The 57,671-nt window shown below is 65.2% G+C and carries 50 protein-coding genes and 1 pseudogene (1 of these 51 running past the window's edge); 33 read left to right on the top strand and 18 right to left on the bottom strand.

The genetic code is table 11. The annotated features are described in order from the left end of the window. The 4 genes in view from A5785_RS00845 to A5785_RS00830 are tightly spaced (at most 4 nt apart) and all read right to left on the bottom strand, a layout consistent with a single transcriptional unit that may run on beyond the window. On the bottom strand, positions 1 to 692 hold the beginning of the coding sequence (locus A5785_RS00845; RefSeq protein ID WP_064864170.1) for a dipeptide ABC transporter ATP-binding protein. Its footprint begins 1,174 nt before the window's first position; only the first 692 of its 1,866 coding nucleotides appear in the window; it begins with the start codon at positions 690 to 692; its stop codon lies beyond the left edge, outside the window. Then, on the bottom strand, positions 692 to 1,672 hold the full coding sequence (locus A5785_RS00840; protein ID WP_064864168.1) for an ABC transporter permease: 981 nt from the start codon (positions 1,670 to 1,672) through the stop codon (positions 692 to 694). The genes A5785_RS00845 and A5785_RS00840 overlap by 1 nt, the downstream gene beginning before the upstream one ends. Beyond that, positions 1,665 to 2,591, bottom strand: a complete 927-nt coding sequence (locus tag A5785_RS00835; protein WP_005207646.1) for an ABC transporter permease — start codon at positions 2,589 to 2,591, stop codon at positions 1,665 to 1,667. The genes A5785_RS00840 and A5785_RS00835 overlap by 8 nt, the downstream gene beginning before the upstream one ends. Before the next feature lie 4 nt (positions 2,592 to 2,595). After that, positions 2,596 to 4,182: a peptide ABC transporter substrate-binding protein gene (locus A5785_RS00830; RefSeq protein ID WP_231894047.1), complete on the bottom strand. Its 1,587-nt coding sequence runs from the start codon at positions 4,180 to 4,182 to the stop codon at positions 2,596 to 2,598. Positions 4,183 to 4,397: 215 nt separating this feature from the next. Between A5785_RS00830 and A5785_RS00825 the strand changes: the two genes are divergently transcribed. From A5785_RS00825 to A5785_RS00780, 10 genes are all read left to right on the top strand, one after another. Then, positions 4,398 to 4,655 carry a hypothetical protein gene (locus tag A5785_RS00825; protein WP_064864166.1) on the top strand — a complete coding sequence of 86 codons (258 nt, stop codon included), beginning with the start codon at positions 4,398 to 4,400 and terminating at the stop codon, positions 4,653 to 4,655. Positions 4,656 to 4,761: 106 nt separating this feature from the next. Next, a complete protein-coding gene (locus tag A5785_RS00820) occupies positions 4,762 to 6,030 on the top strand; it encodes a helix-turn-helix domain-containing protein (protein WP_064864164.1) in 1,269 nt (422 codons plus the stop codon). A gap of 88 nt (positions 6,031 to 6,118) precedes the next feature. Continuing rightward, entirely contained in the window at positions 6,119 to 6,787 is a 669-nt protein-coding gene (locus tag A5785_RS00815) for a response regulator transcription factor (protein ID WP_049700325.1), read from the top strand. A gap of 74 nt (positions 6,788 to 6,861) precedes the next feature. Next, on the top strand, positions 6,862 to 7,962 hold the full coding sequence (locus tag A5785_RS00810) for a sensor histidine kinase (protein ID WP_064864162.1): 1,101 nt from the start codon (positions 6,862 to 6,864) through the stop codon (positions 7,960 to 7,962). Then, positions 7,950 to 8,951 carry a hypothetical protein gene (locus A5785_RS00805; RefSeq protein WP_064868172.1) on the top strand — a complete coding sequence of 334 codons (1,002 nt, stop codon included), beginning with the start codon at positions 7,950 to 7,952 and terminating at the stop codon, positions 8,949 to 8,951. The genes A5785_RS00810 and A5785_RS00805 overlap by 13 nt, the downstream gene beginning before the upstream one ends. Positions 8,952 to 9,134: 183 nt before the next feature. Further along, positions 9,135 to 10,232 (top strand): baeRF11 domain-containing protein, encoded by a 1,098-nt coding sequence (locus tag A5785_RS00800; protein ID WP_156525608.1) that lies wholly within the window; start codon positions 9,135 to 9,137, stop codon positions 10,230 to 10,232. Between the two features lie 3 nt (positions 10,233 to 10,235). After that, positions 10,236 to 11,201, top strand: coding sequence for a linear amide C-N hydrolase (locus tag A5785_RS00795; protein ID WP_064864156.1), 966 nt, complete (start codon positions 10,236 to 10,238; stop codon positions 11,199 to 11,201). A gap of 157 nt (positions 11,202 to 11,358) precedes the next feature. Next, complete coding sequence (gene exaC, locus A5785_RS00790) at positions 11,359 to 12,882, top strand: acetaldehyde dehydrogenase ExaC (protein WP_049700262.1); 1,524 nt, start codon at positions 11,359 to 11,361, stop codon at positions 12,880 to 12,882. Positions 12,883 to 13,012: 130 nt separating this feature from the next. After that, positions 13,013 to 13,477 (top strand): DUF779 domain-containing protein, encoded by a 465-nt coding sequence (locus A5785_RS00785; RefSeq protein ID WP_049700261.1) that lies wholly within the window; start codon positions 13,013 to 13,015, stop codon positions 13,475 to 13,477. 158 nt (positions 13,478 to 13,635) lie between these two features. Then, the gene (locus tag A5785_RS00780; protein ID WP_049700260.1) at positions 13,636 to 14,328 is read left to right on the top strand and encodes a hypothetical protein; all 693 of its coding nucleotides are present in this window, start codon (positions 13,636 to 13,638) and stop codon (positions 14,326 to 14,328) included. A 70-nt stretch (positions 14,329 to 14,398) separates the two neighbouring features. Here the strand turns inward: A5785_RS00780 and A5785_RS00775 are convergent, their stop codons facing one another. Then, positions 14,399 to 15,007, bottom strand: coding sequence for a dihydrofolate reductase family protein (locus A5785_RS00775; RefSeq protein WP_049700259.1), 609 nt, complete (start codon positions 15,005 to 15,007; stop codon positions 14,399 to 14,401). Between the two features lie 241 nt (positions 15,008 to 15,248). Between A5785_RS00775 and A5785_RS00770 the strand changes: the two genes are divergently transcribed. Then, positions 15,249 to 15,815 carry a hypothetical protein gene (locus tag A5785_RS00770; RefSeq protein ID WP_049700258.1) on the top strand — a complete coding sequence of 189 codons (567 nt, stop codon included), beginning with the start codon at positions 15,249 to 15,251 and terminating at the stop codon, positions 15,813 to 15,815. 151 nt (positions 15,816 to 15,966) lie between these two features. Beyond that, complete coding sequence (locus A5785_RS00765; RefSeq protein ID WP_049700324.1) at positions 15,967 to 18,102, top strand: DUF2254 family protein; 2,136 nt, start codon at positions 15,967 to 15,969, stop codon at positions 18,100 to 18,102. On the opposite strand, the gene A5785_RS00760 is transcribed toward A5785_RS00765, so the two are convergent. Then, entirely contained in the window at positions 18,069 to 19,412 is a 1,344-nt protein-coding gene (locus A5785_RS00760; RefSeq protein ID WP_152930129.1) for a sensor histidine kinase, read from the bottom strand. The two genes, A5785_RS00765 and A5785_RS00760, sit on opposite strands and share 34 nt — an antisense overlap. Then, positions 19,409 to 20,047, bottom strand: a complete 639-nt coding sequence (locus A5785_RS00755; RefSeq protein ID WP_049700257.1) for a response regulator — start codon at positions 20,045 to 20,047, stop codon at positions 19,409 to 19,411. Before A5785_RS00755 ends, A5785_RS00760 begins: the two co-directional genes overlap by 4 nt. A gap of 325 nt (positions 20,048 to 20,372) precedes the next feature. Between A5785_RS00755 and gltB the strand changes: the two genes are divergently transcribed. Both gltB and A5785_RS00745 read left to right on the top strand, forming a co-directional pair. Further along, complete coding sequence (gene gltB / locus A5785_RS00750; protein WP_049700256.1) at positions 20,373 to 24,956, top strand: glutamate synthase large subunit; 4,584 nt, start codon at positions 20,373 to 20,375, stop codon at positions 24,954 to 24,956. Further along, positions 24,949 to 26,403: a glutamate synthase subunit beta gene (locus A5785_RS00745; protein WP_049700255.1), complete on the top strand. Its 1,455-nt coding sequence runs from the start codon at positions 24,949 to 24,951 to the stop codon at positions 26,401 to 26,403. The genes gltB and A5785_RS00745 overlap by 8 nt, the downstream gene beginning before the upstream one ends. 148 nt (positions 26,404 to 26,551) lie before the next feature. Here A5785_RS00745 and A5785_RS00740 read toward each other — a convergent pair whose 3' ends face one another. Continuing rightward, positions 26,552 to 26,986 (bottom strand): SRPBCC family protein, encoded by a 435-nt coding sequence (locus tag A5785_RS00740; protein ID WP_049700322.1) that lies wholly within the window; start codon positions 26,984 to 26,986, stop codon positions 26,552 to 26,554. Positions 26,987 to 27,164: 178 nt separating this feature from the next. Between A5785_RS00740 and A5785_RS00735 the strand changes: the two genes are divergently transcribed. Continuing rightward, the gene (locus A5785_RS00735) at positions 27,165 to 28,028 is read left to right on the top strand and encodes a cutinase family protein (protein WP_152930128.1); all 864 of its coding nucleotides are present in this window, start codon (positions 27,165 to 27,167) and stop codon (positions 28,026 to 28,028) included. A 131-nt stretch (positions 28,029 to 28,159) separates the two neighbouring features. Further along, positions 28,160 to 28,315, top strand: a complete 156-nt coding sequence (locus A5785_RS23415; RefSeq protein WP_197494607.1) for a hypothetical protein — start codon at positions 28,160 to 28,162, stop codon at positions 28,313 to 28,315. A gap of 12 nt (positions 28,316 to 28,327) precedes the next feature. Here A5785_RS23415 and A5785_RS00730 read toward each other — a convergent pair whose 3' ends face one another. Further along, entirely contained in the window at positions 28,328 to 28,552 is a 225-nt protein-coding gene (locus A5785_RS00730) for an RNA-binding S4 domain-containing protein (protein ID WP_049700253.1), read from the bottom strand. 67 nt (positions 28,553 to 28,619) lie between these two features. On the opposite strand from A5785_RS00730, the gene lysX reads away from it, so the two are divergent. The 8 genes from lysX to A5785_RS00690 all read left to right on the top strand — a co-directional run bounded on the left by lysX (position 28,620) and on the right by A5785_RS00690 (position 40,445). Further along, complete coding sequence (gene lysX, locus A5785_RS00725; protein WP_156527968.1) at positions 28,620 to 32,030, top strand: bifunctional lysylphosphatidylglycerol synthetase/lysine--tRNA ligase LysX; 3,411 nt, start codon at positions 28,620 to 28,622, stop codon at positions 32,028 to 32,030. A gap of 3 nt (positions 32,031 to 32,033) precedes the next feature. After that, positions 32,034 to 32,921: an alpha/beta fold hydrolase gene (locus A5785_RS00720; RefSeq protein WP_197494606.1), complete on the top strand. Its 888-nt coding sequence runs from the start codon at positions 32,034 to 32,036 to the stop codon at positions 32,919 to 32,921. A gap of 60 nt (positions 32,922 to 32,981) precedes the next feature. Continuing rightward, positions 32,982 to 33,476: a ribonuclease E activity regulator RraA gene (gene rraA / locus A5785_RS00715; protein WP_049700252.1), complete on the top strand. Its 495-nt coding sequence runs from the start codon at positions 32,982 to 32,984 to the stop codon at positions 33,474 to 33,476. 28 nt (positions 33,477 to 33,504) lie between these two features. Next, positions 33,505 to 35,085, top strand: coding sequence for a succinic semialdehyde dehydrogenase (locus tag A5785_RS00710; protein ID WP_268760681.1), 1,581 nt, complete (start codon positions 33,505 to 33,507; stop codon positions 35,083 to 35,085). A gap of 77 nt (positions 35,086 to 35,162) precedes the next feature. Further along, positions 35,163 to 36,374: a PQQ-dependent sugar dehydrogenase gene (locus A5785_RS00705; RefSeq protein WP_049700250.1), complete on the top strand. Its 1,212-nt coding sequence runs from the start codon at positions 35,163 to 35,165 to the stop codon at positions 36,372 to 36,374. A gap of 46 nt (positions 36,375 to 36,420) precedes the next feature. Continuing rightward, positions 36,421 to 37,224: a cyclase family protein gene (locus A5785_RS00700; protein WP_049700319.1), complete on the top strand. Its 804-nt coding sequence runs from the start codon at positions 36,421 to 36,423 to the stop codon at positions 37,222 to 37,224. A gap of 122 nt (positions 37,225 to 37,346) precedes the next feature. Continuing rightward, a complete protein-coding gene (locus tag A5785_RS00695; RefSeq protein ID WP_049700318.1) occupies positions 37,347 to 39,449 on the top strand; it encodes an ArnT family glycosyltransferase in 2,103 nt (700 codons plus the stop codon). A 135-nt stretch (positions 39,450 to 39,584) separates the two neighbouring features. Continuing rightward, on the top strand, positions 39,585 to 40,445 hold the full coding sequence (locus A5785_RS00690; protein WP_049700249.1) for an alpha/beta fold hydrolase: 861 nt from the start codon (positions 39,585 to 39,587) through the stop codon (positions 40,443 to 40,445). 23 nt (positions 40,446 to 40,468) lie between these two features. On the opposite strand, the gene A5785_RS00685 is transcribed toward A5785_RS00690, so the two are convergent. Together A5785_RS00685 and A5785_RS00680 are read right to left on the bottom strand one after the other, a co-directional pair. Then, positions 40,469 to 41,191: a hypothetical protein gene (locus A5785_RS00685; protein WP_231895399.1), complete on the bottom strand. Its 723-nt coding sequence runs from the start codon at positions 41,189 to 41,191 to the stop codon at positions 40,469 to 40,471. A gap of 121 nt (positions 41,192 to 41,312) precedes the next feature. After that, positions 41,313 to 42,005 carry a DUF6474 family protein gene (locus A5785_RS00680; protein ID WP_049700247.1) on the bottom strand — a complete coding sequence of 231 codons (693 nt, stop codon included), beginning with the start codon at positions 42,003 to 42,005 and terminating at the stop codon, positions 41,313 to 41,315. Between the two features lie 132 nt (positions 42,006 to 42,137). Between A5785_RS00680 and A5785_RS00675 the strand changes: the two genes are divergently transcribed. Continuing rightward, positions 42,138 to 43,850 (top strand): TM0106 family RecB-like putative nuclease, encoded by a 1,713-nt coding sequence (locus A5785_RS00675; protein WP_049700246.1) that lies wholly within the window; start codon positions 42,138 to 42,140, stop codon positions 43,848 to 43,850. On the opposite strand, the gene A5785_RS00670 is transcribed toward A5785_RS00675, so the two are convergent. Then, positions 43,800 to 44,723 (bottom strand): hypothetical protein, encoded by a 924-nt coding sequence (locus A5785_RS00670; RefSeq protein WP_049700245.1) that lies wholly within the window; start codon positions 44,721 to 44,723, stop codon positions 43,800 to 43,802. The genes A5785_RS00675 and A5785_RS00670 overlap by 51 nt on opposite strands. 312 nt (positions 44,724 to 45,035) lie before the next feature. Here A5785_RS00670 and A5785_RS00665 point away from each other — a divergent pair, with 312 nt between their 5' ends. From A5785_RS00665 to A5785_RS00655, 3 genes are read left to right on the top strand one after another with little or no spacing between them, the layout of a single operon-like run. Beyond that, a complete protein-coding gene (locus A5785_RS00665; protein WP_442902828.1) occupies positions 45,036 to 45,575 on the top strand; it encodes a helix-turn-helix domain-containing protein in 540 nt (179 codons plus the stop codon). Positions 45,576 to 45,596: 21 nt separating this feature from the next. Continuing rightward, positions 45,597 to 46,139 carry a hypothetical protein gene (locus tag A5785_RS00660; protein ID WP_049700243.1) on the top strand — a complete coding sequence of 181 codons (543 nt, stop codon included), beginning with the start codon at positions 45,597 to 45,599 and terminating at the stop codon, positions 46,137 to 46,139. A gap of 11 nt (positions 46,140 to 46,150) precedes the next feature. Beyond that, entirely contained in the window at positions 46,151 to 47,344 is a 1,194-nt protein-coding gene (locus tag A5785_RS00655) for an MAB_1171c family putative transporter (RefSeq protein WP_049700242.1), read from the top strand. A gap of 25 nt (positions 47,345 to 47,369) precedes the next feature. Here the strand turns inward: A5785_RS00655 and A5785_RS00650 are convergent, their stop codons facing one another. From A5785_RS00650 to A5785_RS00640, 3 genes are all read right to left on the bottom strand, one after another. Beyond that, positions 47,370 to 48,131 carry an SDR family NAD(P)-dependent oxidoreductase gene (locus A5785_RS00650; protein ID WP_049700241.1) on the bottom strand — a complete coding sequence of 254 codons (762 nt, stop codon included), beginning with the start codon at positions 48,129 to 48,131 and terminating at the stop codon, positions 47,370 to 47,372. A gap of 119 nt (positions 48,132 to 48,250) precedes the next feature. Beyond that, a complete protein-coding gene (locus A5785_RS00645; RefSeq protein WP_049700240.1) occupies positions 48,251 to 48,979 on the bottom strand; it encodes a TMEM165/GDT1 family protein in 729 nt (242 codons plus the stop codon). Positions 48,980 to 49,098: 119 nt separating this feature from the next. Continuing rightward, positions 49,099 to 49,623, bottom strand: coding sequence for a hypothetical protein (locus A5785_RS00640; protein WP_049700317.1), 525 nt, complete (start codon positions 49,621 to 49,623; stop codon positions 49,099 to 49,101). 163 nt (positions 49,624 to 49,786) lie between these two features. Between A5785_RS00640 and A5785_RS00635 the strand changes: the two genes are divergently transcribed. Next, a complete protein-coding gene (locus A5785_RS00635) occupies positions 49,787 to 51,979 on the top strand; it encodes an ABC transporter ATP-binding protein (protein ID WP_231894318.1) in 2,193 nt (730 codons plus the stop codon). After that, a complete protein-coding gene (locus tag A5785_RS00630; RefSeq protein ID WP_049700316.1) occupies positions 51,976 to 52,722 on the top strand; it encodes an energy-coupling factor transporter transmembrane component T family protein in 747 nt (248 codons plus the stop codon). Before A5785_RS00635 ends, A5785_RS00630 begins: the two co-directional genes overlap by 4 nt. Positions 52,723 to 53,224: 502 nt before the next feature. Here the strand turns inward: A5785_RS00630 and A5785_RS00625 are convergent. Continuing rightward, positions 53,225 to 53,854 (bottom strand): superoxide dismutase, encoded by a 630-nt coding sequence (locus A5785_RS00625; RefSeq protein ID WP_005206140.1) that lies wholly within the window; start codon positions 53,852 to 53,854, stop codon positions 53,225 to 53,227. 267 nt (positions 53,855 to 54,121) lie between these two features. Beyond that, positions 54,122 to 54,271 carry a hypothetical protein gene (locus tag A5785_RS23410; RefSeq protein ID WP_197494605.1) on the bottom strand — a complete coding sequence of 50 codons (150 nt, stop codon included), beginning with the start codon at positions 54,269 to 54,271 and terminating at the stop codon, positions 54,122 to 54,124. A 127-nt stretch (positions 54,272 to 54,398) separates the two neighbouring features. Here A5785_RS23410 and A5785_RS00620 point away from each other — a divergent pair, with 127 nt between their 5' ends. Beyond that, positions 54,399 to 55,469: a winged helix DNA-binding domain-containing protein gene (locus tag A5785_RS00620; protein ID WP_049700238.1), complete on the top strand. Its 1,071-nt coding sequence runs from the start codon at positions 54,399 to 54,401 to the stop codon at positions 55,467 to 55,469. 25 nt (positions 55,470 to 55,494) lie between these two features. Here A5785_RS00620 and A5785_RS00615 read toward each other — a convergent pair whose 3' ends face one another. Beyond that, on the bottom strand, positions 55,495 to 56,238 hold the full coding sequence (locus A5785_RS00615) for a VOC family protein (RefSeq protein ID WP_049700237.1): 744 nt from the start codon (positions 56,236 to 56,238) through the stop codon (positions 55,495 to 55,497). A gap of 71 nt (positions 56,239 to 56,309) precedes the next feature. On the opposite strand from A5785_RS00615, the gene A5785_RS00610 reads away from it, so the two are divergent. Together A5785_RS00610 and A5785_RS00605 are read left to right on the top strand one after the other, a co-directional pair. Continuing rightward, the gene (locus A5785_RS00610; RefSeq protein ID WP_049700236.1) at positions 56,310 to 57,152 is read left to right on the top strand and encodes a S49 family peptidase; all 843 of its coding nucleotides are present in this window, start codon (positions 56,310 to 56,312) and stop codon (positions 57,150 to 57,152) included. 430 nt (positions 57,153 to 57,582) lie between these two features. Continuing rightward, positions 57,583 to 57,671, top strand: a pseudogene (locus A5785_RS00605) (rhodanese-like domain-containing protein); the annotation flags it as partial.

The following is a 57,671-nucleotide window of genomic DNA, read 5'->3' as shown; positions in this document are numbered from 1 at the left end:
TGGGTGATCAGCAGCACGGCGGTGCCGAGTTCGTCGGTGAGCGTGGCGAGGTGGTCGAGGATCTCGCGCTGCACCGTGACGTCGAGTGCCGACGTCGGTTCGTCGGCGATGAGCAGCTTGGGCTTTCCGGCGAGACCGATCGCGATGAGCGCGCGCTGTTTCATGCCGCCGGAGAACTCGTGCGGATACTGCGCCGCACGCTTCTCGGGATCGCGCAGGCCTGCCTGCCGGAGCACCTCGACGGCACGCGTGCGGGCCTCGCCGCGCTTGGCCGCTCCGTTGGCGACGAGCGTCTCGCGGACCTGGAATCCGACGCGCCACACCGGGTCGAGGTTGGTGTTGGGGTCCTGTGGCACAAGACCGATCCCGCTGCCGCGTACCTTCTCGAACTCACGTCGTGACGCCTGTGCGAGGTCTTTGCCGTCGAACAGGATCTTTCCGCCGGTCACCGTGCCGTTGCCGGGAAGCAGTCCGAGGACCGCCGCGGCGGTGGTCGACTTACCCGAGCCGGATTCGCCGACGATGGCGACGGTCTGGCCGGGATAGACCGTGAGTCCGACGCCGCGTACCGCGGGTACGTCGCGCCCGCGTGAGCGGAAATCGACTCGTAGGTCAGAGATTTCGAGCAGCGGTGCCGGTACAGCGGTCTCGTTGTCGGAGGTCAGCTCGGAGTTCGTTGTGTCCGTTGTCATCAGCGGGTCCTCGCCTTCGGGTCGAGTGCGTCGCGCAGCACGTCGCCGAGCATCATGAACACGAGGACCGTGATGGCAAGTGCGGCAGCGGGATAGAACAAGATGGGCTGACCTTCGCGCAGCAACTGCTGGCCCGCGGCGATGTCGATGCCCCAGGAGACGGCGGTCGACGGCAGGCCGATGCCCAGGTACGACAGCGTCGCCTCGGTGACGATGAAGACGCCGAGCGAGATCGTCGAGATGACGATGACCGGACCGAGCGAGTTCGGCAGCACGTGGGTGAACAGGGTGCGGAACCGCGACGAGCCCAGCGAGCGCGACGCGTCGACGAACTCTTCGTTGCGCGCCGAGATCGCGGAAGACCGTGCGATACGGGCGATTTGGGGCCAACTGAAGATCGCGAGGACCAGCACCACCGTGTAGACGGTGCGCGCCGAGATCATCTGCATGGTGACCACGGCCGCCAGGATCAGCGGGATGGCGAAGAAGATGTCGGCCAGTCGGGAGATCAACGAATCGAGCCAGCCGCCGTAGAAGCCCGCGAAGATGCCGAGGAATCCACCGACGAGCACCACCGCGAGCGTCGTCAGGATTCCGACGAGAACGGAGTCGCGCGCACCGTAGATCACACGCGCGTAGATGTCGTGGCCCTGCAGGTCGGTGCCGAACCAGTGCGCGGAACTCGGTGAGAGCAGCGAGTCCTCGAGGTTTGCGTACCGCGGATCCTGGTGTGCGAACAGGCCGGGGAACGCGACGATCAGCAGGATGAGGACGAGCAGGATCATCGAGACGATGAACACCGGCTTGGTGCGGATCTCCTGCCACGCCGACTTCCAGAAGCCTGCCGGATCGACGTCGTCGACGAACTCGTCGACCTTGAGCAACTCGACGTCTTCGGCGTCGGCGACGAAGCGGTCCTGGCCGGGAAAGAAGCTGGGGTACGCGTTCAGAGCTGCGTCGGTGTGTGGGGTCTCAGGCATAGCGAATCCTCGGATCGAGTGCGGCATAAAGCAAGTCGACGACGATATTGCAGACGAGGTAGATCAGCACGAGCACCGTGACGAAGGAGACGACGGTCGGGGCCTCGCCACGGATGACCGCTTGATAGATCGTTCCGCCGACGCCGGGGATGTTGAAGATGCCCTCGGTGACGACGGCTCCGCCCATCAGCACGCCGACGTCGGTGCCGATGAACGTGACGACCGGAATCAGCGAGTTGCGCAGGACGTGCACGGTGATCACGCGGGGTCGTCGAAGACCCTTGGCCGACGCGGTGCGTACGTAATCGGCGGTCAGATTGTCGGCGACCTCCGACCGCGTGAGTCGCACGATGTAGGCGAATGAGACTGCGCCGAGCACGAATCCGGGAAGGATGAGGTGGTAGAAGTCGAGGTTTCCGCCGACCGTGACCGGGAACAGATGCCACTTCACACCGAGCAGATACTGCGCGACGAAGCCGAGCACGAAGATCGGGATCGCGATGATGATGAGAGTGACGATCAGGATCGCGGTGTCGTACCAGCGCCCCTTGTTCAGGCCGGAGATCACACCGAACACCACGCCACCGATCGTTTCGACGACCAGCGCGATCAGGGTCAGGTTGACCGTCACCGGGAACGCGCGCTTCATGACGTCGAACACCGGTTGCCCGGAGAACGAGGTGCCGAAGTCGAGGTGGAAAACTCCGCCGATGTAGTTGAAGTACTGCACATAGAACGGTTGGTCGAGGTGATACTGCGCGCGTAGTTGCTCAATCAGGGCCGGGGACATGGGTTTTCCGCCACCGAGAGCCGCGATGGGATCGGCCGGGACGAGAAAGACCATGGCGTAGATGAGGAACGTGGCGCCGAAGAAGACGATCACCATCTGTCCCAGACGGATGAGGAGATATCTGGTCACCGGGTCACTCCTTCGCTTCCTTGGTGATGTTCGGGTAGTCGGGCAAGCCGTTCCAGGCCAACTGCGCGGTGACCTCCGACGCCGAGCCTCCGGCGCCGATGTAGTCCCACAGCGGAATGTTCGGCAGATCCTTGAGCAGGGTTTCCTGTGCGACGTTGGTGAGCCGGTAGGACTCGTCGTCGGTGCGTGCACGCTGCGCGGCGGTCAGCTGCGCGTCGAACTCGGGCGAGACATACTGTGCGTCATTGGAACCGGCTCCCGAAACGAAGATCGGCGCGAGGAACTCCAGCATGGAGGGATAGTCGCCCTGCCAGCCCGTCCTCGCGGCGGTCTTGATCGCCTTGCTCGTGATCGCCGAGCGGATCTGCTTGAACGTCGGCTGCGGCGCGCCGTGGGAGTCGATACCGAGGGTGTTCTTGATCTGATTGCAGACCGCGTCGACCCAGACCTGGTGATCGCCGTCAGAGTTGTAGGCGATTTGGAAGGAGCCGCTCCACGGCGAGATGGCGTTGGCCTCCTGCCACAGCTGCTTGGCCTTCGCGGGGTTGTAGTCGAGGACGTCGCTGCCCGGGATATCGCCGTTCCATCCAGGTAGGGAGCGTGCCGTGAAATCTCTCGACGGCGTGCGGGCACCACGGAAGACCACCTTGGTGACCTCCGGACGATTGATGGCCATCGAGAGCGCCGCACGACGCAGTTGCCCTTCACGCCCGGCCGAGAAGTGTGGCAGGTAGTAGGCGATCGAGATCTGTTGGTTGGACGCCGTCGGTATGGTCAGTGCGTGCTTGCCGAGCGCCTTCTTGTAGGAGTTGAGCGCACTGACCGGCACCGTGTCCGTGACATCGAGATTGCCGGAAGTGAGGTCGGTGTAGGCGGTGTCGAGGCTGGAGTAGAGGACGAAGTCGATCCCGCCGTTGCGCGGCTTATCGGGACCCTTGTAGTCGTCGTTGCGAACCACATTGATCTGGACGTTGTGGCGCCACGCGTCGGGTCCTGCCATCTTGTAGGCGCCGTTGCCGATGGGGTGTTCGCCGAATTCCTTTGCGCCCTCGGTGAAGAAGACGTCGGGGAGCGGCTTGAACGGTGTGAAGCCAAGGCCCAGTTTGAAGTCGATGTTGGGCTGCGTCAGGCGAACGGTGAAGGTGTGGTCGTCGACAACCTTCAGGCCCGACATCTGATCGGCGGTCGAATCCTCGCCTGCGACTGCCTCGTATCCGTCGATCGGCTCGAAAAAGCTCTGCTGCAGTTGGGCGTTCTTCGTCGCAGCGCCGAAATTCCATGCGCGAACGTAGTTTTCGGCCTTGACGGGTGTTCCGTCGGTGAACTTCCAATCCTTCTTGAGATGGATTGTGTAGTTCTGGTTGTCCGTGGTGTCGACGGACTCGGCGTTCGCCAGTGAGGGTTTGCCGTCGGCGTCGTATGAGTACAACCCGGTGAACAGCGCATCCACTACGCGGCCGCCGCCGTTTTCGGCGGTGTTCGTCGTGATGAGTCCGTTCTGCGGCTCGGTGCCGTTGACACTGATGATGGCATTCGGACCGGTCGTATTGACCGTCCGCGCGCCGTCCATGCTGCAGCCCGTGGCGACCATTGCGGTCGCCGAGGCGAGTGCGAACAGGACTGGCGCGATCTGCCGGCGTGGACGATGTCGGCGTCGCAAACGAGCCTCCCCCGGATCATTGTTTTGTAGACATTCCTACTGACCTTACGACCAAAAAAGTTAGACCTGCTCACGAAAAAGGACTAATCGGACAGTGAACTTTCTCCGGCCCTGCTCGCAGCGGGGAAGATCGCTACGCTTGTGTCGTGAAAACCAGCTCGTACGAGCAGACCCGGGTCGTTCTGTGGTCGGTTGTCACCACGCTTGTCCTGATCGTGCGCTTTCTGGCGGTCTTGTTGACCGTCGTCTGTGTGATCGCGTGGGCGATCGCGATGGTTCGCGACTCGTGGAACAACATGTTCTTCGTTCCCGCGATCGTGTCGGCGGTCTCGCTCCTCGTCAGCACGTATCTGTACAGCTATTTGCGGGCGCGGTACCCGCGTCGCAACGGCCGTCTGCTGTAGTCGAGGCCGCTTCGCCGCTGATCTTGTTGCTGAGATCACACTCTCCACGGCACAATTGGGTGAACGTCGGGTGTCGATCAGCCTCGACGGGATACTTGGAGGGCGCATGACAGACGCTGCTGCGGTGTCCTCGACGATCCGCCGGGCCTACGAGGAGTTCCTGGCGAGCGGCGCGGTCCCCGAGACAGTGCGGTCCGTCGTCGGCGATTCGTGGGCGCGTTCGTTGCAGCGTGGCATCGACCCGGCGGCCGGTGCTGCCGAAGCGCAGGCGATGAGCGACGAAGAGTTCGTGCGGTATCGCGAGGCGCATCCCATCACCGCGGTGCGCCCCGTCGTGCAATCTCTGATGCTCGACGACATCGCCGACTCGGGTGTTGTGTTGGCACTGACCGACAACGTCGGTCGGCTCCTCTGGGTGGAGGGCGAGGCGTCTGCGCGGGATCGGGCCAGCCATATCAACTTCGTCGAGGGCTCGGTGTGGAGCGAGGAGGTCGTCGGCACCAATGCTCCCGGGCTTGCGTTGGCGACCGGCCGGGGTGTGCAAGTGGTTGGGCCCGAACACTTCTCGAGTCCCGTTCAGGAGTGGAGTTGCGCGGCAGCGCCGGTCCACGACCCCGCGACAGGGCACGTCATCGGCGTGATCGACGTGACCGGTGGCCGCGAGGTTGCTGCTCCCTTCGCCCTGTCGGCGGTCCGTTCCGTGGTGGCGGTCGTCGAGCGTGAACTGAAGGCGCGGGCCGTCGACCTTTCTGTTGCGTCGACCTTCGAGGCAGGCGCTCGAGCACGACTGACCGTGCTCGCCGACAACGCGTATCGCTGGCAGCGTGGGGGAGATGCCGCCAACGGGAGGTCGTTGTCTCGACGTCACGCCGAGATCCTCCTGCTGCTGCAGCACTATCCCGAGGGCCTGAACACCGAACAACTCGCGTTGATGCTCGCCGACGACGGCGTCGACCCGGTCACCGTCCGCGCCGAGATCTCTCGGTTGCGCCGCGACCTCGGTACCGATGTGATCGAGTCCAGGCCGTACCGCCTGACCGTCGAATTGTCGTCTGACGTGGGAGATCTCCGCGAGCAGATCGCGGGCCACGGCGATCTAGTTCCGGTGATCGAGGCGATCGGTCGTGGCGGGTTACTCGTCGAGTCGAACGCTCCCGGGATCACCGAATTGTTCGAAGAGCTTCGCGAGGACGTCCGCTCGCGGGTCATCGCCGAGGGGCAGGTCGCCGCGCTGCGGGCCTGGACGTCGTCGGTGCATGGCCGCGACGACCTGGCCGCGTGGCGCAGATTTGAGCATCGACTACCGGTCGGGCACCCCGACCGCGCGCTCGTCGGGGGGCGGATCAGGATTCTCGACCGCCGCTACGGTCTCTGACGGTTTCGCGAAACAGTAAAACCGCTGGTCAAGCGCAAATTCGACGCGCCTGATCACGGTAAATCCGCTATCGTTGATCCCCGAGAACATGAGCACAGGGACCAGCGAAGTGACCGCGCAAGCACGGATCGGGATCGTCGACGATCACCCAGCGGTGATGGTCGGCGTGGCGACGATCGTGAATCACGAGCCGGATATGTGCGTCGTTGCAACCGCCGCCTCGGTAAGCGAATTGATCGCCACCGGTCAGTCCTTTGACGGAGTGATGCTGGACCTATTGCTGGCCGATGGCTCGACTCCCACCGAGAACATCGCCTCGCTCGGTTCGCTGAATGTCCCGGTGCTCGTCTACACGTCGGGGGACCGCCCTGCGCTGGTACGCGAGGCTGCGCGAGCCGGTGCCGCGGGGATGGTGCGCAAGTCGGAGGAGCCCGGCGAGATCGTCGAGGCCGTTCGCCTCGTGGTGCGGGGAGAAGTCGCGGCATCGGCAGACTGGGCGGCTGCGATCGAGAGCGACCCGCAGTTCGTTCCCGTTCAGCTTTCTCCACGTGAAGCCGAGATCCTCGGTCACTGCGCGGCCGGTGAAACCGCTGTGCGCGTTGCGCAGTTGTTGTTCATTTCTCGGGAGACCGTCCTGGACCATATACGTCGAATCCGGGTGAAGTACGCCGCGGCGAAACGTCCGGCTCCCACCAAGATCGACCTCTATCAGCGGGCGTTGGAGGACGGGATCGTCGCGCCGATACCGCAGATCTGACGGATGCCCTGAACGCCGCATTTCTGCAGCCCGAAGGGCTGACGATCACACAGACGAATCGGACGCTGGGATGGTTGATCGCCATTGGTGGCGTCATTTTGCTGCTCGATCAAACTGTCTTCGTCTACTCGGATGCCGCCGAGGTCGCGACGTGGTGGAACTTCGGCGGACTCGTCGTATGCGGGTGTGTGGTGATTCTCGCCTGCTTCGGCAGGATGCTCGCGCCGTCGGTGCTGTGGATCGCTTGGCGTGTGGTTCCGGCATTGTTCTGGGCGCTTCAAGCTTCTTGGTGCGTTGCCTACTTCGGGACTGAACGCGCTACCGCGGTCCCGTGGCTCTGGACTGTCGAGCCGGCGGTCATCACACTTCTGCCGCTTGTTGTGCGCCCTGCATATGCGGTGGTCGCCGCGCTGTTCGTGTCGGCCACGCCCGCGCTGAGCTCCTTCGTCGTGTTCGGTGCCATCCCGCACGGGATCGCCCACAGCACCTTTGATGCGCTGGGAAACCTGGTGTATGTGGTGGTGTTCATCGGGCTGCGCACACAGCTCGAACGGCTCAGTCGTGCCGAGTCGGAGGTTCGACGACAACGTCGCCGCGCATTCGACGCTGCCGCGACGTCGGAGAAGCGCGTCGAGATGACCAGGCTTGTGCACGACGAAATCCTGTCCACCTTGTCGGCTGCCCTTCTCGTCGGTGATTCGCCACCACCCGTCCTGCGCGAGCAGGCGCACCAGGCCAAGTGCATTCTCGACGGGGCGCTCGCCGACGACAGACCGGTCACCGCGGGTCGGATTGATACCCACGAAGCCATGGGACGACTGTCACGAGCGCTGAAACGTGCCGATCCGGAGATCGCTATCGCCACACGGATAGAGGCGGACACCGTCGCTCTCGACGTCGCAGAGGAGACGGCGCGCGCCGCTCTCGAGGCAGTGCGCAACAGCGTGCGTCACGCGGGGCCGTCGGCGCGTCGCGAAGTTCTTGTCGCCATCTCCGATGCCCGCGTGCGCATGGCGATCCGCGACGACGGGTGTGGGTTCGATCCTGATGGGCAGGCCGCCGGCTTCGGTCTGACCGAGAGTATTGCCGGGCGCATGAATCGACTAGGTGGAACCGGAACCATCAGGTCCGCGCCTAACGCCGGTACGGAGGTGGTCTTGCGATGCCCAACCTGACGACCGGCAACACCCGCGCTGGTGGGCTTGCCACGTGGCCTGCGAGATGGAGTTTTCTGCTCCTGTGGTCCACCGGGGTCGCACTTGTCGTAATCGACTCACCCGACTCTGTGTTCGATCCCAAGACTCTCGTCGTCTTCGCCGCTGCACTGGTAGGTGCTCTGCTACTGACCACCCCGACACCGGGGCCACTGCGTCCCGGTCCAGCGCTCGCGTTGGTGCCGATCGCATTGCTCGTCGGCATGACCTCGCTCGCCGCCTCGCCGCTGTCCGGGGAGACGTGGGGCCTGACCTTCGGCGCGTACCTCGTCGCCTTCCTGATTCCGCGTGGCAACCCGCGAATCGGTGGACTGGGCAGCGCGTTGTTCATCGGCTGCATCATCGCGTGGTCAGTACTTCACGACCTTTCTCAGCACCAGCTTGCCGATGCACTGGGCATTCCCATCGGATGCGTCATGGCAGCCGTCGTCTGGAGGCTGGTGCTGCGGTCGATTGTCCGTCGCGAACGGATGCATCGCAGTCAATCCGAGCGGATATTCGAGGATGCGCTCGCTCGAGCGGCGCACGATTCCCGGAAGGATCTCAGTGAGATCAGGACTGTTGTCGAGCCCATCCTGACTCGACTCGCCGCGGGCGATGAGATCGATGAGCGCTTTCGCAACGACATCGTGAGACTGGAAGCGGCGCTACGCGACAGGATCAGGGTTCCACGAGCGCACAATCGCCTGCTGATCGACCAGATCGAGCGGCTGCGAGAACGTGACGTCGCGGTCGTGCTGCTTGGCGAGCCGAACACCGACGGGGATGCGATCTCCGACGATCTGGCGATCAGCCTGGCGCGATTGATCGCATCTGTTGAGTCCGGGAAGGTGACGATCCGGGTGTTGCCGGATGGGCGCGCTGCCGCGGCAACCGTGGTCATGCCCACCGCGAGCGGAGTCGAGCAGATCGTCCTCGCCGACTGCGGAAAGATCCTCTCCCGTATCTGACGGGGGAGGCGGGTTCTCGGCCCGTCGGTTGGGTGAATGGTCGCGATCCCCTAGAAGCGGGGATACCGGAGTCGATCGCTGCCGCATTAACGTTCTGCTGGGCGTGCGTCGCCGGTCGTTGCTCGGGCGCGCACGCATTGCCATCGTCTACTTCTCCCGGAGTTGGTCCTCATGCATCTCGACATGCCCACGCCCCACGACATCGAGCACCTTGCGGCGGCACGCGACCCACTCAGCGCAACGCTCTACGTTCCCACTACCCCGGGCGGCATCGACGCCGATTCCAACCGCTTGGCCGCGCGCGGTCTCTGGGAGCCGGTGCTGCTCGAGATGTACGGGCGTGCCGATAAGCGAGATGTCTGGCCGATCGAAGAAATGATGAACACCCTGCTCGACGACGACGAGTTCTGGGAACATCTCGGTCGGAGCCTCGCGATCTTCGTCTCATCGAAGGGCATAGTCGAGTTCCGGCTCCCCAACTCCCTCGAGTCCTATGCGACTCTGGCCGACCGGTTCACCATCACTCCGCTACTGCGTGCGACGACCTTCCCGAACGACGCTTACACACTCGCGCTGTCGCAGAACGGCGCCCGGCTGATCGAGATCTCGGCTGACGAGCCGCCGAGGGAGGTGACCGTGTCCGACATGCCGCGCAGCGCCGAGAAGGCAGTGGGTCTGCGCTCGATCGGCGGACGGTCTCCGTACGGCAGGTTGCACGGAGACGAGGGCCGCAAGGTGCGGCTGACGCAGTATGCGCGTGCGGTCGACCATGCGATTCGTCCGACACTGAACGCAGCGTCGCTGCCACTTGTCGTGGCCGCGACGCAGCCACTCGCGGCGATTTTCACCAACCTGAGCGGATACCGGCACGTCGTCGCGGCTCCGCTGCGGGGAAATCCGGACGAGATGACCGACGCCGAGGTCGCCGCCGAAACCAGGGTCGTGCTCGACCAGCTCAACGAAGCGAGCCTCGATGAGCTGCGTACCACTTTCAAGGAACGACGCAATTCGGGTAGAGCGGTCACCGACCTGGCCGAACTTGCCCGAGCGGCAACCTTCGGGCAGGTCGACACCGTCATCATCGACATGAACGCCCACGTTGCCGGCCACATCGACATCGGCGGCGCGCTGGTCCTCGACCCTGCAGACGACCTCGATGTCCTCGAGGAGATCGCGCGGGCCGCACTGGGTACCGGTGCCCGTGTGATGAGCGTGCGGTCCGACGATCTACCCGACGGTGTCTCCGCTGCCGGGCTCCTGCGATTCGCTACCGAGGGCTGACCGATGTGCACACGAATCCTGTGGAACAAGAGTGAGCCGTACGTCGTAGCGCGCACCATGGATTGGCCCGACACCACGATGCCGGTGATCACCGCGATGCCACGTGGAATCGCGCGCGACGGTGCGCTTGCAGGCGGGGAAGAGATCGCTGAGAACGGTGCTCGCTGGACGTCGAAGTACGGTTCGGTCGTCACGACGATCTACGGCGTCGGAACCGCGGACGGCATGAATGAGCGTGGCTTCGGCGCACACCTTCTCTACTTGGAGAATGCTGACTTCGGTGAGCGTGATCTGCGCAAGCCGGCAGTCGGAGCGCATTTGTGGACTCAGTATCTCCTCGACCAGGCGGCGACCGTCGCCGAGGCGGTGGACCTGCTCGACGAGGTCCAGATCGTCATGATGTCCGCTGAGGGCCACAAGGCCAAGACCCACCTCGCCATCGAGGACGCCACCGGAGACTCCGCGATCGTCGAGGTACTCGACGGCACCGTTCGGGTTCACCGTGATCGTCGATACACGGTCCTGACCAACGAGCCACCGTATCGAGAGCAGCTGAGAATCCTGGAGCAGGAGGACTTCTCGGCTCCCAATGACCGGATGCCGCTCGACGGCAATGTCAATCCGGTGGCGCGTTTCCAACGAGCGAGTTACTTCACCAAGATCCTCCCGCATCCGACCGGAGCTCGGGAGGCTGTCGCGGGAGTGCTGGCCATCGCGCGGAATGTCTCGATTCCGTTCGGCGCACCGTACGAGGGTTTCGGTCTGTACAACACCGAGTACCGCACGGTTGCCGACCTGACCAACCGGCGGTACTTCTTCGAGCTGACCACCGCACCCAGCGTCCTCTGGGTGGAGTTCGACGAGCTCGATTTCTCGGAGAGCGACCGCTGCCTCGTCATCGATCCGGCAGATGTCTCGCTTGCCGGAGACGTCACGAAGGCCATGGCAGTGGCAGAGCTGCCGTTCTGATTCAGTGCTCTGAACTGCGACGATGCGACGCCGCAACGTTGCAAACGTGACTGCAACGTGGCTGCAACCACTTTGCTCCTAGTGTGTGCAACAGATCACACACGGCCTATCGAGTGGCTTGTGTGGCAACGAGAAAATGGCACTGAGGAGCTACACAATGACTGTCTACGCAAAGCCGGGTACCGACGGCTCGGTGATGTCCTTCGAGTCCCGCTACGACAACTGGATCGGCGGACAGTGGGTCCCGCCCGTGAAGGGGCAGTACTTCGAGAACCCGTCGCCCGTCGACGGCAAGACCTTCTGCGAGGTCGCACGCTCGACCGCCGAGGACATCGACCTCGCGCTCGACGCCGCGCACAAGGCCGCTCCGGGATGGGGCAAGACGGCTGTCGCGGAGCGCGCGCTGGTGCTGCTGCGTATCGCCGACCGCCTCGAGGAGAACCTCGAGAAGATCGCTGTCGCCGAGACCTGGGACAATGGCAAGGCTGTTCGTGAGACCCTCGCCGCCGACATCCCGCTGGCAATCGATCACTTCCGCTACTTCGCGGGCGCTCTGCGTGCTCAGGAGGGCTCGATCTCGGAGGTCGACGAGGACACCGTCGCCTACCACTTCCACGAGCCGCTCGGCGTCGTCGGCCAGATCATCCCGTGGAACTTCCCGATCCTGATGGCCGTGTGGAAGCTCGCACCCGCTCTCGCCGCGGGCAACGCCGTTGTCCTCAAGCCTGCGGAGCAGACCCCGGCGTCGATCCTGTACGTGATGAGTCTGATCGCCGACATCCTCCCCGCCGGCGTCATCAACGTGGTCAACGGCTTCGGTGTCGAGGCGGGCAAGCCGCTCGCGTCGAGCAACCGCATCCGCAAGATCGCGTTCACCGGTGAGACCACGACCGGCCGTCTGATCATGCAGTACGCCTCGGAGAACCTGATCCCGGTCACCCTCGAACTCGGCGGCAAGAGCCCCAACATCTTCTTCAACGACGTGATGGCTGCCGACGACGGCTTCTTCGACCGTGCGCTGGAGGGCTTTTCGATGTTCGCGCTCAACCAGGGCGAGGTGTGCACCTGCCCGAGTCGCGCCCTCATCCAGGAGGACATCTACAACGACTTCATCGAGAAGGCCGTCGACCGTGTCTCGAAGATCAAGCAGGGCAACCCCCTCGACACCGAGACCATGATGGGTGCGCAGGCGTCGAACGATCAGTACGAGAAGATCCAGTCGTACCTCGCGATCGGCCGGGACGAGGGTGCCAAGGTCCTCATCGGTGGCGAGGCTGCTCACCTCGGTGGCGACCTCGAGGGCGGCTACTACATCAAGCCGACCGTCTTCTCCGGACAGAACAACATGCGCATCTTCCAGGAGGAGATCTTCGGTCCGGTGCTGGCCGTCACGACCTTCAAGGACTACGCCGACGCCATCCACATCGCCAACGACACCCTCTACGGATTGGGCGCGGGCGTGTGGAGCCGTGACGGTGCCACCGCCTACCGCGCAGGCCGCGAGATCCAGGCCGGACGCGTGTGGACGAACACCTACCACGACTACCCGGCACACGCCGCGTTCGGTGGCTACAAGCAGTCCGGTATCGGCCGCGAGACCCACCTGATGATGCTCGAGCACTACCAGCAGACCAAGAACCTGCTGGTGGGCTACGCGCAGAACGCCAAGGGCTTCTTCTGATCCTGACGGCAGGCACGTCGACGCCGCCACGCAACCTTTTTCAGGTTGTGTGGCGGCGTTCGTCGTGTGCAACGCGCCTGCAACAGAACAGCGACTACTCTGTGGTTCAGATCACAGTGAGAGGTAAACGATGAGCAGTACAGAATCAACCCCGTCGACGTCGGCCTCAGCGGCCGCGGACGGAGCGGTGCCTGATCGTGTGATCGCCACAGACGCCGCCGTGCAGCTCCTGACCAAGTTGTCGGAGCTGCACGGCGGGCTCATGATTCACCAGTCCGGCGGATGCTGCGACGGTTCGGCGCCGATGTGTTACCCCGTCGGTGACTATCGGGTCGGCCAGCGCGACGTCCTCGTCGGAACCATCGAACTGCCCGAGCCCCTGCCCGACGTGCGGGTCTGGATCAACGGCGACCAGTTCGAGTTGTGGAAGCACACCCAGTTGATCCTCGACGTCGTGAAGGGTCGCGGCGCCGGATTCAGTCTCGAGGCGCCGGAAGGGGTTCGATTCCTCTCTCGTGCAAGGGCTTTCAGTGATGAGGAAAATGCCGTTCTCGCGGCGAACCCACCGCTGACCGGCGCCGCGGTCGGCGTCTGACAGCGGTCTGTTCTTCGGCGAGGGCTGCTGTCCGAGTCGCCCGAAGGGTCCGAACTGCGAGGTCACTGTGAGTGTTGGTCATTTGATCTGCTAGCTTTCTCACGTCGTCATCGACGATGTGGTCGGGGACACAAAGCTAGAACAGAGGATTTACAAGAATGAACCGCAAGATCAGTTGTGCAGTTGCCATCGCGGCCGCGGCGGGAGCCGTCTCGTTCGCACTGCCGGGTACGGCATCGGCCGCACCGGCGTTCAACTGCGCCAAGGTCGCCACCCCGTCGAACTCGAACGGTTGGGGCAACACCGTGCCCGACGAAAGAGGTCAGGCAGGCAAGATCACCGCTGGAGTGGCCTCCGACAACGACGGCTCGCTGGAGTTCGCGACCTCGGCATCGACCAAGCGCCAGGCGTCGTACCACTCGGCGGGCCAACTGCCGCTCGCCGATCTCAACGGCAGCGCGCTCACATTCCAGAAGTCGAACGGCAATGCCAACTGGCAGATCCGCATCACGGGCGCGAACACCGGCACGTCGAGCGGATTCGCCACGCTCGTGTGGGGAGCTCCTATCGGAGCGGGCAAGGCCGACGCGACGTCGTCGAACCAGTGGTGGGCGACCCGCAAGCTGGGCAACATCCCAGCCGCGCAGAACGCATCGCTGTCGGCCCTCATCGCCGCCGCGAACTCGGACGGCAAGAAGGCCGTCGTCGATCTGTACGGAATCTCCAGTCAGCCCGGTGGCACGGCTGATGCGAAGGTCAACGTCGACGAGGTGACGTTCAACAGCTGCACGACCAACTTCAAGGTCTCCGGCGGAAACGGCTCGATCGAGTTCCCGAGCTTCGGTTCATAACCACGTCGTTTAGCAACGTCAGTGATTCCTCGACCGGGGTGGCCGCAAGCAGGCCGCCCCGGTCGAGTCGTCAGCGCTGCGACATGTCGCCGGTGGCGGGCACGCCGTCGGCGAGTTCGTAGCGCAGGAACACCGTGCCACTCGGACTCGCGACGGGAGGGTCGACGAGTCTGAGATTCGCGGGCACCGTCCCGGCGTCGAAGATGCGTTTGCCGCTGCCCAGGAGAATGGGGTGGACCCAGAGGTCAAGGCGGTCAAAGAGTCTCTCGGACAAGAGGGTTTGGACCAGATCGAGGCTGCCGACGACCGTGACGTGCTGATGGCGGTCACGGATTTCGCCGATCGCCGCCGGAAGGTCGGGGCCGAGTTGTGTTGAGCCATCCCATGTCAGGTCGGCCGAACCGCGCGAGGCAACGTACTTCGGAATCCTGTTGAACAAGGCGCCGAACTCGTCGTCCTGATGCGGCCAGTAGTCGGCGAAGATGTCGTAGGTCCGTCGGCCCAGAAGCAGAGCGTCGGTCTCGGCGTACGCGGCGACGACCTGAGCGCCCGACGTTTCGTTCAGTAGCGGTGCTTGCCAGCCTCCGAAGTCGAAATCATCGGGATCCTCTTCCGGTCCTCCAGGTGACTGTCCGACGAGGTCGAGTGTGGTGAACAGTTCGATCTGAATGATCCCCATGGTGTGCTCCTGATGTTGGCGGGTCGACGGAGGGCAGACCCGACGTCGTCCGGAAAGTCATCGCCGAGGCACGACGTTCGGCGAGCTCCGGGTCTTTGCATCCGCCGATCGGTGGATGCGCTCATCACCCGGCCAATCGGCCTTGCGGTGGATGTGAGCCCGCGGGAATCAGGCCGAAACTCATTGGTGTCGAAAGAAAAACACCAGATCGGCCGCGAGACCGGGAAATCGAGAAGTAGCCATGTTCACCACAACACAGGACCCCAGCATCGGCGCCACCGGCAGTGCAGCCACAGCATCTGCTCCCAAGCGCAAGAACGTGATCGTCGGCGTCATCGCCGGACTCGCACTGATCATCGCGGCCATCGGAATCGGCCTCGGCGTGACGGCAATGGGCCACAGCGGCACCTCGCATGCCGCGACGACGCCCTATAGCAACTCGTCGACGAGTGGCGGTGGCTCGCAGTCCGACGGCGCCGGCACGGTGTCTCCCGCAGTGCCGTCGCAGCCGGGTAACGACGTGTCGCCCGCTGTCCCGTCGCAGCCGGGTAACAACGTGTCACCTGCCGTGCCGTCGCAGCCGGGCAACAACGTCTCACCTGCTGTGCCGTCGACTCCGACCAACAATGTCTCGCCTGCTGTGCCGTCGCAGCCGGGTAACAATGTGTCGCCCGCCCAACCGTCGACGCCGGGCAACAACGTGACCCCTGCTCAGCCGTCGACGCCCACGGGCAGCATCTCGCCTGCTCAGCCGTCGACCCCGACCGGAAGCGGCATCATCACACCAGCGAGCCAGGCGGCTGCGTGACCTGCTCCCACACGACCTACTCAGGCACGACGAGGTCCGCGACCGCACCGGTCGCGGACCTCGTCGTCGTTGCTGATCCGGCCGTCTTCCCGACTGCTCGCCGGTAGGCTCACTCCATCGACACGGTGTGCGCCCGGCCGAGGGCATTGAGATGACCTGGTTCCACAGATCGATCGTGGAGACCGGTCGTCTTCCCCTGTTCTTGTTCTTGATCGCATTCATAGCGACGTTCATCTTCATCCGGATCAGCGTTCGCCTGATTCGTGCGGAAGTGCGCTGGTGGCCAGGCAATGTCGCGCCGGGCGGACTCCACCTGCACCACGAGTTCTTCGGCGTGATCGTCATGGTGTTGTCGGGATTCGGGCTGGTCGCGGTCTCTCGCTTCGATACTCCGATCGCAGACTGCGTGCTCGCGGCTCTCTTCGGAATCGGCTGTGCCCTCGTCCTCGACGAGTTCGCGCTCATCCTGCATCTGCGAGACGTGTACTGGGAGAAGGAGGGTCGGGCGTCGGTCGACGCGGTGTTCGTCGCCATCGCGATCGGCGCGTTGTTCCTGATGGGCTTTCGGCCACTCGACCTGACGTCTGCGGCCGACGAGTTCCGCGATGATCCGAACGTGACGGCGCGGATCGTTGTCATGCTCGGCATCGTGGTGAATGTCGTGTTGGCGGCGATCACTCTCGCCAAGGGAAAGCTGTGGACCGGACTGGTCGGTATGTTCTTTCCGGTTCTCCTGGTGGTCGGCGCCATTCGCATCGCGCGCCCGGCGTCACCGTGGGCGCGTTGGTTCTACCGCAGCCGAGAAGGCAAGTACGACAAAGCGGTCCGACGCGAACAGCGGCTTCGGGAACCGCTCATTCGGTGGAAGATCGTGGTGCAGGAGGCGCTCGCGGGCCGATTCGGTGTCCCAGATCTGCCGCCCGACCCGGTGCCCGAGGTTGTTGCGGCGGCTCCGGGTGGCGTCGCGCTTCCGAGCAGAGCCGCGACAGCCGTGCGTTGGCGTCGGGTGCGACATCGGCTTCGTGTGGTCCCCACGTGGCGACTGCCGGTGATCCTCGTGTTAATCGCGATCGTCGCGGCGCTGCTGTGCATCACGATCGACGAGAACCTCGGTCTCGACGTCGACTCGGGAACCTTGGCGACCGTACTCGGCGTGATCGCCGGGGCCACAGCCACTTTGACGGGCCTCGTTTTCACCGCGGTGACGCTCGCGATGCAGTTCGGGGCGTCGCAGATCTCGGTTCGCGTCATCCCCATGCTGCAGCGTGAGCCGGTGATGCGCTGGTCTGTCGGGTTCTTCCTTGCCACATTCGTGTTCAGCGTGATGGTGGCGATGGATCTCGCTTTGACCGGCCCCGATGACGGGACTCCTGGAGCTTCGACGGCGATTGCGGCCTTCCTGACGGTGGTGTCGGCGATCCTGTTCGTCGCGCTGGTCAGCAAGGTCGGCGCGGTTCTGAACGTTGCGCAGTTGATGCGATGGATCGCTGCGGACGGTCGTGCGTCGATCCGCCGGCTGTACCCGGAGGAGTCGCTCGAGACCCAGGTGCCGAACGTGGCACCCACGCCTGACACCGCTCTCGACGAAGAGTCACGTCACGTGATCATGTTGCGCGAGATAGGTTCTCGGGGTCGGGTGTTGCTCGCGGTGAACGTGCCGATGTTGGAACGGTACGCGGCGGCCTGGGGTGTGAGATTCGATCTGCTGGTGATGGTCGGCGACAACGTGCCGCACAACGTCGGCGTGATCGCGGTGGTCGGCAACCCTCGAGGCGGGCCGGTGCCCGAGCACAAAGTGTTGCGGTGCTTGCTCTTCGGCGATATGCACCAGCCGTCGGTGAGTCCTGTCGCTGCGCTGCAGGCTATTTCAGACATTGCGCTCAAGGCGATCTCGACCGCGGGCAATGATCCGAGCACCGTGGTGTTGGCGCTCGACCACATCGAGGACATGCTGCTGATGCTTGCGCCTCGTGTCCACGCGGACGCGGTTCGACGTTCGCCTGCGGTGCGCGGCTATCGACGGACGTGGGCGGACTATGTCGCGATCGGCACCGATGAGATCCGTAGGCACAGTCACGGCCAGGCCCAGGTGCATCGACGACTGCGTGCGCTCTACGAGACCGTCGCGGCACAGTGCGGCGCGGACCAACAGCCGCCGATCGTCGAACGTCTTGCGGCACTGGACGAACAGGTCGCGCTCGATTGGCCGATAGCCCTCGACCGTCGGCTCGCGGAGCGTCCGGACCGGCAGGGTTACGGCTCTGAGCGCGGGTCGACGTTCGACTGAGCACGCGCTCCGGCGTCGACCACCGGAACCTCGGCGATCGCGGCCGTCCCACCGCCGGGACGTCGGGTGACGGTCAACGAGCCGCCCTGTTGCTCGAGGCGCACCCGACGCGAGACAAGTCCGATGTGTCCCTCGGCGACGCGACGATCGAGGGCCGACTCGTCGACACCGCGTCCGTCGTCGACAACAACCACACGAGCTGTGCCGTCGTCGAATTCGACTGACAGTTCGACGGCGTGGGCGTCGGCATGCTTGACCACGTTGGTCAGCAGCTCGCGTGCGGTTGCGAACAGCATGGGATCGGACGTGGTGCGCAGATCGCTCGGCCAGCCGACGGTGTCCACCGAGATCGTCAGCGGGGCACGCTGTTCGACCGAGGCCGCGAGGTCGGTGACCGCAGTGGCGAGTCCTCCCTGTTCGAGTACGGCGGGATGGAGTTCGCCCAACGTCGAGCGCAGTAGCCTCGACGCCTCCCGAAGCGCTGTGTCGACCCGTCCGAGAGCGTCGGGATCTGTGCCGTCGCGCGCGGCATCGAGTTCCTGCCGCGCGCCGAGCACGTACTGCAACGCGCCGTCGTGGAGGTGCTCGGCGAGGTCGCGACGTTCGCGTTCCTCGATGCGGACGGTCTCGTCGAGAAGCCGAGCACGTTGTGCCGCAAGAGATCCGATCGTCGACACTCGTGAGCGCTGAACGGTCGAGAGCATCACGCTGCCCAGTGCGAGGATCGCGACGACAAGCGTGCGCATCGCGATCAGCGACCACGGTTCGCCGTTGGGGACACGGGCCAGAGCGCTCGCGAGGAAGTAGACGACGACGGTCGGGATCACCACGAGCGCACAGACTCTGGGGCGCAGTTGCGTCGCGGCGATCATCGGGATGGCCACGAATCCGTTGACGAGTACATCCGAGGTCCAACTGACCTGATCGGAACGACTCGCCACGACGATCAGCACGACGAGGACAGCGAGGTCGACAAACAAAGCGAGCCAAGCGAATCGGATCATGCCCACCCGTATTCGGGAGGCCGCCAGCACACCCGCGAGACACCAGACGGCGTAGAGCACCGCGACCACGATGCAGAACGCGGCGCCGTCGGCCGGCGGATCGAGGAGCACTGTCGCCAGCACGAAGATCGCGAGCAGCATGCGCAGCACGACCTGCACTCGGACGCCGAGAAGTGCGTAATCGATCAAGATCTCGGAGATGCGCGGCTCGTCGATCAGCTCCGTCAGGCCGAGCTGCGGCGCCTGGCCATCCGGGTTGCCCGAGCGTCCATAGCTCAGGCGTCTGAACAATGAGGGTCGAGTCATTCGAGGAGTCCGCGACGCATCGCCTCGGCGACGGCGGCAGCGCGGTCGGACACGCCGAGCTTCTCGTACAGGTGTTGTGCATGTGTTTTGACGGTCGACGCCCCGATGAAGAGCTCGCCTGCGACCTGCGGGATCGACAGGCCGCGAGCGAAGCCTTCGAGTACCTGGCGTTCACGCTCACTGAGCGCTGGGCCGTCGTTGCGCGCATGCGACCTGATCTCACCGACGAGCCCTGCGGCCAACTCCGCGGGGACCACCGTCTCGCCTTTGGCGACCCGCGTGACGGCTCCGACGATCTCGTCGCGGCTCGATTCCTTACTGAGATACCCCGCAGCACCCTTCTCCAGCGCGGCGAAGACGATGGGCGCGTGGGTGACAGCGGAGAGAATAAGGACCCTTGTCCGCAGTCCGTCCCTGGTCACCGCGTGCGCGACGTCGACGCCGGTCAGTCCCGGCATCTGATAGTCGACGACGGCCACGTCCGGCAGGTCAGCACGAATGAGTTCGAGGCCCGAGGTGCCGTCGCCTGCCTCGCCCACCACGCGAACGCGGCCACTCTGGGTGAGTCCGCGAGAGATGCCATCCCGGAAGAACGGATGGTCGTCGATCACCACAGCAGTCACCAGCGATTCCACCGACTCAGGATAGGCGTTCGACGTCCCGTTTGTTGCACGTAACCTGCGCAATCAGCGGCGATGTGGTAGCCGGATTTCAATACTGGGTACTCCCCGTGAGAAAATATTCGACAATGCTCATGAAGCAGTGGGGTGTCAGCGCGATCTCAGGGTCGGCGCACCCCCGCCAGCAACGGCGCTGGCACGAGGCAGCCACCGAGTGATCACAGGATCAGCCCAGGTCAGCCCACGATGAGGGTGGATTCTGTTGGCTCGGAAGGACTGCTGTCAACGACGAAACGGGTGACAGCTCTGCGCAACGTCGCGCACCTAGTGAGGCGAATACATGAAGCACGCTCCAGGCCCCATTGGGCTCTATGACCCGGCCAACGAACACGACGCGTGCGGTGTTGCGTTTGTAGTCGATATGCATGGTCGTCGCAGCCGCGACATCGTGGACAAGGCGATCACCGCGCTGATCAACCTCGAGCACCGTGGTGCTGCGGGCGCAGAGCCGAACACCGGCGACGGTGCCGGAATCATGATCCAGGTGCCCGACCGCTTCCTGCGTGAGGTTGTCGACTTCGAACTGCCCGCCGAGGGCAGCTACGCGACCGGTATCGCCTTCCTGCCGCAGGGCTCGAACGACGCCGCGACCGCCGCCGAGGGCGTCGAGAAGATCATCGAGTCCGAAGGTCTGACCGTGCTCGGCTGGCGCGAGGTACCCACCAACGAGAACGGCCTCGGTGCGCTCGCGCGCGACGCGATGCCGACCTTCCGTCAGGTGTTCCTCGCCGGTGCCTCGGGCATGGAGCTCGAGCGCAAGGCATTCGTCGTACGCAAGCGTGTTCAGCACGAACTCGGCAACAAGGGTGCCGGTGCCGACGGCCCGGGCCGCGAGACCGTGTACTTCCCGAGCCTGTCGGGCACGACCTTCGTCTACAAGGGCATGCTCACCACCCCGCAGCTGCGGGAGTTCTACCTCGACCTGCAGGACTCGCGGGTGGAGAGCGCGCTCGGCCTCGTGCACTCGCGCTTCTCGACGAACACCTTCCCGTCGTGGCCGCTCGCCCATCCGTTCCGCCGGGTCGCGCACAACGGCGAGATCAACACCGTCACCGGCAACGAGAACTGGATGCGTGCCCGTGAGGCGCTGATCGACACGTCGCTGTTCGGCGATGGCGCAGCGCAGAAGATCTTCCCGGTGTGTACTCCCGGAGCGTCGGACACGGCACGCTTCGATGAGGTGCTCGAGATGCTGCACCTCGGTGGGCGCAGCCTGCCGCACGCGGTCCTGATGATGATCCCCGAGGCGTGGGAACGCCAAGAGGCGATGAAGCCGGAGCACCGCGCGTTCTACGAGTACCACGCGTCGCTCATGGAGCCGTGGGACGGACCGGCATCGGTCTGCTTCACCGACGGCACCGTCGTCGGCGCCGTGCTCGACCGAAATGGCCTGCGCCCCAGCCGAATCTGGGTCACAAAGGACGGCCTCGTCGTGATGGCCTCCGAGGTCGGCGTGCTCGACATCGACCAGGCCGACGTCGTGCAGAAGCTGCGCCTGCAGCCGGGCCGCATGTTCCTCGTCGACACCGAGGCGGGCCGCATCGTCGACGACGAGGAGATCAAGGACGAGCTCGCCGCCGAGCATCCGTACGCGGAGTGGCTCGAAAAGGGTCTCGTCCACATCGACCACGTCAAAGCATTGCCGCACGAGCACATGTCCCATCACCGGGTCACGTTGCGGCAGTTGGTGTTCGGTTACACCACCGAGGAGCTCAACCTGCTGGTCGCGCCGATGGCGAAGACCGGAGCCGAGGCCATCGGCTCGATGGGTACCGATACCCCGATCGCGGTGTTGTCGGCCCGTCCGCGAATGCTGTTCGACTACTTCCAGCAGCTTTTCGCGCAGGTGACCAACCCGCCGCTCGATGCGATCCGCGAGGAGATCGTCACCAGCATCGGCGGGACCATCGGGTCCGAAGCCGATCTGCTGCATCCGGGTCCGGAGTCGTGCCGCCAGATCTCGCTTCCCTCACCGGTGATCGACAACGACACACTCGCCAAGTTGGTCCGGATCAACGAGGATGACGCGCTTCCCGACTTCCGCAGCATCCAGATCCACGGGCTCTACCCGGTGTCCGAGGGTGGTGCCGGGCTGCGCAAGGCGCTCGACGAGATCCGCGCCAAGGTCAGTGCTGCCATCGACGACGGCGTGAGCCTCGTCGTGCTCAGCGACAGGGAATCCGACGAGACGCTCGCACCGATTCCGTCGTTGCTGCTGACAGCCGCGGTTCACCACCACCTGGTCCGCGAGCGCAAGCGCACCCGTGTCGGCCTGATCGTCGAATCGGGTGATTGCCGCGAGGTCCACCACGTCGCCACGTTGGTGGGATTCGGTGCGGCAGCGGTCAATCCGTACATGGCCTTCGAATCGATCGAGGACATGGTCGAGCGCGGAGTGCTCGGCGACATCGAATTCGAGACCGCCCGCAACAACTACATCAAGGCCGCGGGCAAGGGCGTGCTCAAGGTGATGAGCAAGATGGGCATCTCCACGGTCGCCTCGTACACCGGCGCCCAGCTCTTCCAGGTGATCGGTCTCGACCAGGACGCCGTCGACGAGTTCTTCAGCGGAATGAACAGCCAGCTCGGAGGCGTCGGACTCGACGAGATCGCCGCCGACGTCGCAACGCGACATGCCTTGGCATTCAACGACCGTCCGTCCGAGCGCGCACATCGCGAGCTCCCGGTCGGCGGCGAGTACCAGTGGCGGCGCGAGGGTGAATACCACCTGTTCAACCCGGACACCGTGTTCAAGCTTCAGCACGCCACGCGCACCGGTCAGTACAAGGTGTTCAAGGAGTACACCAAGATGGTCGACGATCAGTCGGCCCGAATGGCAACTCTGCGTGGACTGTTCGACTTCAACTTCGGCGATCGTGACCCGATCCCGATCGACAAGGTCGAACCCGCGAGCGAGATCGTCAAGCGTTTCTCGACCGGCGCGATGAGCTTCGGTTCGATCTCGGCCGAGGCGCACGAGACCTTGGCCATCGCCATGAACCGACTCGGCGGACGGTCGAATTCCGGTGAGGGCGGCGAGGATCCGCGTCGTTTCCATCACGACGAGAACGGTGACTGGCGTCGCAGTGCGATCAAGCAGGTCGCGTCGGGACGCTTCGGTGTCACCTCGCACTACCTGAGCAACTGCACCGATATCCAGATCAAGATGGCGCAGGGTGCGAAACCCGGTGAGGGTGGCCAGCTTCCGCCGCACAAGGTGTACCCGTGGGTCGCCGAGGTTCGTGGTTCGACGCCGGGCGTCGGCCTCATCTCGCCGCCCCCGCACCACGACATCTACTCGATCGAGGATCTCGCCCAGCTCATCCACGATCTGAAGAACGCCAATCCGCAGGCGCGCGTACACGTCAAGCTCGTCAGTGAGCTCGGCGTCGGAACGGTCGCCGCGGGTGTGTCGAAGGCACACGCCGACGTCGTGCTGATCTCCGGCCACGACGGCGGTACCGGTGCGTCGCCGCTGACATCGTTGAAGCATGCGGGTGCCCCCTGGGAGATCGGTCTCGCCGAGACGCAGCAGACCCTGCTGCTGAACGGACTTCGGGACCGCATCTCGGTGCAGGTCGACGGTCAGCTCAAGACCGGACGCGACGTCGTCATCGGTGCACTGCTCGGAGCCGAGGAATTCGGCTTCGCGACAGCGCCTCTCGTCGTCTCGGGTTGCGTCATGATGCGCGTCTGCCATCTCGACACCTGCCCCGTCGGCGTCGCCACCCAGAATCCGCTGCTGCGTGAGCGTTTCACCGGCAAGCCGGAGTTCGTCGAGAACTTCTTCATGTTCATCGCCGAAGAGGTACGCGAACTGCTCGCTCGCCTCGGGTTCCGCACCCTGCAGGAGGCTGTCGGCCACGTCGAGGCGCTCGACACGACAAAGGCGCTCGCACACTGGAAGTCGTCGAAGGCGGGCAAGCTCGACCTGTCGCCGATCTTGTCGACGCCCGAATCGCCGTTCATGAACCAGGACCTGTACTGCTCCGGCGTGCAGGACCACGGGTTGGAGAAGGCGCTCGACCAGCAACTCATCGCGCAGAGTCGTGAGGCGATCGATCACGGCACCAGGGTGTCGTTCACGTCGAAGATCACCAACGTGAACCGGACCGTCGGAACGATGCTCGGCCATGAGGTCACCAAGACGCATGGCGCACAGGGTCTTCCCGAGGGCACGATCATCATCGACTTCGAGGGTTCCGCAGGCAACAGCTTCGGTGCCTTCGTGCCGAAGGGCATCACGCTTCGACTCGAGGGCGACGCCAACGACTTCGTGGGCAAGGGTCTCTCGGGTGGACGCATCGTGGTGCGGCCGCCGGCGGGAACGCCGGAAGGCTTTGTCGCAGAAGACAACATCATCGCCGGAAACGTGATCGGCTTCGGCGCCACCAAGGGAAAGATCTTCCTGCGGGGCGTAGTCGGAGAGCGCTTCTGCGTGCGTAACTCGGGTGCCACCGCGGTGGTCGAGGGCGTCGGCGATCACGGCTGCGAGTACATGACCGGCGGACGAGTGGTGGTGCTCGGCGACACCGGGCGCAACTTCGCGGCCGGTATGTCGGGCGGCATCGCCTACGTGTACGACCCAGAGAACAAGCTGGGCACCAACCTGAACCCCGAACTCGTCGACCTCGAACCACTCGACGACGAAGACATCGAGTTCTTGTCCGGCATCATCGGTGAGCATCGTGGCGAGACGGCGTCGCCCGTCGCCGCAGCGATTCTCGCCGATTGGGAGAACACCCAGCAGGCGTTCGCCAAGGTCATGCCGCGCGATTTCAAGCGCGTGCTTGCCGCGATCGACGCCGCAGAGAAGTCCGGACGAGACGTGAACGAAGCGATCATGGAGGCCGCACGTGGCTGACCCCAGAGGATTCCTCAAGCACACCGAGCGTGAACTGCCCGAGCGGCGTCCGGTCGACCTGCGGTTGATGGACTGGAAAGAGGTCTACAACGACTTCGACAAGTCGGAGCTGCAGACCCAGGCCAGTCGCTGCATGGACTGCGGTATCCCGTTCTGCCACAACGGTTGTCCGCTGGGCAATCTGATCCCGGAGTGGAACGACCTCGTCTACCGGGATCAGTGGAAAGAGGGCATCGAGCGCCTGCACGCGACCAACAACTTCCCGGAGTTCACGGGTCGTCTGTGCCCGGCGCCGTGCGAGGCGTCGTGCGTGCTCGGTATCAACCAGCCCGCGGTGACCATCAAGCAGGTCGAGGTGGAGTTGATCGACAACGCCTTCGACAGCGGCTGGGTGCAGCCGGTGCTGCCGACTGAGCGCACCGGCAAATCGGTTGCGGTCGTCGGTTCGGGTCCCGCGGGACTCGCTGCGGCGCAACAGCTCACGCGCGCGGGCCACACGGTCTACGTGTACGAGCGCGCCGACCGCATCGGCGGACTGCTGCGCTACGGCATCCCCGAGTTCAAGATGGAGAAGCGCCACATCGACCGTCGTCTCGAGCAGATGCGGGCCGAGGGCACCGTCTTCCGCCCAGGCGTCAACGTGGGCGTCGACATCACCGTCGCACAGCTTCGCGAGGACTTCGACGCCGTCGTGCTCGCGATGGGTTCGACGATCGGTCGCGATCTGCCGATCCCCGGACGTGAGCTCGACGGCATCCACCAGGCGATGGAGTTCTTGCCGCAGGCCAACCGGATTCAGCTCGGCGACACCGTCGACGGTCAGATCAGCGCCAAGGGCAAGAAGGTCGTCATCATCGGCGGTGGCGACACCGGCGCCGACTGCCTCGGTACGTCGCTGCGTCAGGGTGCCGAGATTGTGCACCAGTTCGAGATCATGCCCAAGCCGCCGACCGAGCGCGCCGAGCAGACCCCGTGGCCGACGTACCCGCTGATGTACCGCGTGTCATCTGCCCACGAAGAGGGTGGCGAGCGTGTGTTCTCGGTCAACACCGAGCAGTTCACCGGCGAGAACGGCAAGGTCACCGCGCTCAAGGCCCACGAGGTTGCGATGCGCGACGGTCGGTTCGAGAAGGTCGAGGGCTCGGACTTCGAGCTCGAATGCGATCTGGTGCTGCTGGCCATGGGCTTCGTCGGCCCCGAGCGCGCCGACCTGCTCGACAAGCTGGGCGTCGAATACGACCAGCGCGGCAACATCAAGCGCGACAACGACTTCGCTGCCATCGGGCAGGAGGGCGTGTACGTCGCGGGCGATGCCGGGCGCGGACAGTCGCTGATCGTGTGGGCCATCGCGGAGGGTCGCTCGGCGGCCGCTGCGGCGGACCGATACCTCGCGGGGGCGTCGGATCTTCCCGCACCGATCGTGCCGACACAGGTCGCGCAGCGCTGACCTGCTGACTCCGCTGGGGGTGGTCTCGACAGGCTCGACCAGCGGGGACAGCTCGGCCGGCGGGTGGGGCGCTCGACCGGCGGGTGGGGCGCTCGACCAGCGGGGACAGCTCGACCAGCGGTGGGGCGCTCGACCTTGGGCGGGGCCGTCAGAGCTTCTCGAGCACGCTCGTCATCTGGGTGGGCACCGAGTCGGCGAGGCGGCCGAAGATGAAGCCGAAGAGCGGTTCGCCGATCAGCTTGAAGCGGTGGAAGTCGACGAGCGCACGGTAGGTGACGCTCGTCGTTCCATCGCCGAGGTCGGTGAACGAGAGGTCGTCGGACGTCGTAGCGGTCTTGTTCGAGCCGGAGAACACGACGTGGTCGGGGTCGTCGCGGGTCAGCTCGTAGGTCAGCTCCGTCGAGATCCCGTACAGCTTCGACTTGTTGTGCCAGCGGGTGCCGAGTGCGATCGGGGCGCCGTCTTCCTGCGTGCATTCGACGGTCCCCGGGTCCCACTGCTCCGCGTGGGAGAAGTCGCGCAGATAGGCGACAATCACCTCCCGCGGCTGTCGGACAGTGAAAGTGCGCGAGACGTCGACCACCGTGGCCTCCTTCATGTGGCGGGTAGCTCTGTTCCGTAGACAAAGGTTCTATGAGAGTTCGGTGAGACGACGCTGCCGGATGGGTGGATCCCTGCCTACACTCTCTTGGTCGGGCCGCGGCTGATTCGCCGTGGACACGTGGTTGCGGAGGTACAGGTCGGTGCGCAGGCTTCTCGGGATGGCAGTGGCGGTGGTGTTGGCGGCGTGTGGCGTCGTTGTCGCAACGGCGGGTTCGGCGTCGGCGGCGCCGGGACCGTGCCCCAAGGTATATGTGCTGGCGATCCCCGGGACGTGGTCTGACGGCCCGGGTCTGCTCGGTGCGGTCACGTCGAATCTCGGGCCGGACACCAAGGTCTCCTATGTCGGCTACGACGCCACGGCGTTCCCGTGGGAGAGCGCCATCTACGGAAAGTCGAAGGCGCAGGCCGTAGCCAATACCAAGGGGCTCGCCCTGGACATGCTCAAGCGGTGTCCCGGCACCAAGATCGCGCTCACCGGGTACAGCCAGGGAGCCGACGCCGCGGGCGATGTCGCGTCGGAGATCGGTACCGGCCGTGAGAAGATCCGTCCGCAGCAGGTCGCAGGCGTTGTCCTGATCGCAGACCCCCGCCGCTCGTCGAAGGACAATCTGGTCGGTCCGCCCCTCACCGGACAGGGGAGCGGAGGGCCGCGCCTCCACGGCATGGGCTACGTGCTGCCGCACGCCTTCACCATCTGCGCGCCCAAAGACCTCTACTGCAACGTGCCACGTGATTACTACGTGACGCGCGTGATCGGCTACCTCGCAGAGACCAGTGATCCGACGCCGAGCCAGGTCGGTCAGTACCAGGCAGAGGCGGGCGCGATCGTCAACGAGTTGCTCACCAGGGGCGGACCGGGGAACGTCGTCAACGAGCTCAGCAACGCTCGCGCACGGCAGCAGATCATCGAGTTCAATCGATTCCTGCAGTCCGGTTCACACGGCGACTACGGGAGTTTCCAGGTCAAGCCGGGCGTGACTGCCGTGGCTTGGGCGCATCAGTTCCTCGCCGGATTGGGCTGAACGGCGCGTCGGTCTCTGGCTGGTAACGAATCCTGTGTGACGATCGATACGTAAGGGTGAGTTGCGCCGACGAAGTCGGCAATACAAGATAGTAAAGATCGTATCCATTCTGACGCAGGAAACGTATCGTCATGAAGCTGGCAGCAACGTTCCAAACACCCCGTCGACACTCGATGCTGAGTGCCATCTCCGGCGGCCGACTCGGCCGCAGTCGGGAACCTCAGCGATTCCCCGCGGAGGCCGAGCGCCTCGTCACCGCGGCGGAACTCAAGCGACTGACTGCGTGAGCAGGACGCTGGTCACTCTGCGGTGACCCGCGCCGATGCATCACCCAGAGAGATCACGTCGCCGACGGCCAACTGCCTACCTCGTCGTGTTTCCACATCTCCGTTGACGGTGACGAGACCGTCAGAGATGACCTCCTTGGCCTCGGCCCCGGACTCGATGAGATTGGCCAGTTTCAGGAACTGACCGAGCCGGATTCCGTCTTCCCGGACTGGCACATCGAACGCGTCGTCGTCCATGTCTGAGATACTGCCTGACCGGCGAACAGTACGCACCGTTGAACCGCCGGTGAACTACCTTTGATCCATGGCGGTCGAGTCCCCATCTCACGTACACCCGGGTGCCCCCACAGATCCCGACGTCGCGGTGCAGCGGTCGGAACGCGCAGAGGCGGATCGCCGGTCGGCCGATCTACTCGAGCGCATCCGCCACCCTCGCGGATTCGGAAGCCACGCGCCACAGATCGCAGGGCTCGTCGTCGGGATCATGGCGACCATCGCGTTGCTGTCGAGCATCTTCCCGTTCTTCCGGCACTGGATTCACGTACCGCGCGACTACGTGGACGACTTCATCATCTCGATGCCCGACACGAGCTTCGCGTGGTCGTTCGTGTTGGCGCTCGTCGCCATCGCACTGACAGCCCGAAAACGCATCGCGTGGTGGATCTGCGTCATCTACCTGCTGCTGTTCATGGCAGGAAACGCGCTGCTCCTGTGGCAGCCGGTCGCCGACGACTTCGACGTCGACGACACCGAGCGGATGAACATCGTGATCGGTCTCGGTATCGATCTCGCGGCGCTGGTCTTCCTGCTTGTCACGTATCGGCAGTTCTATACCCGGGTTCGACGCGGCGCCCTGCTGCGCGCGCTCGTGGTGCTCGTGGTCGGACTTGCGGTGGCAACCGGCATCGGGTTCGCGTTGGTGTGGCTGTTCCCGGGCAGCCTCGAACGCTCCGAGCGTCTGCCCTACGCGTTCAACCGGGTCGTCGCGTTCGCCGCGATCGACCAGCGGACCTTCGACGGCCACCACACCTATCCGCCGGTCAATGGTGCTCTGGGCCTGTTCGGCGCACTCGCGCTGATCGTCGCGGCGTCGGTGCTGTTCCGATCGCAGCGGCTCAAGTCGCTGATGACCGCGACCGACGAACGACTGATCCGTGCGCTGATCGCGCGATTCAACGACGACGACTCGCTGGCCTACTTCTCGACGCGACGCGACAAAGCAGTCGTCTTCTCGCGCGATGGCCGCGCCGCGATCACCTACCGCGTCGAACTCGGTGTCGGGCTTGCCGGTGGTGATCCGATCGGCGACCCCGAGTCCTGGCCCGACGCGATCGCAGAGTTCCTGGTGCTGTGCGAGCGCTACGGGTGGCACCCCGCGGCGATGGGTTCCAGCGAACGGGGCGCGGCGGCATTCGAGGCCGCGGGATTCACGTCGCTGAACATCGGCGACGAGGCGATCCTGCACACACGGCAGTACACGATCAGCGGCCCGACGATGAAGGGCGTGCGCCAGGCGGTCACACGAACCCGACGTGCAGGCGTCACCACCCGCATCCGCAGGCACCGCGACATTCCGCCGACCGAGATGGTCGACGTGGTCGCGCGGGCCGACGCCTGGCGCGACACCGAGGAGGAGCGCGGCTTCGCGATGGCGCTCTCCCGCATCGGCGATCCCGCAGACGGCGACTGCCTGCTGGTGGAGGCGGTCCTGAATGAGGGTGAGCCCGACGAGAAGGTCGTCGGGATGCTGTCATTTGTTCCGTGGGGTCGGCGCGGGGTCTCGCTCGACCTGATGCGCCGCGACCGCAGCGGCATCAACGGTGTCGTCGAGACAATGGTCAGCGACCTGTGCCGCGACTCGGAGAACTTCGGGATCACCGACATCTCCCTGAACTTCGCGACGTTCCGCGCCGTGTTCGAGAAGGGCCAGGAGATCGGCGCGGGCCCCGTCATGCGCGGGAGCTATGCCGTGCTGATGTTCGGCTCCAAGTTCTTCCAGATGGAGTCGCTCTACCGGTCCAACGCGAAATACCTTCCCGACTGGCAGCCGCGATTCCTGTGCTTCGAGGACACCCGAATCCTGGCGCGGGCCGGTCTGGCGGCCGTCGTCACCGAGGGCTTCGTCAGGCTCCCCAGGTTCGGTCGCAAGCAGCAGTACACCGCGGGACAGTCGTCGATTCCCGCAGGCATCGATGTCGACGCGTTGATCGCTGAACTCGACGCCGAGGCGGAGGCGCAGAACGCGGTCGCGGCGCATCGTCCGGAACAGGTCAGGGTGCGGCTTGCCAAGCTGGACAGGATGATCGACGACGGCGTCGACCCGTATCCGCCAGCCGATCCGCCGTCGCACTCGATCGCGGAGGCCGTCGCCGCGCCTGCGGGCACGCCGGTGTCGATTGCCGGCCGCATCACGCGGCTCCGTGACTTCGGCAAGGTGGTCTTCGCCGATGTCCATGACTGGTCGGGGCAGGTGCAGATCCTGGTGGAGGCATCGCGACTCGATTCCGGCTCAAGGGATTTCGCGTCTGACGTCGACCTCGGTGATCTGGTCGAGGTGCACGGTGAGATGGGCACGAGCCGCAAGGGCGAGGTGTCGGTGCTCGTGGACCGCTGGGCGATGATCGGAAAGTCGCTGCGTCCGCTGCCCGACAAGTGGGCGGGCCTGACAGACTCGGAAGCCCGTGTGCGGCAACGATACGTCGACCTCGCGATCAATCCGCGTTCGCGGCAGTTGCTCGCCACGCGGAGCGTCGTGGTCAAGGCGCTGCGTGACTTCCTCTCTGCCCGTGGCTATCTCGAAGTCGAAACCCCGATTCTGCAGCAGATCCACGGTGGCGCGAACGCGACGCCGTTCACAACGCACATCAACGCCTACAATCTCGACCTCTACCTGCGCATCGCGCCGGAGTTGTATCTCAAGCGGTTGTGCGTCGGCGGCGTGGAGAAGGTGTTCGAGATCGGCAGGAACTTCCGCAACGAGGGCGTCGACTTCAGTCACAATCCGGAGTTCACGAGCCTGGAAGCCTATGAAGCGCACAGTGATTACCTGAAGATGCTCGATCTCACGCGCGAGATGATCCAGTTCGCGGCCACCGCCGCCTACGGTGAGCCGGTGATCGTGCGCTACGACGACGAGGGCAACGAGCAGCGAATCGACATCTCCGGACAGTGGCCGGTGAAGACCGTCTACGGGGTGGTGTCCGACGGCGCCGGCGAGGAGATCACGCCGGAGACGTCGGTGGAGCATCTGCGGGAGGTCTGCAAGCGCCTCGACATCGCGTTCCGTCCGGACTGGGACGCGGGCGCGATCGTGCAGGAACTCTACGAGCACCTCGGCGAAGACCGCACCACCTTCCCGACGTTCTACACCGATTTCCCGACGTCGGTCTCGCCGCTCACGCGGGCGCATCGCAGCGAGCCGGGAGTGGCCGAGCGATGGGATCTGGTGGCGTGGGGCGTCGAACTCGGTACCGCCTACACCGAGCTGACCGATCCGGTGGAACAGCGCAAAAGGCTTACCGCGCAATCGGTTCTGGCTGCCGACGGTGATCCGGAGGCAATGGAGCTCGACGAGGACTTCCTGCAGGCGCTCGAATACGCGATGCCGCCGACCGGTGGTCTCGGCGTCGGCGTCGACCGTGTGGTCATGTTGATCACGGGTCAGTCGATTCGCGAATCGTTGGCATTCCCGCTGGCCAAACCACAGGAGAACTGAGCGGTGGACGACGGTCGGCGCGAGGTCGATCGGCCGCCGCCGGGGCAGATCGTCGACGTCGACGGCCAACGCATTCACGTCGTCGACGAAGGGTCGGGTCGGCCACTGTTGCTCATGGCTGCGATGGGAAGCAACTGGTTCGATCTCGACCATCTCGCCGCACGACTCGTCGAGCGTGGTTGGCGGGTGGTCCGGTTCGACCGCCCGGGATATGGACTGTCCGAACAACTTTCGCGTGGCCGCGTGCTGACCCTGTCGCTCGAAGTCTCGTGGATGGCGGGCGTCCTGGATGCGCTGCGGATAGCAGAGCCCGTGACCGTCGTCGGACACTCGGTTGCCTCGCTGTATGTCGAGGCGTTTGCGCGAGTCCATCCCACGCGCACTGCGGGTGTTGTGATGCTCGACGGTTCTTACGTGCTGCTGCCGTGGCGGGTGGTGCCGCTCGGTGTACGAATCGACAACGCGCACAGGATGATCGACACGGGTAGGAGGGTGACGCAGCGGTTTCGGCTTCCGCGGCGTGGATTCTCGCGGGTGCGGACCGTCGTGCTGCCGAGGCCACCGGAGGGCTTCTATGATCACGAGCACTACTGGGCCGCAAAGGTCTTCGGCAACTGGCCGATGCTGCTCGCCACGATGGTGGAGAACGCTGCCTTCCCCGCGATCAACGCGTCACTGCGTCGCATGCGCAAAAATCATCCGATGCCACCGGTTCCGGTGATCGTGGTGGCCGCGCTCTCTGGTCCGAAGCCGTGGCAGCGTTTCTGGCTGTGGAAGCAGGCCCGCTATGCGCGGATGCTCGGTGGTCGGCTCATCCCGGTCGCCGCGCGCCACTTCGTCGTGCTGGAGATTCCCGACGAAGTCGCGGACGCGATCGATCAGGTGCGCTGATCGGCAGCGCGTTTCTTACCGCCCGGTAACCTGAGGTACCCATGACCGCGCGTCACACCTATGCTGTACGTCATGGCAGAGCTGACTTTCACCCCCACGGCCGACCTCGTCGACGAGATCGGTGCAGATGTCCGTAGCTGTGATCTCCAGTTCACCCAGTACGGCGGGGTCCGTGAGTTCGTCGGAACGGTGACAACGGTCCGCTGCTTCCAGGACAACGCGCTGCTCAAGTCGATCCTCGGCGAGTCGAATCCCGGCGGAGTGCTGGTGATCGACGGTGATGCCTCGGTGCACACGGCGCTGGTCGGCGACATCATCGCGGAGCTGGGCCGGTCGAACGGCTGGGTCGGGATCATCGCGAACGGCGCGATCCGCGACGCCAAGACCATCGGCGGGATGGAGATCGGCGTGAAGGCGCTCGGCACCAACCCCCGCAAATCCACCAAGACCGGAGAAGGTGAGCGCGACGTACCGGTGACGCTCGGTGGAGTCACCTTCACGCCCGGCGACACCGTGTACTCCGACGACGACGGCATCGTCCTCGTCGCGCCCTGACCTTTCTCGGCCTATCGACACTCTCTCGATCACTTTCACGCAGCAGGAGGCTCCGATGCCCAAGCCAACACCCGACTACTTCGAACGACTCGGCGCATTGGTCGCGATCGACAACGCTGCCGCACGCCCGACCCGATCGATTCTCGAAGCGTTCAGCGGCGTCGAAATGGCGACCATCCCTGTCGGCACCGCCGAGGATCTCGAGACCGCGGTGTCGCGGGCGCGGGCCGCTCAGCAGGGGTGGGCCAAGCAGTCACCCGCGGAGCGCGCGAAGGTGCTCAAGAAGTTCTCCGAGTTGGTGTTCGCCAACGCGGCGTCGTTGATGGATATCGCGCAGGCCGAGACGGGCAAGGCTCGCTCGTACGCGCAGGAAGAGGTTGTCGACGTCGCGCTCACCGCGCGGTACTACGCGACGCACGGCCCGAAGATGCTCGCCGAGCGCAAGGTGCAGGGGATGCTGCCCGGTGCCACCAAGGTGCGGGTGCGGTATCAGCCCAAGGGCGTCGTCGGAGTGATCAGCCCGTGGAATTACCCACTGACACTTGCTGTTTCGGATGCGGTCGCGGCCCTGCTCGCCGGCAACGGCGTGGTGATCAAGCCCGACAGCCAGACCCCCTACTGCGCGCTGGCGCTGGCCGAGCTGCTCTACGAGGCAGGTCTGCCGCCCGCGCTGTTCGCGGTGGTCCCGGGCCCGGGAAGTGTTGTGGGACAGGCCATCATGGCGACCTGCGACTACGTGATGTTCACCGGATCGTCGGAGACCGGAGCCTCGCTCGCCGAGCAGGCGGGGCGTCGACTCATCGGCTTCTCTGCAGAACTCGGTGGCAAGAACCCGATGATCGTGACGGCCAACGCCAAGATCGACCACGCCGTCGAAGGTGCTGCGCGAGCGTGCTATTCGAACTCCGGTCAGTTGTGCATCTCGATCGAGCGACTGTACGTCGACAAGGCGATCGCCGACGAGTTCACCGAGAAGTTCGGCACCTTTGTCCGCAACATGAAGCTCGGAGCCAACTACGACTTCAACGTCGACATGGGGTCGCTGGCTTCGGCTGCGCAGGTCGAGACCGCAGAAGCGCACGTCGACGATGCGGTGTCGAAGGGCGCGACGGTGGTCGCGGGCGGCAAGCGCCGCGCCGACCTCGGGCCCTTCTTCTTTGAGCCGACGGTCCTGTCGGGCGTGACCGACGAGATGACCTGCTTCCGTAACGAGACATTCGGCCCGGTGGTGTCGGTGTATCCGGTCGACTCAACGGACGAGGCGATCAAGCTCGCCAACGACACCGACTACGGTCTCAACGCGAGTGTCTTCGCGGGCAGCAGCGACGAGGCGCAGGCGATCGCGGAGCAGTTGCGTGCCGGCACCGTCAACATCAACGAGGGCTACGCGGCAGCGTGGGCGTCGACCGCGGCCCCGATGGGCGGCATGGGAATCTCGGGCGTCGGCCGCAGGCACGGCGAAGAAGGGCTGCTCAAGTACACCGAGCCGCAGACGATCGCCGAACAGCGCTTCATCGGCATCGACAAGGCTCCCGGAGTTCCGAAGAGTGTCTACCGCGCAGTCACCCCGCTCGCTGTGCGATCGCTGAAGTTCCTGCCGGGCCGGTAAACGTCGGGATCTCCCGCTACGGGCGATTCGTCGGGTTCTCGACCCCCGGACGCATGTGAGCCGTTACGGTTGGCCTCATGTCGCCGCAGCGCAGCGTACTCAAAACCGGTGTGATCTCGTGTGTGGTCGCGGCCGGTGTCGCAGGAACCGTGGCGGGTGCCCCGTCAGCCGAGGCCGCGCCGCGCCTTGCGGTCAGTTCGATCGCGACCGGGCTGAGTCACCCCTGGGATATCGTCACCGCGCCAGACGGCACGGCCCTCGTCACCGAGCGTGCCGGCCGCTTCGTGGCCATCAGACCAGGGCAGGCGCCGAAGACCATCCGGGTCGACCTGAGCGCGCTCTGGGTGCACCGCGAAGCCGGACTCATGGGTCTCGCGGTTGATCCGGGATTCGCGCAGAATCGTCGAATCTATTCGTGTCAGGCCGAGAAGGCCGGCACCGGATCGTCGGTCGCGCAGGGCGCCAAGATTCCGCAGGGTGTCGGAAGCGTGCCGCTGCCGTGGCCGAACACCGGGCAGCAGGTCACGGTGGCATCGTGGCGGGTGTCGCAGGACTGGTCGAGTATGCAGCGCGAACGGACGGTGCTGGCGGGTATCCCGTTGAACGCGGGCGGCAGGCATGCGGGATGCGGATTGGCGGCGGCGTCGGACGGGACACTGTGGATCGGCACCGGCGACAATGCGACGGCCGAGTATTCGCAGAGTCGAAAGTCGTTGGGCGGCAAGGTCCTACACGTCAATGCCGCAACCGGCCGGCCCGCTGCCGGTAACCCCGACCCCGCAAGTCCGATAGCGACGCTCGGCCACCGCAACGTGCAGGGCATCGCGCTGCAACCGGGTAGCGGACGGGTCTACTCGATCGAGCAGGGCACGAGCGCCGACGACGAGCTCAACCTCATCCGACCGGGCGCCAACTACGGCTACCGGCCCGACCGCGCGCCGGTGATCTACGACGAATCGGTGCCGATGACCGACCCCACGCGCGTGCCGGGTGCGGTCGGTCCGATCTGGAAATCGGGCGCGCCGACGATTGCGACGCCCGCACTCCAGTTCTTGCCGACCACCGGCTGGGGCGAGTGGAACGGGGCGGTCGTCATCGCCGCACAGAAGGCCAAGAAGTTGGTCGTGGTGAAGCTCGACGACAGCGGGACGCGGGTCGTCGACGTCGAAGAGGCACTGTCGGATCGGTACGGGCGACTGCGCGCACTGGCCGTCGACAGAGACGGCTCGCTTCTCGTCGGCACCGACACCGGTAAGGATCAGATCCTACGAATCCGCCCGGGAGCCTAGGTGTTGTGTGCGCTGTCGGTGACGGCACTTGTGTGTGACGGCAAACGTGTGTGACGACGACGTGGTGCGGCACGCGCACGAGGAAGCCAGACGAGTCAGTCGTCGAACCGCGTTGCGGATGACCGCAGCGGCCGGTGTTGCGGCCGCGGGGGTCGGTGCTGCGTCGCGACCCGCGCGCGCGTCCGCGCAACCCGGCGCGACCCGGGTCGTGGATCTGACCCATCGGCTCGGACCGGGTTTTCCGATGTGGCCCGGCAACCCGCCGGTGGTCAGCGTGCAGACGTCCCGAGTAGGGCCCGGCAACTCGGGCTTCGCCACCAGGTGGATGTCGTTTGCAGAGCACTCGGGAACCCACGTCGACGCCCCTGCGCACAAGATCGCAGGTGGACGAACCGTCGACGCCATACCGGCGCGCGATCTCGTGGTGCCGCTGGTGGTGATCAGCATCGCGGCCGCCGCGCGCGGTAATCGACGCGCGGTTCTGACCGAACGCGACGTCGAGGAGTACGAACGCGTTCACGGTCGCATTCCGCCACGTGCGTTGGTGGCACTGCACTCGGGGTGGCAACCCGCGACGGGCGGAGCCGACGCGCCAGGGTTCGATCCCACTGCGGCGCAGATGCTGGTGACCGAACGGGGAGTGTCGGCGCTCGGGACCGACACGTTGAGCGTCGACATCAGGGGAGCAGTCGGTGCGCATACCGCGATTCTCGGTGCCGGGCGGTACGCCGTCGAGGCGCTGGCCAATCTGACGGACGTTCCGCCCGCAGGGGCGCGCGTCGTCGTGGGTGCGCCTCGGTTCGCTGGTGGAACCGGCGGTCCGGCGAGGGTGCTCGCACTCGTCGACTGACGGACGCGCGCGTTCACAGACTTCTCCCAGCGAGAGTCCAGGGTCGCGGTAGCGAGGTCTCGGAATCTGGTAGTCGAACCCGAACCGAGACTTCTGCCTCACACCGAGATTCTGGAGGAATGATGACCGCACTTCTGGAGCGGCGCGACGTATCGCCGCCCGCCGACGATTCACCACCGACGCCAAGGCGTCGCCGATTGGCAAGGCGTCCGCTGTGGTGGAGTCCGTTCGCGCTCGCGGGACTCCTCGTATCGACCGCGGTGCTCTACCTGTGGAATCTCTCCGCCAGCGGATACGGCAACACCTTCTACGCGGCCGCGGCGTGGGCGGGCTCGCAGAGCTGGAAGGCCTGGTTCTTCGGAGCGCTCGACCCGTCGAACTTCATCACCGTGGACAAGCCCCCGGCGTCGCTCTGGATGACGGGACTGTCGGTGCGCGTCTTCGGGATGAACAGTTGGGCCGTGTTGGTGCCGCAGGCGCTGATGGGCGTCGCGGCGGTGGCGCTGATGTACGCGACGATGCGTCGAGTGATCACCGATCCGAGGCAGGGGACCGCTGCGGGACTGATCGCGGGCGCGGTGCTCGCCTTCACCCCTGCGGCCGCGTTGATGTTCCGCTTCAACAACCCCGACGCACTGCTGGTGCTCTTGATGGTTGCCGCGGGGTACTGCCTGGCACGGGCGATCGCGACGAACTCCGGCCGGTGGCTGGCGCTGGTGGGTGTCGCGCTCGGCTTCGCATTCCTGACGAAGATGTTGCAGGGCCTGTTGGTGCTGCCCGCGTTCGGTCTCGCCTACCTGCTGTTCGCAAACAACGGTTGGCTCAAGCGAATCGGGCAACTCGTCGTCGCGGCTGTGGCTCTCGTGGTGTCGGCCGGATGGTTCGTGGTGGCGACGATCCTGACACCTGCCAGCTCACGTCCCTACATCGGCGGCTCGACGAACAACACGTTCATGGATCTCGTCTGGGGCTACAACGGCGTCGGACGCATCAGCGGCGGTTCGGGCGGAGGCCCTGGCGGCGGCGGTGGTGGCGCAGGAGGTTCGTTCGGCGGATCGACGGGCCTGAGTCGGCTCTTCAGCTCGGAGATGGGCAACGAGATCTCATGGTTGCTCCCTGTCGCGCTCTTCGCCATTGCCTTCTGCGTGTACCTGATGATCCGCAGCTTCCCGATCTTCAACTATCGCAACGGTATTCATCGCACCGAGGCCGGCGCGGTTGTCGCCTGGGGTGGCTGGTTGCTGATCACCGCGATGATCTTCAGCTACATGAGCGGCACCATCCATCCCTACTACACGGTGGCGCTGGCGCCTGCTGTTGCCGCGATGGTTGCGCTCGGTGGAGTATTCGCGTGGCGTCGTCGAGCCAACTGGGACGGCCGAATCGCGTTGAGCGCCATGATCGGTCTGGCAGCATGGTGGTCGATCGTCCTGCTCAACCGCAACGAATGGGGTCCGGTCTGGTGTAGGTGGGTTATCGGCGCTGTGGCCGTGCTCGCAGTGATCGGCGTGCTCGCCGGAGGTGCGCTCGGACTCAAGAAGCTGTTCGTGGCTTCGGTGATCGCGGGAGCGATCGCGGGATTCGCAGGGACAGCGGCATTCTCGATCGCCACGGCCGCGACGGCACACCACGGGTCGATCCCGACAGCAGTACAGACGAGCGGCGTTCAGGGTGGCATGGGCGGACCGGGCGGGGGCGGTCCGAGCGGCTCGCGAGGCGGCAGCGCACAGAACGGCGGCGCGCAGAATGGCACAGCGCAGAACGGCACCGCGCAGTCGGGTTCGGGACAGCCGGGAATGGGTCAGCCTCCCAACGGAACTCAGTCGAACAGCGGGAATCAGTCCAACGGCGGAACCCAGAGCACGCGCTCGTTCGGTGGCGGCATGGGTACGGGCGGTCCGGGCGGCGAGTCGTCGACCAATGCCGAACTGGTGAAACTGCTCCAGAACACCAACAGCACCTGGGCGGCGGCGACCAACGGCTCGCAGTCGGCGGCGAACATCGAGATCGCGACGGGGAAGTCCGTCATGGCGATCGGCGGGTGGAGCGGCGATCCCGCACCGACGCTCGACGAGTTCAAGCAGTACGTGAAGGAAGGCAAGATCGCGTACTACATCGGCGGTGGTCAGGGTGGCCCCGGAGGCAACTCCGCGATCTCCACCTGGGTGGCCCAGAACTTCACTGCCACAACGGTCGGAGGCACCACGGTCTACAAGCTGACGTGACACGCCACGAGTTGACGTAGGGTCAAAGCACCATCGGCGGCCCACCTTTCGCGCCGAGCGCGGGGGTGGGTCGCCGATGTCGTCAGGCGATGCGGACACACGCCGAGCAGAAGCCGACCGAGCATTTGGAGAGCCATGACCGAGAAGATCACCGAGTTCAGCCGAGACGGATGGACCTTCGACGTCGTCGATTCCGGTCCGATACCCGGTGCGGCGTCGGACATTCCGGTGATACTGCTGCACGGCTTTCCGGAGCGGGCGTCGTGTTGGGAGGACGTGACACCGCTGCTCAATGAGCGCGGATTGCGCACCGTCGCACCCGATCAGCGTGGCTATTCGCCTGGCGCGCGGCCACAGTCGGTGCGCGACTACAGAATTGACGAACTCGTCGACGACGTCATCGCGTTGGCGGATGCGCTCGACGCGCCACGTTTCCACCTTGTCGGGCACGACTGGGGCGCGGCGGTCTCGTATGCGGTCGCAACCCGTCACCCTGATCGGGTGGCCACGTTGACGACGTTGGCCGTTCCACACACCGGTGCCTTCTTGCGTGCAATGCCCCGCGGCCAGGCGTTGAAATCGTGGTACATGGGGTTCTTCCAACTGCCCAAGGTGCCCGAGAAGTTGATTGCGTACGGCGCGAAGCACGGCGGCGGCGCGGGTGGGCGACTGGAGATGTATCCCGGCTTCTCCGAACGACTCTCACGCGAGATCGTCGACTACGGCGCACTCACCGGAGGGATCAACTGGTATCGCGCAATGCGGTTCTCGTCGATCGGTTCGTTGGCAGGAGACAAGGTGCGGGTGCCCACCACCTACCTCTACGGCGACAAGGATCGCTTCTTGAGTAAGGCGGGGGCGCGCGCGTGCTCTGAATTCATCGACGCCCCATACGAATTCGTGGTCTTGCCAGGCGTCGACCATTGGATGCCGCAGCGTGCTCCCGAGGCGATCGCCGACGCGATCACCGCGCGGGTGGAGTCCCTGCAGGACTGAGACTCTGCTGACGGACTGAGAAGCTACTGGCGGTGCCGTCGCCAGCGCAGCACGACCAGTAGTGCGATCGCGAGCGCCGCGAGTGCTCCGCTGATCGCCCCGAATGCGATCGGCATCGCCGGGTTCGTCGCGGGAACCTCTGTCCGCCCCGAGCTGATGCGCGCGAAACCCGCTCTCGCGGCGTCGGATTCGGCAACGGGATCGGATGTCGCCGGTGCCGGTGCCGCAGGCGCTGGGGCCGGCGCAGACTCCTGGACACCCGGGGGCTCGGAAGCCGGAGTCGATTGCGCATCCGCCTCGAACAAGGTCGGTTCGTCCGCCGCAGCAGCCGCGGGAGGAGTTGTCTTCGGGGGAGCCTTCTTCTCCGCGGCCTTGGTCGGCGGTGCCTTCTTTGCTGCGTTCTTTGCCGCAGACGGAGTCGCGGCGCCCTTCGCCGGGGCGCTCTTCTTTGCCGCGGTGGTCTTCTTCGCTGTGGTCGCCTTTTTTACCGGCGCGCTCTTCTTGGCTGCAGGCGCCTTCTTCGCAGGAGTGCTCTTCTTGGCGGGCGCTGCTTTCTTCGCCGCGGGAGAGGCCGGGGAGGACTCATCAGCAGGGGACTTCTCGGCAGGAGACGTATCCGCAGTCGACTTCTCGGCGGGCGACGCTTGCGCGGGCGCGGCCTTCTTGGCGGCGTCGTTCGTCTCGTCGGCGGCAGGTGTGCGCGACGCGTCGTCGGACGGTGTTTCGCCGGAAGTCGGGTCTGTCATGTCGGGACGCCCCCTGGGGTCGGTCTGGATGGTCCTCATCGTAAGCGCGGCGTCGAAGCAGTTGGAGATGTTCGAGCCGTTGGTGATGTTCGACGCCGCGCGAGGGTTGCGTGCGGTGTTGCTACGTGCGGACGCCGAGTCGGGCCATGATGTCGGCGTCGATGGCGCTCAACTCGTTCTCGACCGCCCTGTGTGCGGTCTTGCGCTGCTGCGCCGGCATCGGCTCGGCGGCGTCGACGGCGATGGCGAGATTGTCGAGGCGAGCGGTCATGGCGTCGACGAACTGCTTGGTGTCCGACGACGTGTCCTGCGCGGATACCTTCTGCAGTGACGTGCGCAGGGCCTCGATGCGGGCCAGTAGGGGCGCGCCGCTGCCCGAGTACTTGACCAACTGTGCCGGCGACACGCCGATGCGCTTGGCTTGGAGTTCGGTGATTTTGCCGCGGCCGGCGACGGCGAGGCGGTAGATCACGGGCACTGCGATGGGCGCGACGAGGCGTGTGACGGTGAGGAACCGCTTGACGCTCGCGGGGCTGAACGGCTTGGCGTCGGCAGTGGCTTTCGCTTTCGCGGCAACGGTTTTCGCCTCGGCCTTGGCCACCTTCTGAGCCGCCTTTGCCTCGGCCTTCAAGGTCTTGCGCTGTGCCTTGAGTTCCTTCTCGACGATCTTCTTGCGTGACTTGCGCAGTTCCTTGGACGCCCTGCGCCTGTCCTTCGCGGCCAGCTTCGCGTCGAGCTTCGCCTTGGCCTTGAGTGCCTTGGTTTCTGCGCGTCGTTGAGCACGAGTCTTACCGTCGGACGAGAACAATCCCATGCGGGCACCTTTCCCTGCGCCAGTTTGCTACAAGCATTGCATAGGCTCGATACAGACCGATCACATCCGTCGCACCGGCGGTGTGATCGACAGCCCAGATGTCTGATGAGCCGGTGAGAATCGAGGTGGGGTGTGGCCGCGGCCGTGTTGCATCCGCGCGACCTGGCGGGATGCGAGCATCGGGTCGCCCTGGACTTCAGCCATCCCGACCTCGTCCGCGGCCGTGCAGACACCCCCGAGGCCGCCCGTCGCAAGGAGTCCGCGCAGCTACGGCGTGAGCGTATCCGCGACTTTCTCCTCGGACTCCACAGCGGCGAACCGTCGAACACGTTTGTTGTCGTCGGCGACGGGCCACACTCAGAGCGCGTTGCTGCCACCCGAGAGGCTTGCTCGTCGGGTGCGCGGTGGATCTGGAATGCGACGCTGCCGACAGACCGCGAACACGGCAGACGAGGGCATTCAGAGCTCCTGCTGCGCGTCGGCGAGGCCGACGACGCGGCGTCGGGCTACATCCCGATCATCGTGGTGAACCATCGCGTGACGTATCCGGCGAAGAACCCGCGTCTGCACACCGCCGAGGTACCGACCCTCGTCACCAGTCCGCTGTGGGGGTGGATTCCGGCGCCCGACCCGTTCCGATCACCCCGAAGCAACCGCCGCGACCAGCTACGACTGGCGCATTTGACGCAGATGCTCCTCGACGAGGGACTCTCGCCCGACGTCGAAGAAGACGAGTTGCGCGCGGGGGTCATCGGACTCGACGCCGACTGCATCGTCGTGCACAGGGTAGGGACGTCGCTGCCCGACTATCGCGAGGTATTCGACCGTAGGCAGCGCGTCGCGGCGGGGGAGATCGCGACCACGCCGCGTCGGATCGGTGAGTGCCGCGGGTGCCCGTGGTGGGGTCGGTGTGGCCCTGAGCTGGAGGAACGTCGGGATGTCAGCCTCGTCGCCAACGGCAACCAGGGCGACGCGTTGCGCGCAGTCGGGATCACGACCATCGATCAACTCGCCCGCTTCGACGGCGACCCGCCGGCAGACTGGCCCGCCAACCAGAGCTTCGACGACGCGGTGATCTGCGCGATTGCGTGGCTCGCCGACATTCCGCTCGTCCGTCGCGTCGAGGAGCCGACTGTCGCGCGGGCCGACGTCGAGGTCGACGTCGACATGGAGAGCTTCGGCGAGGACGGCGCGTATCTGTGGGGCACGCTGCTGACCGACAACACCGACCCTGGTCGGGACGTCGTCTATCGCGGATTCGCCACCTGGACACCGCTGCCGACGGCCGACGAGGGCCGGGCGTTCGCCGAGTTCTGGACGTGGTTGATGGCCGAGCGCGCCGACGCCCACGCGGCAGGCAAGACCTTCGCCGCGTACTGCTACTCGCAGCAGGCCGAGAACAGGTGGCTGCGCGCGTCTGCCGAGAGGTTCAGTGATCAGCCGGGTGTGCCGACGCCGAACGAGGTCGAGCAGTTCATCGCGTCCGACGAGTGGGTCGACATCTTCGAGGCGGTGGGACGCAACTTTGTCGCACCGAACGGCAAGGGGCTCAAACGTGTTGCGCCCGTTGCCGGTTTCGGGTGGCGCGATGCTGAGGCCGGGGGCGAGGCGTCGATGGACTGGTACCGACGGGCGGTCGGGATCGGGGGCGTCGACGTCGACCTGAGTCAGCGTTCCCGCCTGCTCGAATACAACGAGGACGACGTGCTCGCCACGAAGGTCCTACGCGAGTGGATGGACGGCTCGGCCGTCGACGAGCTCCCGTTCGCCGACGACCTACTCGCTTTCCGACGCTCAGGCGCGAGTCGAGCGGAGGGCGTCGAGGAACGAACCGCTTCCGAGTAGCGCGACAGCGCCGAGAAGCAGCAGTGCGCCCGGCGCGATATCGGCGATGAAGCCCGTGAAGCTGCTCAGGCTGATGCCACCCGACGTCGCCGGCGCCGGTGATGCCTGCGCGGCGGCCGGGCCGGAGCCGCTGCCGTTGGTCGACGCCGAACCACCACCCTGTGTGCTCGAGGTGCTGCCCGGCTGCGAGCTGTTCGCCGACGATCCGCCGCCGGTCGAGGGACTCTGGGGCTGCGCGGGCGCAGCGGCGGGCGGCGCGGCCATCGGGACCGCGAACGCGGCTGCGGGAGGTTGCGCGGCCGGTCCGGGTGCGCTGCGGCCGGGACCGGGATTCGACGGTCCGGAACCTCCGGGTGGGCTGGGCGGTGGGTTGCCGCCCGGGCCCGCACCCGAGCCGGCGTGGGTTGTCGCGGTGGTCGGCGAGGTCTTGGTGCTCGTTGTGGTGCCGGGCTTGGTTGGGGCGCCGGGGTCGGTTGAGGTGCTCGGGTCCGTGGTTGTGCTCGGGTCCGTGGTGGTGCTCGGGTCCGTGGTGGTGCCGGGGATGGACGGCGTTGTCGACGACCCGTCGGTCGTCGTCGGATTCGCGGTAGTCGAGTTCTCGCCGGTCGTGGGGTCGACTGTGGCCGTCGGTTTCGGCGTGTGGGTGTGATGGTGGCCGTGGCCGCCGCCTTGATTGCCGCCGCCGTGATTACCGCCGCCGTGCGAGCTGGAGTGGTCGGAGCCGCCGTGTCGGGAACCCGAGTCGGTGTCGGGTCCGTCGGCCCAGCCGATGCCGCTGCCGATGGCCAAGAGAAGTGCTGCGGACAGTGCGAGAATCAACGCAGGGGTGCGCGGCCGCCTCGGGCGGCGGTTGCTGCTGACGCGATGCGTCATACTGCGCTCCTGTCGGTTTCACGTCGTGATCGGCCGAGTAAACGGTACCGTGGTCCACATAACGGCGGATCCTGTGATCAGATCGAGATGAAATGTTCACCCGCGGGGAGGTGTTCGTGATCAAACTGTGAATAATGCCACAGGGCGTTAAGGTAATGGTGTTGTGGCTGGTTGCCAGCTCGCACACGGGGGGACGTTGTGCGTCTAGCATGCCCATCGTTGCATTGGGGATGCGTGTCGGGCTTTAATGTTTGCAAGTTCAAATGTCGGCTTTCGGAGAGTTGAATGACTTCACAAGGGACGGATAACCCCATGGGTGACGCCGGTAGGGGTGGGTCCGACGAACGCTCCACGTCCGTCGATCCGGGTTTATTTGCTCGACGGCTCGAAGAGCTGTTTCGTACGGTGCCAGGACCCAACGGACGCGCGTACAGCGCCAAGGCGATCGCAGCCAGGAGTACGGAGCGCGGATTCGGGCTGGGCGAGTCGTACCTCAGTCAGCTTCGTTCGGGTAAGGCCAAGTCGCCGTCGTTCAGGACGGTCGAGGGAATTGCTGCAGCTTTCGGGGTGGATGTCCACTACTTCCTCGAAGATCGCGCAGCGCAACGTACTCGCGACGAGATCGATTTGATGCGGCTTCAGGCCGACACCGACGTCCAGCTCGCGGCGTTCCGACTGGCCGGACTGTCGAGTGATTCGGTGACAGTGGTCAACGAGCTGATCAAGGTTCTGCGCGAGCAGCAGGGGCTGCCGAAGGATCCGCCAGACGTCGTCGCTGCCGGTTTGACCGACGACGAGGTAGACGCCATCGAGGCGCGCCTTCGCGTCGTCGGCTTGTCCAACGACGACTAGTACTGACGTCCCCGCGGCATCGTGACGTCGAACAAGTCGGTCGATGAGGGTTCCCGCCGCAGTCAGCGGGCGCTGTGGGCACTGGTTCGCCGGTCGCTCGACGGCCTCGACCTCGACCTTCCGCTCGACGTCGGCCAGCTCTGCGAGCGGTACGGCGAGCGGCGGGGACGTCCGATCCGGCCACTCCCGTACGCGCTACCCGCGGGAATGCCAAACGGTGTCTGGTTGGCGGCCAAAGACGCCGACTACTTCTTCTATCAGGAGAACACGTCGTCGTTGCACCGAGATCAGATCATCGTGCACGAGTTCGGTCATCTCATCGCAGGTCACCAGATGCTCGGCGAGGCGTCACTGACCGGGCCATTGGCGGCTTCCGGCGACGAATCCGACGCCGCGCTGCGTCGAACGTGCTATTCCGACGACCGCGAGTGGGAAGCCGAGACGTTGGCTTCTATGATTCTGACGTGGGCACAGTCGGCGGGTAACAGCGTCGGGACGACGGCCGACAACAAGGAAGTGCGGGGCCTACAGCGGCTCCTCGGGGGTCATAAAGGCTGGCTGTGAGGTGACTTCAGATGACCGACGTGATCAATCTCGTCGCGCTCGTCGCCTTCGTGCTTGCGCTGTGTTGGCGTCTGGACAAGATCAGGCGGGGTAGCGGCGGCCTGCAGGCCATCGCGATGACGGTGGCGATTGCTGCGCTGACGCTGGCGTTCGTGGTCAGCACCAGGACGAGCGCGCACTTCCTCGACGAACACGTCTATGCGGGTAGTTCGCGCTGGTTGTACTACGCCCTGCTCGCACTCGGTGTGGCGGCATTGGTCATCGTGTTCTTCTTCCCCACCGCTCGCGCCAGTCGCGAGCGGCGTGCCGGTCACGAAGCCTTCCCACTTGTCGTCGCACTGATCGGCCTGCAGGTTGCGTTGGTGTTCACCCCGGACTCGTTGCGCACGTCGTCGGTCAGCGAGTGGAGCTTCAAGAACTGGGGATTTGCGCTCTTCTACATCATTGCCAGCGCGTATCTCGCGTACGGATTCGGTGCGTGCGTGCGCAATGTGTTCAAGTTCTATCGAGTGTCGCAGGGGTACCTCCGGTTCTCGCTCGCGCTGCTCCTCACGGGTTTCGGTTTGCTCGCTTTTGCGTCCGTCCTGCAGGTACTCGCGGTCGTCGGAAGTGCGAGCGGTCTCGTCGGAGCGGTCAATTCGCTGATCGCGGTGCGGACGCTCGACATCGTCGGGATCGTCGCATTCCTGCTGGGCATCAGCTTTCCGATGCTGCATTCGCGGTGGACCGAGTTGGCCGCACGGCGTCGTCATCGGCGTGCCGTCGCAGCTCTCGAACCGTTGTGGAGCCTTGTGACGAGCGCGATCCCCGAGGTCGTGCTGCCTGAGGCGGGCAAATCGCCGACGCGACGCCTGCACCGTCAGGTCATCGAGATTCGCGACTCGCTCACGCAGTTGAGCCCGCTGGTTCCCGAGGAATTCGACGACGTCGACGACGAGGTGAAGGTCGCGATGCTGCGCGACGCCGTCGAGGCCTACCGCGACGAAGGCGGAGCGTCGGGGCCGGTGCGCCCCATGGTGCCCGCTGACGGAACCGGACTCGACGCCGAGGCCGCACCCCTCATCCGACTGTCACGGTTCGTCGTCGAGGATTCCGGGCGCGACGATCCCGCCGACGACGATCCTGCCGACTACTTCGAAGGGTCCGGCGATCCTGGCCATGGGCCGCGGCCGCCAGCCGTGCGCGGGGTCGAGGCTCGCGACTGACCCCGCACAAGACGGTCGGTGCAGCTCAGCGAGGCGCCATCCGGAGTGCGCCGTCCATTCGGATGGTCTCGCCGTTGAGGTAGTTGTGCTCGACGATGAACTCCGCGAGCTGGGCGTACTCTGCCGGCTCGCCGAGGCGGTGCGGGAACGGAATGGCCTCGGCCAGCGTCTTCTGGAACTCCGGGGTGATGCCCGCGAGCATCGGCGTGCTGATCGTTCCCGGCGCGATGGTGCAGACGCGAATGCCGACGCGTGCGAGGTCGCGCGCCGCCGAGATCGTCATTGCGTGAACGCCGCCCTTCGACGCCGCGTACGCGATCTGACCGATCTGGCCCTCGAATGCCGCCACCGATGCGGTGTTGACGATGACGCCGCGTGCGCCGTCGTCATCCACGGTCGATTCGTCCTTCATCTGGTTGGCAGCGAGCCGCATGACGTTGAACGTGCCGACGAGGTTGATATCGATGATCTTGCGAAACAGGTCCAGATCGTGCGGACCATCCTTGGTCAGGATGCGCGACGCCCAGCCGACCCCCGCGCAGTTGACCGCAACACGAAGTGGAGCACCGGCCGCGGCGATGGTGTCGATGGCCGACTGCACCTGCGCCTCGTCGGTGACGTCGGTGGGGATCAGGGTGATGCCATCGGTCGGCTCGGCCTTGTCGATCGACGGCTGCAGATCAAGGCCGAAGACCTGTGCGCCCGCGGCAGCGAACCGGGCGGCCGTCGCGGCTCCGAGTCCGGATGCGGCGCCGGTGACGAGTACAGAAGAGCCGGAGATATCCATCGGGGTTTCCCTTCGTTCGGTAGCTGATCTGCCTCACCATAAATGGTGGGCTCAGCACAGTTAGTAGGAACCCCTACTAAAACCGACCGATCGCTCGGGAAACTACAGGCTTTGCGGTATCACTCCTGGTCAGATGCATGCCCGCTATGTGCGGGTTCTGCTGCGGGTGCCGTTGCGGCCAGCGCCGCCGCGCGGTGGACCCGGTGGATGTAGTACGAACCGATTCCAACGATGGCAACCACAGCCGACAGCGTTGCGATGACCGTGACAGACGACGAATCGCGCAGACCCTCGAAGAGAAGCCATGCGGCAAACCCGAAGAAGAGCACGGACGCGCCGATCGCAATGGTTCGCTCGGGCAGGTGCTTGCCGAGGAGTGCGCCAACAGCGATGGCCAGCGCGTCGGCGGCGACCATGCCGATCGTCGAACCGATCCACACGCCGAGCCAGTCGCTGTGGGCTGAGAGTGTGATGGTGGCGAGCATCGTCTTGTCGCCGAGTTCGGCGAGGAAGAACGACGACATCACCGCGAAGAACACCGACTTGCCGACGCGATCGGCTTTGCCTTGCTCGGAGTCGTCGAGGCTGTCGCCGCGAAGCGTCCAGAGGCCGAAGATCAACATTGCGATACCCGCGACGATCGACATGACGTTCGTCGGGATCGACAGGCCGAGGAAATGGCCGAAGAACACGGAGACCGCGTGGACGGCGGTCGTGGCAACGGTGATCGCGAGCAGGACGATCCACCACTTGTAACGCAGGGCGTACGTCATGGCCATCAGCTGCGACTTGTCGCCCAGCTCGGCGACAAAGATCACGCCGAAGCTCAACAGGAGGGCAGCAATCATGAAGTCGAGGTTAGCCAGACCTCAACTGCGATTGCAACAGATCGCAAACCCGCATTTGTGCAGGTAGGGGGCACAAAATCCGAAGTTCGGGTACCCGTCAAACGGCCGTTCGGACTCTCTCAGGCGACGAGCAGCATCGCCAGGACAGCGGTGTCGGGGTCGGCGTTGGGGTCGATCCCGACTTTGTTGCGCAGGTTGACCACCGTGCCGTCGGCTTCGGCTTCGGCCCACCCGGCACGGTGTTCGAGTCCGAGTTCCGGCAGTCCGGGAAGCAACACACAACCCGACGCGACGTCGGCGCATTCGGGAAGCGAGGGACGGGTGCGCGACGGCGGATGCAGCATCACCAACGCGGGTGGATTGCTGTCGAGCCGGCCTGCTTCGACAAAGCTGTCGTCGACGACGTTTCCGATCGCGACCATCATGCCCACGGCGGGTTCGTCGAGGTCGTCGGGGTGTTCTTCGACGACTCGAAAGATCGTCGTGGTGGGTAGGAAGCCGGGGCGGCACGCGATCCGCACCGAGGCGACGAGCGTCTGGGTCCACTCGAGGGTCGATTCCGGCCAGCGTCCGGAGATGAGGATTCCGTTGAGATGCCCGTGTTGTTGAACCGGTGTGAGTCCGATCGGGACAGAGGACTGCATGTTCTGACCTCCCTGTTCGTGAGATGAGAATCCACCCACTGCGCGGCGTCGTCCAGTCGAAGCGCCGTGTTGTGACGCTTCGTTTACACGAAGTAACGGCAGACGCGGCCCAGGCGTGGTCGGGGTCACCAGGCACTATGGATACGTGCACTCACCGTCCGAAATGCCCGACGCAAAGACTCGCGGCGCGTTGCGTCCGCTCGAGATCGCCTGGATCGCGATCTTCGGTGGCCTTGCTGTCGCGGCGGTCGTCATCGGATCGGTCATCCCGCTGGCCAGCGCTGTTCGTGTGCTCGCGCCTGTTCCGCTCGCGTTGATCGGGGCCCGTACTCGGCCCCGCGCGATGGTCGCGGCGACCGTATCCACCGCGGCCGTGAGTTTCGCGATGGCCGGAACCAGGGCGGCGACCGCACTGCTCGCCGCTGCAGTCGTCGGAGGCATCGTCGGCGAGATCAAACGACGCGGACACGGTTGGCCGACGCTTTTGGGGGTGTCGGCGCTAGCGGCTCCTCTGATCGGCGGTGTGTCGGTCGTCGTCTTGCTGGTGCTGGTGCCGCTGCGCGAGTTGGTGATCAAAGCGACGACGAACACCATCGGCGGACTCGCCAAGTGGGTCGAGAAGGTGCCGTCGGCGCAGCCGTTGGCCGACGGCATCAACGGGCTACGCCACAGCATCGAGCAGTACTGGTGGGTCTGGATCTGGGTAATGGGCGGCGTGGGAACCTTCATCACGATGGTGGTGGCCTGGTGGATTCTGGGTGCGGTGATCGATCGGCTCGCCGACATCCCCAGCGAAGACACCCTCGACGACGCCGTTGACGACGATCGGCCGGTGGTACCCCTGCCACTCGAGCTCGACCGCGTCGGGTTCTCCTACCAGCCGGGTGGACCCGAAGTCCTCGCCGACATCGAGCTCCGGATCGAACCGGGCGAGTTCATCGCTGTCGTGGGAGCAAACGGGTCGGGCAAGTCGACGCTCTCGAAGATCCTGGCGGGTCGGCGCCCGACGAGCGGAGCGGTGCACAGGCCCGGCGCCGCGGGGCTCGGTATGCACCGCGGAACGGCGATGGTGCTGCAGCGTCCCGAGACGCAGATGCTCGGCGCGCGCGCTGCCGACGACGTCGTATGGGGACTGCCGGAGGGAACCGAGGTCGACGTCGACGGTCTGCTGGCCGAGGTGGGACTGGCGGGGCTCGGCGACCGCGAGACGTCCGACCTCTCCGGCGGTCAGCAGCAGCGGCTGTCCATCGCGGCTGCTCTCGCTCGCGATCCTGCGCTGCTCATCGCCGACGAGGTGACGTCAATGGTCGACCCTGCCGGTCGCGCCGAACTCCTCGAGGTACTCAGCGATCTTCCGCGCACTCGCGGTATCGCCGTCGTCATGATCACCCACAGGGCGATCGAGGCGGTCGCCGCCGACCGGGTCGTGCATCTCGTGGCGGGTCGCATCGTGCCGTATCGCCCGAATTGGTTGTCGGAGTTGCACGAGGTCGAGGCGGGAGCCGCCAAGAGGTTCGAACTCGACGCGTCGTGGCACGAGGCGTCGAGCGGGGACGTGGTCTCGGGGCCGGAGCCGACGAGCGAACCTGTGCTGTCGTTGAGCGGCGTCGGACACACGTATCTGCGCGGATCGCCGTGGGAAGTGAACGCACTCCACGATGTGAACCTCACGGTGCATCGGGGCGAGGGACTGTTGATTGTCGGCGGAAACGGTTCCGGCAAAACAACTCTCGCGTGGATCATGGCAGGACTCATCGAGCCGACCGAGGGCAGTTGCCTGCTCTACCTCCCGGAACGACCTGGGCAGGGTGAGCCGGTGAGCAAGCACGTCGGCGAGGTCGGGCTGGCGTTCCAACACGCGCGGCTGCAGTTGCAGAAGCAGAACGTCGGCGACGACATCATGGCGGTGGGCGGTCTCAAGATCGGCACGACCGAGGTGGCGCACACGCTCGAATCCGTCGGCCTCCCACGGACCATGGCGATCCGTCGGGTCGACGCGCTCAGCGGCGGGCAGATGCGACGTGTCGTGCTCGCCGGACTGATCGCGCGAGCGCCCCAGGTGATGATCCTCGACGAACCGCTCGCAGGTCTCGACCCCGTGGCGCGCGACGACGTCGTGGCACTGCTGGCGAGACTTCGCGCCGGCGGGATGACCATTGTGATCATCTCGCACGACTTCGCCTCACTGGGCCAACTGTGTACCCGACGCGTGCGCCTGGCCGACGGAACACTGGTGCCCGACCCGGCGCCCGGATACGACCCGGCGGGCCCAGATCACTACACAGGGCCAGAGAACCCGGCAGGCCCAGGAAGCCCCGCTGGCGCAGATAGCCCGACGCAATGGAGGATGCCATGAGCATGCGGACCATCCCGCTGCGGCAGGTGCCCGGCGACTCTCCGATTCACCGACTTTGGGCGGGCACCAAGCTGATCGGCGTGTTCGTGCTGGGGCTGATGACCGTGGTGCTGCCGACCTGGCCGTCGTTGGGGCTCGTCGCCGGGGTCATGCTGGTCACCGCCATCATCGCCGGAATCCCCGTCGGTGCGCTTCCCCGACCGCCCTGGTGGTTCTGGGGACTGATCGCCGTCGGCGCCGGGGTCAATGCGTCGTTCGGTCTCGAGGCGATCATCCTCTTCCTCCGTGCCACCGCATTGGGGCTGGTGCTGGTCGCGAGTTCGATCCTGGTCATCTGGACGACCCCGATGGCCGAGGTCGCCCCTGCTCTCTCACGGCTGATGTGGCCGCTGCGAAAGCTGAAGATGCCGGTCGACGAATGGGCCGTGTGCATTGCCCTCTGTCTACGTGGCCTGCCGCTGCTGATCGATGAGATCCGACTACTCGTCGCGGTCCACCGCCTTCGCCCGACATCGGGGCGGTCGGATCACCCGTCGGCCGAGATGGGGATCATGGACATGGTGACCGCGGCGATGTCGTCGGCGCTGCGTCGGAGTTCGGAGATGTCGGAGGCGATCACCGCCCGCGGCGGCACCGGCCGACTCACCGCGACGACGGCCGGCCCGCACCGGCGCGACGTGATCGCGCTCGTGCTGCTGGCGCTCGTCTGCGCCGTGGCGATCACGCTCTCCGTCGTGCTGTAGGTGGCCTCGACTGTCGAGATCACTCCCGCTGGTTGAGCGGACGGGAACTCGACCAGCCCCACGCCCGATCCGTATGACATTGGGCCGCGGTTTTCGGGCTGCGCGTCATACTGATCGGCGGCGTCGACCCGGGTTCAGCGGCCTGGCCTGTCGAGGTCACTTCCGCGGGGTGGGCCCTGTTTCCGCTGGTTGAGCGGGCGCGAGCGCAGCGAGCACCCGAGTCGAAACCACCTTCGCGGGCACAGTCGACTGCGGGGCGGTGGTCTCGACAAGCTCGACCAGCGGGGACGTGCTCGACGAGTGGGTGGTCTCGACAGGCTCGACCAGCGGTGGGAGCTCGACCAGCGGTGGGAGCTCGACGAGTGGGTGGTCTCGACAAGCTCGACCGGCGGAGCCGCTTGACCAGCGAGAGATCAGCTCGGCCGCCAAACGCCCGCAACGCAACGCGGCGGCCACCCGAAGGTGGCCGCCGCGTGTGGTTCGCGTGTGTTTACCTGCTAAATCAGGCCGGGACGACCAGGCCGGGGCCCTGCTTCGTCGCGGTGGCGAAACGCTCAGCGGCGTCGGCCCAGTTCACGACGTTCCACCATGCCTTGACGTAGTCGGGCTTGACGTTCTGGTAGTCGAGGTAGAAGGCGTGCTCCCACATGTCGAGCAGAACGATCGGGATGATCGCGGCGGGGATGTTGCCGCTCTGATCGGTGAGCTGCAGGATCACCAGGTTGCCTGCGATGGTGTCGTAGCCCAGGATCGCCCAGCCCGAACCCTGCAGCGTGGTGGCAGCGGCGGTGAAGTGCGCCTGGAACTTGTCGAAGCTGCCGAACTGCTGATCGATCGCGGCGGCGAGGTCGCCTTCCGGCTTGTCGCCACCGTTGGGCGACAGGTTCTTCCAGAAGATGGAGTGGTTGGTGTGACCGCCGAGGTGGAAGGCGAGGGTCGCCGAGAGTCCGTAGACCTTTCCGGCGATGCTGCCGTCCTCACGAGCCTCGGCCAGCTTGGCGAGGGTGTCGTTGGCGCCCTTCACATAGGTCGCGTGGTGCTTGTCGTGGTGGAGCTCCATGATCCTGCCGGAGATGTGCGGCTCGAGTGCCGCGTAGTCGTATGGAAGATCCGGCAAGGTGTATTCAGCCACGGGTTTCCTCTCTCTGCTCAAACCTTCGAGTCTGTGCTCAACCTGCGAGCGTTCATACCGTCGGGCACTGCTTCGGCTACTGCTCTTGGGCTCGCGCGGGGCCTTCACTGAGTGTTGTGGACGCTCGCGCGGGTAGTTCCAGCCTTCCGCAGACAGTGGGGGAATGCAACAAACACGACCCAACTAACTTCAAGTCGGGTTGAAGTATCAGAAGGCCTATGTGAGCCGGACGCCAACGAGAAGGGCTGCGCCCCAATGGGATTGATGTCAGTAGAGAATCAGCGCGAAGAGGAGCACCAGTAACGCGACGACGCTGAGTCCAATGGTGATGCACGACTGTCGGACGTTGTAGGCCGCGCTCGGAACACCGCGACGCGATCGCGTCACCCGTGATTGTCCCGAAGCGTTAACGGCCATGGAGAACCTCGTCCCGAGTTGTCGATCGTGTGCGGCTGCGCGTTGCCGGTGCGACGCCAGAACCAAGAATAGTGACTGGCATCACAGCGATGTGCGATTAGCCAGAATAGTAGACACACTTCACGCTATGACTCAAATCACGCCGAGGCAGGCCAACCGGACCCTGCTCTCGCGGCAGCATCTGTTGACCAGAGTCGACGACGACGCCATCGAGGTCATCGACCGCATCGTCGGTATCCAATCGCAGGATCCGTCGAGCGCTTTCTATGCGCTCGCGTCGCGGATCGACGAATTTCAGCCCGACGAGCTCGACGCTCTGCTCACCGACCGCGAAGTGGTCAGGATCGCGCTACTGCGAAGCACCGTCTTCTTGCTCGACGGTCTCGACGCACGATGGATTCGTGCGCTGGCACAAGACACGATCGACGCCGGAGTGCGCTCCAACCGAAGCCACGCGCTCGTCTCGTCGACGCCCGAGGCGGTTCACGCCGACGCCGCGGAGCTACTCCGCGGTCGAGCACTCGGCGGTGCCGAGTTGAAAAGCCTATTGGCGCAACGGCATCCGGACGAAGATCCGGCTGCGCTCTCCGCCCATGCGCGGTGTGGACTGCCGCTCGTCCAAGTGCCTCCGCGGGGATTGTGGAAGGGCAGCGGCGCGCCCACCTATCAACTCCTCGACGACTGGATCGGTCCCGGTGAGCCGGCCCTCGTCGGCGACGACGCTCGAAAAGAGTTGATACGCCTGTATCTTCGCGGCTTCGGTCCTGCCTCGGCCAAGGCGATCGCGACGTGGTCGGGGCTCACGCGCCTGCGCCCACTGCTCGACGAGATGGCCGCCGATTGGGAACTCGTGGAACTGGAGGGACCCGCGGGTGAGGTCCTCTTCGACCTCGACGGCCTCGCACTCGCCGACCCGGACGAACCGGCGCCGGTGCGGTTGATCGCACCCTTCGACCACATCCTCGTCGCACAGGCCGACCGCTACCGGATCGCCGACGACGCCGCCTACCGACGCACCGTCACACCCAACGGCCGCTCGCCGGGGTTCGTGCTTGTCGACGGCCGGCTCGCCGGGACGTGGCGCCCGGGCGACGGACCCGACGTCGACGTAGAGCTGTTCTCCGAACTGACCCGGGCGCAGCGCGCAGAACTCGACGCCGAGGTCGAGCGCCTGCGTGAGTTCAGAGCGAGCCGCTGACACCGCTCGGCCGGCTCGAGTCGTGCTAGTCGCCGGTACGCGGATTGCGGGACGTGATGCAGTACGGCCGCCCGACTGGATCGGCCATGACCGTCCAATTGTCGAAACGTTCGACGACCCGCGCACCCCAGTCCTCGTGGCGAGCCACCTCCTGCTGCACCGAGTTCGTTGCAAGATCGACGTGCCCGGTGGCCGACATCTGGCCGTCGGGGTTGACTCGCTGAAGCAGGATTCCGACGGCCAGGTGCGGATCGCGTTGTAGCCGAACGAATTCGGGCCGTGAGACGGGCTGCGTCGGCCTGCCGGTGAGCCGCGCCCAGAAGGTGAGTTCACGGTCGAACAGACTCGCGGGCACGTCGATGCACACCTGGTCGATGATGCTGATCGTGTCGTCGGGCCATCGGATGGGTCGTGACCTCGACGACTCGCCGGCCCAGTCGACGAGGCAGAAGATGAACCCCGCGGGCGATTCGAGCACGAGGAGCTCGCCGAGGTCGTCGCGAATGTGAGCGCCGAGTTCGACGGCCTCGAGCGCAGATGTCCTCGGGTCGTCGACATGGAGGTCGAGGTGCACGCCGCCCGGGCCGGACCCGACCCGCTGCACACGCAGGTGCGGGTCACCGTTGAACGGTTCGAGGGTTGCGAATTCGCGGTGGTCGCCGCGTGGCGGTGACACCGTACTGCCGGCGATCGCACGCCAGAACGTGACCTCGTCGCCGAACTGGTCGGCAGGAAAATCCAGAAACGCCGTGAGCCACCGGATGTCCACGGCTCCAGAGTCTACGGTCGGCTCGAGCGTCGCGTCGGGGGGTGTCGGACTCGCGCACTAGACTCGATCCAATGAATGGGCCACTCGGCGAGATCGTCAAGAAGTTCCAGAAGTCCCGCGCAGACAAGGTTGCGGTGGTGCGCCTCGATGGCGTCATCGGACATGTCGGGGCGGGTCGCGGGATGACCATCGACTCGGTCGAGCCGATGTTCAAACGCGCCTTCGAGACCGAGCGCGTCAAGGCCGTCGTGATCGTCATCAACTCGCCGGGGGGTTCGCCCGCGCAGTCGGAGTACATCGCCGAGCGAATCCGACAGCTCTCATCCGAGAAGGGCGTGCCGGTTCTGGCGTTCTGTGAAGACATCGCGGCGTCCGGTGGCTACTGGATCGCGTGCGCGGCCGATGAGATCTTCGCCGCGCACACCTCACTCGTCGGGTCGATCGGCGTTGTCTCGTCCGGCTTCGGCTTCAACGAGGTGATCGACCGGCTCGGGGTGCAGCGTCGGCTCTACACCGCGGGCGACAACAAGGCCAGGCTCGATGCCTTCTCTCCCGAGAACGCCGACGACGTCGAATGGCTCAAGGGAATGCAGTCCGAGCTGCACCAAGCGTTCATCGCGTGGGTCAAGCAGCGGCGTGGAAAGAAGCTCGCCGGTACCGACGAGGAGTTGTTCAACGGCGACATCTGGATCGGCGCGAAGGCCCGCGACGTCGGGCTCGTCGACGGCATCGGAGTGATGCGGTCGGTGGTGGCAGAACGCTACCCCGACGTCGAGATCACGGTGATTTCCGCCCCGAAGCCGATCCTCGCTCGGCTGCTCAGCGGCCCGTCGGGTGCAGCTGCGCTGACCGATGCTGTCGTCTCGGGAGTTCTATCCGCTGTGGAGAAAACTCAGCGGATCGAGTTTCGCTGAGCAAACCATCCACAGTTGTCCCCACGTTATCCACAGGGCTTGTGATCTTGACCAGATCGTTTACGACGGCGCCGACAATTTCACTGATGTGAAGAGAATATGCTGGCTGACCTGCTGATTAGTGACAGGCATCACACGTTGTGGACACCCGAGCTCGAGTTGTCCACAAATCCACAGCCTCATTCACAGGTTGACACTCGTCCGAGTTGTCTAAAGCGACGCTTGTCAAACCGGCATGTGGATAGCATTATGCAGACATACATAGCGGGATGTGGATGGCGTTCGCGCGTCCGCACGCTGTCAAATTGCGCGTCCCGCGCACGACGGACACGCTCGAAGCATCAGCGAGCCTCGACGAGACCGTGACCGTCGGGTTCAGGCGAGGTGGCAGTTCCGCCCCTGCGCGATGTGCCAACATGGAAACGTGAGCATGGGCGACATTCCACAGGTACCGGTGACCGAGTTGCCGGACGACTTCACCGACGAGCCCGGCCGCGTTCTCCTCGACGTGCGCGAGGA

The organism is Gordonia sp. 852002-50395_SCH5434458, from assembly GCF_001665905.1.
Lineage (GTDB): Bacteria > Actinomycetota > Actinomycetes > Mycobacteriales > Mycobacteriaceae > Gordonia > Gordonia jacobaea.
Note: the sequence above shows the minus strand (reverse complement) of the source record. Positions and strands in the feature narration are given on the sequence as shown.

What these genes read in the sequence shown, in the direction of transcription:
- A5785_RS00610 (WP_049700236.1), top strand. Translation starts at nt 56,310, where the DNA reads ATGAATGGGCCACTCGGCGAGATCGTCAAGAAGTTCCAGAAGTCCCGC.
- A5785_RS00665 (WP_442902828.1), top strand. Translation starts at nt 45,036, where the DNA reads ATGGGTGACGCCGGTAGGGGTGGGTCCGACGAACGCTCCACGTCCGTC.
- A5785_RS00690 (WP_049700249.1), top strand. Translation starts at nt 39,585, where the DNA reads ATGACCGAGAAGATCACCGAGTTCAGCCGAGACGGATGGACCTTCGAC.
- A5785_RS00820 (WP_064864164.1), top strand. Translation starts at nt 4,762, where the DNA reads ATGACAGACGCTGCTGCGGTGTCCTCGACGATCCGCCGGGCCTACGAG.
- exaC (WP_049700262.1), top strand. Translation starts at nt 11,359, where the DNA reads ATGACTGTCTACGCAAAGCCGGGTACCGACGGCTCGGTGATGTCCTTC.
- A5785_RS00815 (WP_049700325.1), top strand. Translation starts at nt 6,119, where the DNA reads ATGAGCACAGGGACCAGCGAAGTGACCGCGCAAGCACGGATCGGGATC.
- gltB (WP_049700256.1), top strand. Translation starts at nt 20,373, where the DNA reads ATGAAGCACGCTCCAGGCCCCATTGGGCTCTATGACCCGGCCAACGAA.
- A5785_RS00630 (WP_049700316.1), top strand. Translation starts at nt 51,976, where the DNA reads ATGAGCATGCGGACCATCCCGCTGCGGCAGGTGCCCGGCGACTCTCCG.
- rraA (WP_049700252.1), top strand. Translation starts at nt 32,982, where the DNA reads ATGCTGTACGTCATGGCAGAGCTGACTTTCACCCCCACGGCCGACCTC.
- A5785_RS00655 (WP_049700242.1), top strand. Translation starts at nt 46,151, where the DNA reads ATGACCGACGTGATCAATCTCGTCGCGCTCGTCGCCTTCGTGCTTGCG.
- A5785_RS00765 (WP_049700324.1), top strand. Translation starts at nt 15,967, where the DNA reads ATGACCTGGTTCCACAGATCGATCGTGGAGACCGGTCGTCTTCCCCTG.
- A5785_RS00830 (WP_231894047.1), bottom strand. Translation starts at nt 4,182, where the DNA reads ATGGTCGCCACGGGCTGCAGCATGGACGGCGCGCGGACGGTCAATACG.
- A5785_RS23410 (WP_197494605.1), bottom strand. Translation starts at nt 54,271, where the DNA reads ATGGCCGTTAACGCTTCGGGACAATCACGGGTGACGCGATCGCGTCGC.
- A5785_RS00770 (WP_049700258.1), top strand. Translation starts at nt 15,249, where the DNA reads ATGTTCACCACAACACAGGACCCCAGCATCGGCGCCACCGGCAGTGCA.
- A5785_RS00705 (WP_049700250.1), top strand. Translation starts at nt 35,163, where the DNA reads ATGTCGCCGCAGCGCAGCGTACTCAAAACCGGTGTGATCTCGTGTGTG.
- lysX (WP_156527968.1), top strand. Translation starts at nt 28,620, where the DNA reads ATGGCGGTCGAGTCCCCATCTCACGTACACCCGGGTGCCCCCACAGAT.
- A5785_RS00840 (WP_064864168.1), bottom strand. Translation starts at nt 1,672, where the DNA reads ATGCCTGAGACCCCACACACCGACGCAGCTCTGAACGCGTACCCCAGC.
- A5785_RS00650 (WP_049700241.1), bottom strand. Translation starts at nt 48,131, where the DNA reads ATGGATATCTCCGGCTCTTCTGTACTCGTCACCGGCGCCGCATCCGGA.
- A5785_RS00635 (WP_231894318.1), top strand. Translation starts at nt 49,787, where the DNA reads ATGCCCGACGCAAAGACTCGCGGCGCGTTGCGTCCGCTCGAGATCGCC.
- A5785_RS00645 (WP_049700240.1), bottom strand. Translation starts at nt 48,979, where the DNA reads ATGATTGCTGCCCTCCTGTTGAGCTTCGGCGTGATCTTTGTCGCCGAG.
- A5785_RS00620 (WP_049700238.1), top strand. Translation starts at nt 54,399, where the DNA reads ATGACTCAAATCACGCCGAGGCAGGCCAACCGGACCCTGCTCTCGCGG.
- A5785_RS00680 (WP_049700247.1), bottom strand. Translation starts at nt 42,005, where the DNA reads ATGGGATTGTTCTCGTCCGACGGTAAGACTCGTGCTCAACGACGCGCA.
- A5785_RS00760 (WP_152930129.1), bottom strand. Translation starts at nt 19,412, where the DNA reads ATGACTCGACCCTCATTGTTCAGACGCCTGAGCTATGGACGCTCGGGC.
- A5785_RS00775 (WP_049700259.1), bottom strand. Translation starts at nt 15,007, where the DNA reads ATGGGGATCATTCAGATCGAACTGTTCACCACACTCGACCTCGTCGGA.
- A5785_RS00800 (WP_156525608.1), top strand. Translation starts at nt 9,135, where the DNA reads ATGCCCACGCCCCACGACATCGAGCACCTTGCGGCGGCACGCGACCCA.
- A5785_RS00795 (WP_064864156.1), top strand. Translation starts at nt 10,236, where the DNA reads ATGTGCACACGAATCCTGTGGAACAAGAGTGAGCCGTACGTCGTAGCG.
- A5785_RS00695 (WP_049700318.1), top strand. Translation starts at nt 37,347, where the DNA reads ATGACCGCACTTCTGGAGCGGCGCGACGTATCGCCGCCCGCCGACGAT.
- A5785_RS00785 (WP_049700261.1), top strand. Translation starts at nt 13,013, where the DNA reads ATGAGCAGTACAGAATCAACCCCGTCGACGTCGGCCTCAGCGGCCGCG.
- A5785_RS00780 (WP_049700260.1), top strand. Translation starts at nt 13,636, where the DNA reads ATGAACCGCAAGATCAGTTGTGCAGTTGCCATCGCGGCCGCGGCGGGA.
- A5785_RS00805 (WP_064868172.1), top strand. Translation starts at nt 7,950, where the DNA reads ATGCCCAACCTGACGACCGGCAACACCCGCGCTGGTGGGCTTGCCACG.
- A5785_RS00730 (WP_049700253.1), bottom strand. Translation starts at nt 28,552, where the DNA reads ATGGACGACGACGCGTTCGATGTGCCAGTCCGGGAAGACGGAATCCGG.
- A5785_RS00670 (WP_049700245.1), bottom strand. Translation starts at nt 44,723, where the DNA reads ATGACGCATCGCGTCAGCAGCAACCGCCGCCCGAGGCGGCCGCGCACC.
- A5785_RS23415 (WP_197494607.1), top strand. Translation starts at nt 28,160, where the DNA reads ATGAAGCTGGCAGCAACGTTCCAAACACCCCGTCGACACTCGATGCTG.
- A5785_RS00685 (WP_231895399.1), bottom strand. Translation starts at nt 41,191, where the DNA reads ATGACAGACCCGACTTCCGGCGAAACACCGTCCGACGACGCGTCGCGC.
- A5785_RS00640 (WP_049700317.1), bottom strand. Translation starts at nt 49,623, where the DNA reads ATGCAGTCCTCTGTCCCGATCGGACTCACACCGGTTCAACAACACGGG.
- A5785_RS00735 (WP_152930128.1), top strand. Translation starts at nt 27,165, where the DNA reads ATGGCAGTGGCGGTGGTGTTGGCGGCGTGTGGCGTCGTTGTCGCAACG.